The sequence below is a fragment of the Methylobacterium jeotgali genome (assembly GCF_022179345.1).
GTDB lineage: Bacteria > Pseudomonadota > Alphaproteobacteria > Rhizobiales > Beijerinckiaceae > Methylobacterium > Methylobacterium jeotgali.
In genome coordinates, this window is sequence record NZ_BPQR01000062.1 from 1 (window position 1) to 55,797 (window position 55,797).

Consider the following 55,797-nt stretch of genomic DNA (forward strand, 5'->3'; position numbering starts at 1 on the left):
CTTCACGGTGCCGGGCCGCCACGGGGTCGCGGCCCGGCACCGTGAAGCCGCGGGCGACGACGTGTTCTAGGATCTCGCCGGCATGCATCGGCCGCCCGGCCCGGCGCAGGCTGTCGAGCACCGCCTCGATCAGGGCGCGCCCGTAGCGGCGGGCCGCGACCGGATCCTCGTCGAAGGCGACCGCCGGGACCGGCGCCCGGCCCGGCCCAATCTCCTGGCGCGCGGCATCCCCGGAGGCGATCTCCCCCGGGCCGGAACCGGCGGTGAGGCTCGTCGATCCGGGCGTCCTTTCCGGAGACGCAGGAGGGCCGGACCGGTCATCCCGGCGGTCGAAGGCGCCCCGGTCGACGGCCGGACCGGTCTCCGTCTCCGGCCGCGCATGGGCGGCCGGCGGGTCGCCGGATCGACCGGTGCCGTGGGCGGGGAACGATCCGGCTCCCAGGCCGGCACGCGGTCCAGAGGCAGCCTCGGCCGTTTCCGCCGCCTCGCGCGAAGGACCATCCGGTCCGGCTGCGCCGTGCGCCTCGCCGGCCGCGGCGAGGCGCCGGCCGAGGTCGCGGTAGAGCACGAGCTCGCCGATCTCACGCTCGATGGCGTCCCGCCGCCGGCGCAGCGTTTCGAGGCGCTCGGCGATCTCTTGCTCGGAAGGCAGCATCGCAAGGAACTCAGGGAATGGACGTCTTCCGCATACGGTATATTCCTGTTTTCCGGAAGGGCCTTCTGATTATTCCATGAGGGAATTCAATTCGAGCCCGAAGGGAATGAAAAAGGCCGATCTTACGAACCAGCCTTTTTTATTCCCTTCATTCCAACGGGCTTCGGCGGCACGAGGAGGGCGCCCGGCCCGGCCGGGTCGAGGGTCATGCCGGTGTCGTCGAGCGTCACCGGCAGCTTCGGAAAGACCTCGCGCAGGTGCGTGACGTCGGCCTTGAAGGCCTGGCGGAAGCTGCGGGGGTTGGCGTTGTCGCCGCCGAACTGGCCGTGGAGGTTCGTCCAGGTCAGCCGCAGGGGCCGCTGCAGGGAGCGCAGGCGGTAGCCGACCCAGAACAGCAGGTCGAGCTTGCGCGCCGAGCCGGAGAAGGCGCGCGCGGCCCGCATGTCGACGGGCAGGGCGTGCTGGACGAGGTTGTCGTAGAAATCCTGGTGGAAGCGCACCGTGCGGGCCCGCGCGCTCCCGTCCGGGCCCTCCTTCCAGAGGTCGAGCCGGCGGAAGGGCGGCACGTTCAGGGTGCTCGCCGTGTCCGCCCCGTCCCAGAGGCCGATCTGCATGGTGCAGGCGGCGAGCCGGTTGAGCTGCTCCTTGAACTGGCGGATGGTGCCGCGCTCGCCCCCCGTCACGGCAAAGCCCATCTCCCGCATGAAGCCGGAGAGGCTTCTGGCCACCTCGATCTCGGGGCTGCGCTGGCGCACGGCCTCGGTGCAGAGGTGCAGCAGCACCAGGCGCGCCTTCGGGCCGTAGGGCAGGCCCTGCGCCTCCATCTCCCCGGTCACGGGGCTCTTCAAGCGCCCGGCCAGCACCGTGAGCGAGGTGCGGCCGTACTCCCGGGTGAACTCGCGGGCGGCGCCGGGGTCGCGATAGGGCAGGCCGCAGAGCGCCAGCACCGAGTGGATGTGCTGGATGGTGTCGGGCGAGGTCGGCTGGTTCTCGATGACTTCGCGCACGGCCTCCCGGCGGCGGCGGTCGCGGGCCATGCCGGCCCGCGCGGTGGCGGCGGCGCCGGCCGCTTCCACAGCCCGGTCCCGCTCCCGCTGGCGATAGAGGATATGCTCGACGATCGGCGCGAACAGGAAACCGCCGCGGGCGGCCTCGATCTCGGCCAGCAGATCCGGGTCGCGGATCGCGCGCAGCTTTTCCTCGAGGCCCATCGTCTCGTTAAGGCCCATGGAGGCGGCGACGGAGGCGGCGTCGGCCGTTCCCTCTTCACGGTCGTCGGGCGGAGATCCGGCGGCCCGGAACGGGTGAGGCTGAGGCACGGCCGGCATGATATCGTCCTGCCACGATTCGGCCCGCCACGCGCCTGCCGCCGCCTCGCTTGTCCAGAGAATCCCCGCTCTCCCGGCCCGCCGCGACCTCGCGCCCTTATCGGAGGGCGCGATTACCGGGGGAGTCGCCGCCACAGATGGTGTCGGTCTTCGGCGCGCTGGTGGCCCCGCAGCGATCGGGAATGCCGCGGATCGGCGGTCGGAACGGGGGTCGCCACAGCGGTCGGCGCGCACCGGTGACGCCTTCGGCGGCTTCGGCTCACCCGGAGCGTTGCCTCCGAAGGACCGCTATCGAGGTGCCGTGAAGACTGGAAGCCTCGGTGGTCAGCCGCCCAGTTCGAGCCGATCTCATCGGATAGCCGTCGAGCGGCCTTCTCGATCCGTCGGGCCTCGTCCCGTGGTCGGAGAGAAAATCTCGGTCCGGTGCCGCCGCGACGGCAGATGGAGCACCAAGATGCCGATGTCTTTCGCCACGCAGAGTTCCATGCGGGGAGCGGTTTCGGCTTGTCCCCGATCATCACCGGCATTCCCTCTACAAAGGGCAGAATGCGGGCGAACATCACGCAGAATCCCGTGCCCAAACGATCTATTGGCACGCAGACCCGCATGCTTGCGCACGCAGACTCCTATGCCGAACTGCGCAGAGTCGCATATCAGAAAGAGGCCTAACTCATGGACGTGAAAAGGGTATCTACACGCTCCTATAAGACTCTGAGACTCTCTTCTGAGATTCCCAAAGACCGATATTCCAAAGGATGAGTGCCCCGCGTTCGGACTACCGGACGATCTTTTTCACAGAGTATTCCGAACAGATCGCCACAGCATTCCCTCAAATTATGAAGGGAATACAAACAGGCTTGCAGCTTCGGAAGGCTCCTGTTGAGAGAAATCAACGAAGGCACGAAACGGGATCGAACGATGCCGCAGTCTATCGACACGCTGCTCACCATCATGGCTCGTCTGCGTGATCCCGTACGCGGCTGTCCCTGGGACGTGGCTCAGACCTTCGCGAGCATCGTCCCCTACACGATCGAGGAGGCCTACGAGGTCGCCGACGCCGTCGATCGCGGCGAGCTGCAGGAGCTTCGCGATGAGCTCGGCGATCTCCTGCTTCAGGTCGTGTTCCACGCGCGGATCGCAGAAGAGGCCGGCGCCTTCCGGTTCGAGGACGTGGTCGCCGCCATCGTCGCCAAGCTGATCCGGCGGCATCCGCACGTCTTCGACGCGACGGGGGCGTTCCTGCCGGAGGATGGCCGGAGGGCCGACCCACAAGACATCGCGGCTGCCTGGGAGGATGCCAAGGCTCGGGAACGGGAGCACCGCACTTCTGCGGCCGCGCCGCTTCTCGACGGGGTTGCCCTGGCGCTTCCCGCTCTCAGCCGGGCCGGCAAGATCTCATCGCGCGCGGCCGCCTACGGCTTCGACTGGCCGGATGCCGCTTCCGTCGTCGCTAAGGTCCACGAGGAGGCCGACGAGGTTGCCGAGGCCCTGCTGAGCGGGAGCACGGCGGCCGTCGCGGAAGAGATCGGCGATTTACTGTTCGCCGTCGCCAACCTCGCCCGCCATGCCGGCGTCGATCCCGAGACGGCGCTGCGGGCCGGCAACGCGAAGTTCGAGCGCCGCTTCGAGGCGATGGGCCGGCGCCTCCAAGGGCAGGGCCGCCCGCTGCGCGCGTTCGATCTCGCCGCCATGGAGGAAGCCTGGGCCGCGGTGAAGCGGGAGGAGGTGAAGGGGTGAGCCGTCCGCCCGCTGCGGTGGAAGCCGGCCGGTTCCGTGGATTCTCGCGCCGGGCCGCGTGCGCCCTGCCCCAGTCGGTCAGCGGGCCCGTTTCCGGGGTTTCGAGTCCGCTGCCGATTCGTCTCGACGCCGCCTGATCCTGCGTGCTCCGTCATCGGCGGAGGCTTCGGCCGGGGCCGCCTCAGCGCCCCTCCACGTCCCGGTCGGAGACGAGGCTCAGGCGAGGCGCCGCGGACTTGCCGCTCTCCAGCCCGTCGCCCTTGCCGGAGCGGGGCGCGCGTCGGCCCTTCGGACGCAGACGCTCAAGCACGCTCTCGATGGCGCGCTCCACGTCGGCGCGCTCGGGGGGAGGGCCGGCGGGATCCTTGGGGTTCGGGACGCGGCTCTTCGACATGCCGGCATCCTAGCAGATCACAGGCCTGCCCGCGACAACGGGCCGATCAGTGCCGATCAGTGCGGCCCCGCGATATAGCTTGTGGTGAGGGTGCCCGTTCTCGAGCATGACGATCGATGAGCCGGCGGCTCCGTCGCTGCGGCCTCACCGGCCTTCGCTCGCCCGGAAGGGCCAGTCGATGATCCCGCCGGCGAACAGGGCGGCCCAGACCAGCACGGGCTGAAAGGCGAGGCGCGGGCCGTGGTACCACCACGAATCCGGAAGACCCTCGACGTGGATGCCCTGCCACGCGTGATGCAGGTTCGCCGGGAACACGCAGACGGCATAGAGGGCGAGCAGCGCGGCGGCCGGGCGGCGCAGGCGCGGCAGCCACAGCGCGACGGCCCCGAGGGCCTCGCACCCGCCCGTCGCCAGGACGACGAGGCGGGGCGAGGGCACCCAGGGCGGGACGATCGGCAGCAGCCGCTCCGGCGCGAGGAGGTGGACGGCGCCGATGCCGGCGTAGAGCCCGGTCAGCAGCACCAGGAGGACGAGCCGCAGCCGTCGCCCCTGCCCCGTCGGCGGCGCGGCGTCCCCCGATCCGGGGATCATGGGACGCTCCTGCCTCAGGCGACGGCCTCGGGAGGCACGCTGCAGCTCTCGGCCACGGCCGCAGTCAGCACGGCGCGCAGGGTCTTGGTCGCGGGGTGGGCGGCGCTCGCAACGGCGCGGCCGCCGATCGCCTCGACAGGAGCGAGCAGCCGCAGGGAGTTCGTGAGGTAGACGGCCTCGGCCCGGGCAAAGCGCTCCGCCGTCAGCGGCTCCTCGATGGCCGCGAGGCCGCAGGCCGTGGCGAGCGCGAGGAGGCGCCCGCGGACGATGCCGGGCAGGACGCCTTCGGAGACAGGCGGCGTGACGAGGCGCCCGTCGATCAGGGCGAAAAGGTTGCCGGTGCCCGCGCAGGCGATCCGCCCCCGTGTGTTGCGGAACAGGGCCTCGTCGCAGCCGTTCGCGGCGGCCTCCCGCGCGCTCAGCACCGCGTCGAGATAGCCGAGCGTCTTCAGCCGCGCGGCGGGGGAGGTGTCGTTGCGGGCAATTCCCGCGGGCCACAGGCTCAAGGGCCGGAAGGTGCTGCCGGAGGGAGCGGGCGCGGCAACCGCGAACAGGCGCGGCTCCGGATCGGCCGGCGGCTTCAGGCCCCGCGGCCCCGAGCCCCGGGTCAGGGTGGTGCGGATCGCGAGGCGTCCCCCCGTGGCGGCGAGCGCCCGCATCGCCTCCCCGATCGCCTCGGGGGCGACGGGGATGCCGAGCGCGGCCGCCGCCGCGGCGAGCCGGTCGCGGTGCTCGGCCTCGAAGACGATCCGGCCGTTCAGGGCCAGGGCCGTGTCGAAGACGCCGTCGCCGAGGGTGAGGCCCCGATCGGTCAGGTCGAAGGGGGCGTGCGGGCCCTCGTGGAGTCGCCCGTCAAGCCAGAGCATCGGCTCCTCTCGGCGACGCGCTTTCCCCTTGCCCGTTCCGCCAGGCGCGGGCCAACTCCAGGAAATTGCCGAACAAGGCATGGCCGTGCTCGGTCAGCACCGATTCCGGGTGGAACTGGATGCCGTAGGTCGGATGCTCGCGGTGGGACAGGGCCATCACCTCGCCCTCCCCCGAGACGGCGTCGACCGTGAGATGCTCCCCCATGCCCGGCCGCTCGGCAACGATGAGCGAGTGGTAGCGCCCGACCTGCATCGGGCTCGGCAGGTCCCGGAAGAGGCGCGCGCCGGCATGGGTGATCGGGGTCGCCTGGCCGTGGAGCGGCTCGCGGGCCCGCAGGACCTCGCCGCCGAAGGCCGCGCCGATCGCCTGATGGCCGAGGCAGACGCCGAGGATCGGCACTCGGCCGGAGAGCGCCTCGATGGCCGGCAGGCTCACCCCGGCCTCGGCCGGCGTGCAGGGGCCCGGCGAGAGCACCAGGGCATCCGGCGCCAGCGCGCGGATGCCGGCGACGTCGATGGCGTCGTTGCGGGCGACGCGGACCGTCTCGCCGAGCTCCTTGAGGTAGCGCACCACGTTGAAGACGAAGGAATCGTAGTTGTCGACGACGAGGATCATGCCGACCTCTCATCGCTCGGCTCGAAGGCGGCGAAGACGCGGGCGGCCTTGGTCAGGGTCTCCTCGTACTCGCGGGCCGGGTCCGAGAGCAGGGTGATGCCGCCGCCGGCCTGGAGCACGGCCCGGTGCGCATCCATGAACACGGTGCGGATGGCGATGGAGGTGTCGAGGCTGCCGTCGAAGCCGAGCCGGCCGATCGCCCCGCAATAGAGCTCGCGGGCGTCGCCCTCGATCTCGGTGATGATGTCCATGGCCCTGATCTTCGGCGCGCCGGTGATGGAGCCGCCGGGGAAGGTGGCGGCGATCAGGTCGATCGCGTCGAGCCCCTCGCGCAGCCGGCCGGTGACGACCGAGACGAGATGGTGGACCGAGGCGTAGCTTTCCAGCCCGCACAGCACCGGCACCGCCACCGTGCCCGGCGCGCAGATCCGCGAGAGATCGTTGCGCAGGAGGTCGACGATCATGATGTTCTCGGCCCGCTCCTTCGGGTCGGCCTGGAGGGCGGTGGCGAGCCTCGCGTCGGCCGCCGGGTCCTCCACCCGGCGCACGGTGCCCTTGATCGGGCGCGTCTCGACCTCCCGGCCGGCGAGCTTCAGGAAGCGCTCCGGCGAGCTCGAGGCGACGGTCAGCCCCTCGAAGGCGAGGTAGGCGCCGAAGGTCGCCGGGTTCGTCTCCCGCAGGCGCCGGTAGAGCACGAACCCGTCGAAGCCCGGCGGCAGGTCGGCCTCGAAACGCTGGGCGATGTTGGCTTGGTAGATGTCGCCGGCGCGGATACAGTCGCGGACCTTTTCGACAGCGTTCTCATATTCTTGCGGGGTGAAGTTCGAGCGCCACGCGAGCGTCGGGACGGGCGCCGTCCGGCTCTCCGCCGGCGTCGCGAGCAGAGCCTCGAACCGGTCGAGCCGCGCCTCGGCGCGGGCGATGCGGGCCGCCTCCTCCCGCTCCGGCAGGCCGCAGGCCACCAGCCGGCAGGCGCCGCTGTCGTGGTCGATGGCGAGCACCGTGTCGTAGAGGTTGAAGGCAACGTCGTCGGTGAGCCCGGCCCGGCGGGCGGGCGGGTCGAGCCGCTCCAGGGACTGCCCGAGATCGTAGGCGAGGTAGCCGATGGCCCCGCCGGGAAAGCCGTCCGCGAGCCCCCGGTAGGGCGCCAGGCAGGCGCGCAACGCTTCCAGTGGCGTGCCTGCGACGGGAGCGCCGTCGAGGGCCGGGGCGCCCGCCCGGCAGCGGAAGCGGGCGAAGGGATCGGCCGCCAGGATCGAGACCCGCCCGAGGATCTCGTGATGCATGGCGCTGTCGAGGAAGGCGAGGCCGGGCAGCCCCGCGAGGCGCGCGGCCGCCTCGATCGCGTCGAGGGAGGGGATGTCGCGGGTCCGGATCATCGCTTCAGGCTTCGCGGTCTCTCTCCGTCCCCTCACCCCACCGGGTCACGCGCCGAGCAGGGCCGGCGCCGGAGCGCGGGCGGCCGCCCGTGCCCTCGCACGGGGCGCCTCGCACAGGCAATGCCGCAAGCGGTCCCACCGGCGGGGTCCATCGCGCTCACGCTCGTGCATCGCTGCCGCCCTCGGCCGCAAGCTGCTCCGAAATCTCGCGGATCGGGCATGGGCCCCCTGCCCTCGCCTCGCCGGGCCGATGGCGCTATAGAGACGGCCGAATCCCTCGACGCACACGCCTTCGCCGCGCCCCCGCGCCGCCTGAGCCTTTCCGGCAAGGCCGCCGGGGTCCGGCCGCGAGCCGACCATGACGCTTCCCACACCCCTTCACGCACCCTCGAAGGCGAGCGCCCCGCGCATCTCCTTCGTGTCGCTGGGCTGCCCGAAGGCGCTGGTCGATTCCGAGCGCATCCTCACGCATCTGAGGGCCGAGGGCTACGAGATGTCCCGCCGCCACGACGGGGCGGACGTGGTCATCGTCAACACCTGCGGCTTCCTCGATTCCGCCAAGGCCGAGTCGCTTCAGGCCATCGGCGAGGCCATGGCCGAGAACGGCCGGGTCATCGTCACCGGCTGCATGGGCGCGCAGCCCGAGGAGATCCGCGAGAAGTATCCGAACCTTCTCGCCGTCACCGGCCCCCAGGCCTACGAGTCGGTGGTGGCGGCGGTCCACGAGGCGGTGCCGCCGGCCCACGACCCGTTCCTCGACCTGATCCCGCCGCAGGGCGTGAAGCTGACGCCGCGCCACTACGCGTATCTCAAGATCTCCGAGGGCTGCCACAACCGCTGCACGTTCTGCATCATCCCCGCGCTCCGGGGCGACCTCGTCAGCCGCCCGGCGGGCGACGTGCTGCGCGAGGCCGAGAAGCTCGTGGGTGCCGGCGTCAAGGAGCTGCTCGTCGTCTCGCAGGACACCAGCGCCTACGGCCTCGACACTCGCTACGCGGCGAGCCCCTGGCGGGACCGGGAGGTGCGCGCCCGCTTCAGCGACCTCGCCGGTGAGCTGGGGCAGCTCGGGGCCTGGGTGCGGCTGCACTACGTCTACCCCTACCCCCATGTCGACGAGGTCATCCCGCTGATGGCCGAGGGGAAAGTGCTCCCCTACCTCGACATGCCGCTTCAGCACGCTTCTCCCAGCGTGCTCAAGCGGATGCGACGGCCCGGCAACCAGGAGCGCCAGCTCGACCGCATTCGCCGCTGGCGGGAGATCTGCCCGGACCTCGCCCTGCGCTCGACCTTCATCGTCGGCTTCCCCGGCGAGACCGAGGCGGAGTTCGAGGAGCTGCTGGCCTGGATCAATGAGGCCAAGCTCGATCGGGTCGGCTGCTTCGAGTACGAGCCGGTGCGGGGTGCCGTCGCCAACGATCTCGGCGCTTTGATCCCGCCGGAGGTCAAGGCCGAGCGCAAGCGCCGCTTCATGGAGGCGCAGGCGGCGATCTCCCTGCGGCTGCAGCGGGCGAAGGTGGGCCGGCGCCTCTCCGTCATCATCGACGAGGCCGGCCCGACCGTGGCCCGGGGCCGCTCCAAGGCCGACGCCCCGGAGATCGACGGCACCGTCCACGTCGCCTCCCGCCGCCCCGTGCGGCCGGGCGACATCGTCACCGTGAAGATCGAGCGCGCCGAGGCTCACGACCTCTACGGCATCGCCGTGTGATCCCCTGATCGGAGGATCGCGCCGCTCTCCGTGAGGGCGATGCCCGCCTCCCGCATCCGTGCGAGGGCGGCCTCGACCGATCCGTCGAGGTCGATGCCCCTCACGGCGTCGGTGACCACGACGACCTCGAAACCCTCCGCCACCGCGTCGAGGGCGCTCCAGACGACGCAGAAATCGGTGGCCAGCCCGCACAGGAACAGCCGTCGCACCCTGCGCTCGCGGAGACATCCGGCGAGCCCCGTGCGGGTGCGCCGGTCGGCTTCGAGGAAGGCCGAGTAGCTGTCGACCTCCCGGTTCGTGCCCTTGCGCAGCACGAGCCCGGCGCGTGCGGTGTCGAGGCCCGGCGCGAAGCCGGCTCCGGGGGAACTCTGGACGCAGTGGTCCGGCCACAGCACCTGGGGTCCGTAGCCGAGCTCCACCGTCTCGAAAGGCGCCCGGCCGGGATGCTGGGAGGCGAAGGACGCATGATCCGCCGGGTGCCAGTCCTGGGTCAGCACCACCTGCGGGAAGCCCGCCATCAGCCGGTTGACCGGGCCGACCACCGCGTCGCCGTCCGGCACCGGCAGGCGGCCGCCGGGCAGGAAATCCACCTGCACGTCGACCGCCAGCAGGGCGTCACCGTCCCTGAGCCGCGTCACGGGATCACCGGAGCGGAGGATCAGGGGATCATGACCGTGGCGCCGGTGGTCTGGCGCCCGGCGAGGTCGCGGTGGACGGCCTGCGCCTCCGACAGGGGGTAGCGGGCGTGGACGGGGATCTTCACGGCCCCGCTCGCCACGGCGCCTAACAGGTTCTCGGCCATGGCGTCGAGCGTGGCGCGGTTGCTCGTGAAGGTGAAGAGCGTCGGCCGGATCGCGTAGAGCGAGCCCTTCTGCGCCAGCAGCCCGATGTCGAAGGCCTCGATCGCCCCCGAGGCCGAGCCGAAGCTCACGAAGGTGCCGAGCGGCGACAGCGAATCGAGGGAGGGCAGGAAGGTCGCCTTGCCGACGCCGTCATAGACCACCGGCACGCCCTTGCCGTCGGTCAGCTCGCGGACCCGCCGGGCGACGTCGTCCTCGCGGTAGAGGATCACGTGGTCGCAACCGTGCGCGCGGGCGATCTCCGCCTTCTCCTGCGATCCTACGGTGCCGATCACCCGGGCACCGAGATGCTTTGCCCACTGGCAGGCGATGAGCCCGACGCCGCCGGCGGCGGCGTGGAACAGGATCGTGTCGCCGGCCTTCACCCGGTAGACCCGGTGGAGCAGGTACTCGGCGGTCAGGCCTTTCAGCATCATCGCCGCGGCGGTGGCGTCGTCGATGCCCTCCGGCACGTGGACGGCGGCGGCGGCCGCAATCACCGGCTCCTCGGCGTAGGTGCCCTCGCCCGAGCCGTAGGCGACCCGGTCGCCGACCTTGAAGCCGCTGACCCCCTCGCCCACCGCCGTGACCTCGCCGGCGCCCTCCTTGCCGGGCGTGAAGGGCAGCGACGCGGCCTTGTAGGCGCCGGAGCGGAAGTAGATGTCGATGAAGTTGACGCCGACCGCCCGCTGGCGGACCCGGATCTGCCCCGGACCGGGCTCGGCGAGCGGCACGTCCTCGTAGGTCATGACCTCGGGGCCGCCATACTCCCGGATCCGGATCGCCTTGGGCATCGTGGTGTCCTCTCGCGTCGCAGGCGCGTCCCGTGATCCGAGGATCACGGGACGCCGGGCTCTCTGCCGCCCGGCCTCGGCGCCGAGATAAGGCTGCGGCGCTCCAGAGCAATGGGGCGCGGATGTGCGCCGCCGGAGGATGCCGGCCAAGATGCCGGCGAGGTGCGGGCATGCGACGCCCGTGCGTTTCGGTCCCCGCCGCCCTATTCTCCCGCCCGTCGCGAGAATGGAGGGGCCGGGGTGAGCGAGGAGGAGACGGGAGCCCGGTTCGACGTCGCCGTGGTCGGCACCGGCGCGGCGGGCCTCGCCTGCGCCCTAGCGCTCGCCGGCACCGGCGCCCGCGTGGCGCTCGTCGGGCGGCACGGCCCCGTGCCGGACGGGCGCACGGTCGCCCTCCTCGACGGGTCGGTGCGCTTCCTGAGGGCGCTCGGCGCCTGGGCGGCGATCGCGACCGACGCCGCGCCGCTGGCGACCCTGCGCATCGTCGACGACACCGGCAGCCTGTTCCGGCCGCCGCCCGCCGCCTTCCACGCGGGCGAGATCGGCCTCGACGCCTTCGGCTGGAACGTCGAGAGCACCCGCCTCGTCGGCGCCCTCCGGGAGGCCGCCGGCCGCGCGGCGGGCCTCACTGCCTTCGAGAGCGACAGTGTCGGCATGGTCCCCGAGGAGACCGGCGCCGTCCTGACCCTGGAGGACGGCCGGCGCCTCTCCGCCCGTCTCGTCGTCGGCGCGGACGGAGCGCGCTCGCCCCTGCGGGCGGCCTCCGGCCTGCGGGTGCGCGAGTGGAGCTACGACCAGGGCGCCGTGACGACGCTCCTCGCCCATGCCCGCCCGCACGAGGACACCTCGACGGAGTTCCACACGCGGGGCGGCCCCTTCACCCTGGTGCCGCTGCCGGGCGGCCACCGCTCCAGCCTCGTCTGGGTCTGCGCGCGGCCCGAGGCCGAACGCCTCGCCGCCCTCGACGATTCGGATCTCGCCGAGGCGGTGGAGCGCCGGGCGCACGGCATGCTCGGGGGGATGCGGATCGACGGACCGCGCGGCCTCGTGCCGATGCGGGGCCTGTCTGTGTCAAGCTCCGTGGGGAACCGCCTCGTTCTGATCGGCGAGGCCGCCCACGTCTTCCCGCCGATCGGCGCGCAGGGGCTGAACCTCGGCCTGCGGGACGCGGCGGCGCTGCGCGACACCCTCGCCTACGCCCTTCGCGAGGGCCGAGACCCCGGCGGCCGCGAGACGCTGGCGGGCTTCGCCCGGGGCCGCAGGCTCGATGCCGGCCTGCGCACCGCCGCCGTCGACCTTCTCAACCGCAGCCTGTTCGCCGACTTCCTGCCTGTCGACGCGTTGCGCGGCGCCGGCCTCGTCGCCCTGTCCGCGATCGGCCCTCTGCGCCGAGCGGTGATGCGCGAGGGCGTCCTGCCCCGTCTCGGCGCTCCGGAGCTGATGCGGGCCGGCTGAGCCGTCCTCGTCCCCGGATCACGGCATCCGGGGATCATGGGATCCCGTCAGCGCCGCATCGCCTCGCGGCCCGGGCGCTCGGGCGCGATGCCCTTCGCCGGCGCGGTGCGGACGGTGCCGGTGGCGATCTCATCCTCGCGGGATGGGCTCGCGGCGACCCCCACGGCCTCGCCGGGACCGAAGGCGGTGCCGGTTCGGCCCAGCGCCTCGCCATGGGCGAAGAGGGCGCGCATGTAGCCCTGGTCGAAGGGCGCCGAGGTCTCCTTCGTGAAGCGGCCGTCGATCTGCGCGACGGAGAGGGTCAGGCCCTCGCGCTCCGCGAAGCCCTTCGTCAGGGCGAGCGAGGCCCTGGTCTGCGCCTTGATCGCCGCCGAGAAGGAGCGCCCGAGGATGCTCAGGGTCGAGCGGCGGGCGACATCGAAGCTCGGGCTGAGCTTGTTGTTGACGATCAGGTAGATCTGCGATGCCGGGATGCGCACGCGTCCCTCGCCGAGGATCGCCGCCGCCGGAGCGAGGTAGAACTGGCCCGTGGTGCCGCCGTCCGCGTGCATCTCCTTGAGGAGCTTGCCGTCGGCGGCCTTGGCGTCGAGCATCACCGGCGGGAACACGCCGGGTACCGAGGAGGAGGCGAGCACCACGGCGCGGAACAGGGCGAGCGCCCGCTCGCTGCCCACGGCGGCGATGGCGCCCATGTCCCAGAGCACGGGGCGCTCGGTGTCGACGTCGGTCGTCACCACGAGGAGGCGCCGGCCCTTGGCGTGCTCGGCGGCGATGGCCTTGAGCAGCTCCGGCGTCACCGCCCGGTCGATGCGGCGCTTGAGCGGCCAGGTGTCGGTCAGCGCCTCGTCGCTGCCGCCGAACTCGAAAACATCGGACGCCGAGATGTTGGTGTAGGCCTCGCGGAGCGGCGCATCGCCCGCGCGCCCGACGAATGCGAAGGGCGCGATCAGCGCGCCGGTGCTGACTCCGGTGATCACGCCGAACTCCGGCCGGTCGCCGGCCTCGCTCCAGCCGGCGAGGATGCCGGCGCCGAAGGCGCCGTTCTCGCCGCCCGCCGAGACCAGCAGCCAGGGATCGCGGGCGGCGGGGGCCGCGTCGATCAGGGCCTGGAAGGCGCCGGGGTCGTCGGCTGGGATGCGCAGGCCCTCCGGCAGGCCGAGGGGCACCGCGGTCGCCGCCTCGCCGGCCGTGTAGCTGCGCGCGTCGGCGCCGGCGGGCTTCGCGGGCGCTTCCTTGACGGTCTCGCGGCGGGCCGCGGGACCGGCGCTCGCGCCTTGAGGTGCGCCGAGACCCACGAGAGTCGCGGCCAGGGCCAGCGCGATCCTCCTGTTCAGCGTTGCGGTCATGGCTCACTCCCCTGGACGAGCACGGGTCTCCCACCTCGGCGGAACAAACGGGTCGCGGCGTCGTGGTTCCCTATGCGGGCCCCGCCGGAATCGCGGTCGCGTCCCTCGGCGTGCGGCAGCGCACGGGGCCGGGGCCTCTCCGTCTTGCCCCTTCGTCCCCTTGCGCGGGTCCGGCGAGCCGCTACAGGACAACCGGAACGCACCCGTCGCGAACGACCTCCGGGAGAGCCCGATGAAACTGCCGCGCCGCTTCTTCCAGCCCCTCGCCGCAGGCGCGCCCGCCCCGTACCGGGAGCTGCCGGTCAAGCTGGAGCGGATGATCCACTTCGTGCCCCCGCACGTGGACAAGGTCCGCGCCCGCGTGCCCGAGCTCGCCCCCACCGTCGACATCGTGCTCGGCAACCTCGAGGACGCGGTGCCGATCGACCACAAGGAGGCCGCCCGCAAGGGTTTCGTGCAGATGGCGCAGGCGACGGACTTTACCGCCACCGGCACCGGCCTCTGGACCCGCGTGAACGCCCTCAACTCCCCCTGGCTCCTCGACGACCTCTTCGAGATCGTGGGCGCGGTCGGCGACAAGCTCGACGTGGTGATGGTTCCGAAGGTCGAGGGCCCCTGGGACATCCACTACGTCGACCAGCTTCTCGCCCAGCTTGAGGCCCGGCACGGTGTGGCCAAGCCGATCCTGATCCACGCCATCCTCGAGACCGCCGAGGGCGTGGCCAACGTCGACGCCATCGCCTGCGCCTCCCCGCGCATGCACGGCATGAGCCTCGGCCCCGCCGACCTCGCCGCGTCGCGGGGCATGAAGACCACCCGCGTCGGCGGCGGCCATCCGGACTACGTGGTGATCGCCGATCCGGCCGGCGACGCGCCCCGCGCCCGCGCCCAGCAGGACCTCTGGCACTACACGATCGGGAAGATGGTCGACGCCTGCATGGCCAACGGCATCAAGGCCTTCTACGGCCCCTTCGGCGACTTCTCGGACGGCGAGGCCTGCGAGGCGCAGTTCCGCAACGCCTTCCTGATGGGCTGCGCCGGCGCCTGGACGCTCCACCCGAGCCAAGTCGCCATCGCCAAGCGGGTCTTCGCTCCCGATCCGGCGGAGGTGGCCTTCGCCGCGCGCATCGTCGAGGCGATGCCCGACGGCACCGGCGCGGTGATGCTCGACGGCAAGATGCAGGACGACGCCACCTGGAAGCAGGCCAAGGTCATCGTGGATCTGGCCAGGCTCGTCGCCGAGAAGGACCCGGAGCTCGCCCGCAGCTACGGGCTGTAGGTGTCGCTCGCCTACCTCTATCTCGGCATCGCGATCGTCAGCGAGATCGTGGGCACGAGCTTCATGAAGCTGTCGGACGGCTTCACGAAGCCCCTGCCCTCCCTCGTGACGGTCGTCGGCTACGCGATCGCCTTCTATTGCCTGTCCCTGACGCTCCGCACGATCCCGACCGGAATCGCCTACGCGATCTGGTCCGGGGTCGGCATCGTGCTGATCGCCCTCGTCTCCTGGCTGTTCCAGGGACAGAAGCTCGATCTGCCCGCTTGCCTCGGCATGGCGCTCATCGTGGCCGGCGTCGTCGTGATGAACGTGTTCTCGCGAACCGCCGGCCACTGAGCGCCGTTGTTCACGCAGGCGTGCCGCCCGTGACAGGGCGGGCGCGCGCAACTATCTTCCGGACCATGACCAGGACGAGGACCAGACACGCGAAGTTCGGGCTCGGGGCCGTGGTGCGGCACCGGATCTATCCGTTCCGCGGCATCGTCTTCGACATCGACCCGGTGTTCGACAACACCGAGGAGTGGTGGCTGGCGATCCCCGAGGAGGTGCGGCCGGCCAAGGACCAGCCCTTCTACCACCTGCTCGCCGAGAACGACGAGACCGAGTACGTCGCCTACGTCTCCGAGCAGAACCTCGTGCCCGACACCTCCGGCGAGGCCCTGCGCCACGCCGGCATCGCCGAGGTGTTCGAGCGGGACGCGAGCGGCCTCTACCGGATGCGCGACCGCCACGCGAACTGACCGCCGCCGGCGCACCGCAAACGAAAAGGCCGGGCAATGCCCGGCCTTTTGCGTTTCGACGGTGCGGCGCCCGATCAGGGCTTCGGGGCCGGAGCAGCGCCCGCGGCGGGGGCGGCGCCGCCGGCCTTCTGCTGCTCCTCGAGCTTCTTGCGCATGTCCTCGGAGCGCTTCTCGAGCTCGGCCTGGAGCTTCTTCTGCTGCTCCTCGAGCACCTTCGGGTCCATGGCCGGGCCGTCGAAGGCCTTGCCGAAGCCGGCGAGCGGCACGGCGAAGGTGACCTCGCGCTGGGTCTGGTTCTGCACCGAGACGTTGAGGGTGGTGCCCTTCTTGAAGGCGGCGATCAGCTCGGGGCCGAAGCCGCCGGCCTCGGCGAAGCAGCCGTTGGGGAAGCAGACCGCGAACTTGCCCGCGGTCGCCTGCTGGCCGTCGACGGTGAAACGGATGCCCGGCGCCAGCATCAGGCCGAGCGGCAGCAGGAAGCGCACGACGCGGGCCTCCTGCTTGGTGGAGGCGTTCTTCATCTCGTAGACCGCCGCGGCGAGCACCGGCTGGCCCTGGTCGGAGACGAAGTCGCGGGTGGTGTAGCAGACGTCGGTGCCGCTGCCCTGGTCCTTGCCGCAGACCTTGGTCCAGTCGGCCTGGCTCGGCTCGGACTTGACGTTGATGACCTGCGGGCCGGTCTGGGCGGCGGGGGTCTGCGTGCCCGGCGCGGGCGCGGCCGGCTGCTGCTGCGCGGGGGCCGGCGCCGGGGCGGGCGCGGCCGGCTTCTTCGGCTGCTGGGCGAAGGCCGGACCGGTGAGGGCGACGATCGCGAGGACGGCGGCGGTGCGCGCGGCGGTCTGGCTTTTGGCGAGGAGCATCAAGTCTGTGACCCCTGGGAGTTGAGCGCCGGCCGGAGCCGGGCGCCGTGAGCTGCGTTGCGGGCCGCGCTCCGCCTCGCTCGGGGACGGATGCGGGAACTCGGAGGGCGCGAATCCCGCGTCGCCGGGACGGAGATGGATTCGGGTGACGGGAGCGCGCCGGAACTGAACCTCGAAGCCGGACGGGGGTCCGCGCGGGACGCGGCCGCGACCGCGGCCCGGCGGGGCCCTGAGCCCCCGCGATCCCGCTCGAACGGCCGGGGCGCCTGATTTCTCCTCGAATGAGGCGAAGGCATGACACCGCAACCGTACGCGCGTCCCTCTGCCCGTTCGGGCGCACACGCGCAAGGACCCTGCAAGGGCCCTGTCCGGGCGCCCTTCCCGGCTCCGAGGGGCCTCCGTTAGCGGCCGGTTAACCTTGATGGTTCATGGCTGAGGCTTCGCGGAGGGCGAATCCTGGTGTCGGCGCGCTCGTCTGATCATTCGGCGGCCTACGCGGTGGAGGCGGCCCTGCCGGTTCCGCCGCCGCTGCCCCATCTCTGGGCGGCCTCGGGTCCCGGCGCCGCCGGATCGTCCTCGACCCTGCCCTTGCGCCGCACGGGATTGTGCGCGCTGCTCGCCGCCACAGCCCGCCGCCACCCGGAGCGGATCGCCTTCGTCGACGGCGCCGACAAGGCCGCCTGGAGCGGCCGGCCGGCGTTGACGCTGAGCTACGGCACCGCCGCCGCCATCACCGCCCGCATCGCCCGGGGTCTGCGCGCCTGGCGCCTGGCGCCGGGAAGCCGCATCGGCCTCTTCCTGCCCGCCACCATCGAGGGCCTCGTCGCGCATCTCGCCATCGAGGCCGCCGGCCACGTGCCCTGCCCGTTGCCGCTGGTCTGGACCGAGGCGCAGCTCGAGGCCGGCATCCAGGCGGCGGGCGTCTCCGCGGTGCTGACCCAGGTCCGCCTCGGCTCTGCGCGCCCGGCCGAGGCGTTCTGCCGGGTCGCGGCCCGCTACTTCGGCCTGCGCTACCTCGCCGCCTTCGGCCCCGAGGTGCCCGACGGCGTCCTCAACCTCGACGAGCTCGTCCTCGACCGCGCCGAGGGGCCCGGCATCGCCGAGACCGGGGGCGGCCTCGTCACCTTCGCCGCCGCCGATCCCGCCCGGCCGGTGCTGCGCCAGGGCGACGCCCTGCTCGCCGCCGCCGTCGCCCATCTCGCCGCCGCCCGGATTGGGCCGGAGGAGCGCATCCTCAGCCTCGTCGGGGCGAGCGACCTGCGCGGCCTCGTCACCGGTCTCGCCGCCGCCCTCGTGGCCGGCGCCTGCCTGGAGACCCTGCCGGTGTTCCGCAGCGCCGATCTCGGCGCCGCCATGACCCATCCGGTGGCGACCCACATCGTCGCGCCGGGCTTCCTCGAAGGCCGCTTCGCCGCCTGCCTGCGTCCCGGCGTGCGCGCGCCCGGCGAGCCGCGCTCCCTGAGCTTCCTCCACCGCGCCCCCGCCCGCCTCGAGCGGCGCACCGCCTGGGGGGCGCTCGGCCGGGCCGTGCAGTCCGATCCGATGATCCTCGACGTCTGCGCCTTCGACGAGGACGCCGTGCTGACCTGCCCGCGCGGCCCCGAGGACATCGCGAAGGTGCTCGACGACGGCGCCCCCCTGCGCGCCCATCAGAGCTTGCTGGCGCTGCGCCGCGAGGCCGACGGAAGCCTCGCCTTCCACGGCCAGGCGGTCCGCCGCACCCTGCTGCATCGCGGCACGGGCGCCGAGGCAGGCGAGGACGGCTGGCGGGTCTGGCGTCCGGCCTCCGACGAGACCGGGCTCGCGGCGGCCGCCTGAGAGCGTCGCCCGGGGCCTCCTGCAGCGCACGCGCGGCGGCTTCCGCCGGACCGGGCGCAGCCGCGCGGCATTGCCCGATTCGGCCCATGGCGGCCACGAGCCGGGATCGCCGCGCCGATTTCCCCATTCTTCACCGGCACCTGCCGGTCTCCTTCCTTGTTCCCGCCCGACGTTTCGCGCCGTCGTTCAGACAGCGTTCGGCCAGCCGCGTTCACCGTGCAGTGCAAATGTGCCGGCGAACCGAAGCCGCCGAACGGAGTTGTCGCACCGGCCCCTTCACGAGGCTGTCACGATGGAGTAACGCTCAAGCTCATGGGTGCGCTGCAACAGGTCCTCGTCATCGACGACGGCGTCCGTGCCGTCGATCACTCGCTGGCCGCGGAGCTGGCGGAGCGGGGATTCGCCAGCGTCACGGTCTCCCTGGAGGCCGCCGACGAGGTCCTCGCGGTGATCGCCCGCCCGGCAGCCATCCTCCTGCACACGCCCGCCGGGGAGGCCTCCGCCTTCGAGGCCCGCACGCTGGCCCTGCGCGAGCGGATGGCCCGGGCCGGGATCCCGGTGGTGCGGGTCGACGATCACGGCCGGAGCCGCGCCCCCGTCGATCTCGGCGGGCTCGGCCTCAACGGCCAAGCCGGCGCCTACGTGCTCAACGAGCCCGACCGCTGAGGCGCCCCTCCTCGCCGCGGACGATGCGTCCGGGCGAGGACATTCAGATCTGACAGGCCTTTAAGCCGCTTTCTTCGGGCGCTGCGCGATCTTCACGAGGTCGCGCAGGAGCCCCGTCGTGACCTTCAGGCGCTCCGGCACGGAGTCGAGCTCGCGGATGAAGACGACGCTCATGTCGGGCCGGACCTTGGCGAAGGAGGCCTGTCCCGCAACGTAGGCCACGAGCCCCTGCGGGTTGGCGAAGCTGCGGTCGCGGAAATGCACCACCACGCCCTTCGGGCCCGCCTCGACCTTGGCGATGTTGGCGGTCCGGCAGAGGTGCTTGATCGTGACGATGCGCAGCAACTGCTCCACCTCCGGCGGCAGCGGCCCGAAGCGGTCGATCAGCTCGGAGCCGAAGGCCTCCATCTCCGTGTCGTCCTGGAGCGTCGAGAGGCGCCGGTAGAGGCCGAGGCGCACGCCGAGATCGGCGACGTACTCCTCGGGGATGGTGACGGGGGCGCCGAGCGCGATGCTCGGGGACCAGGCCTCCTCCACGGGCTCCTCGATGCCGGCCTTGAGCGCGGTGACGGCGTCCTCCAGCATCTGCTGGTAGAGCTCGTAGCCGACCTCCTTGATGTGGCCGGACTGCTCGTCGCCGAGGAGGTTGCCGGCGCCGCGGATGTCGAGGTCATGGCTCGCGAGCTGGAAGCCGGCCCCCAGCGTGTCGAGGCTCTGGAGCACCCCGAGGCGCTTCTCCGCCTGGACCGTCAGGTTGCGGTTGGCCGGCGTCGTGAAGAGCGCATAGGCGCGCGCCTTCGAGCGGCCGACCCGGCCGCGCAGCTGGTAGAGCTGGGCGAGGCCGAACATGTCCGCCCGGTGGACGATGAGCGTGTTGGCAGTGGGGATGTCGAGGCCCGACTCGACGATGGTGGTGGAAAGCAGCACGTCGAACTTGCCCTCGTAGAAGGCCGTCATCACGTCCTCGAGCTGGCCCGCCGCCATCTGCCCGTGGGCGACGGCCACCTTGGTCTCGGGCATCTCCCGGTCGAGGAAGCGCTTGACCTCGTCGAGGTCCTCGATGCGCGGCACCACGTAGAAGGCCTGGCCGCCCCGGTAGCGCTCGCGCAGCAGCGCCTCGCGGATCAGCAGCGGGTCGAAGGGCGTCACGGAGGTGCGCACCGCGAGCCGGTCGACGGGGGGCGTGGCGATGATCGAGAGCTCGCGAACCCCGGTCATGGCGAGCTGGAGGGTGCGGGGGATCGGGGTCGCGGAGAGCGTGAGCACGTGCACGTCGGCTTGAAGCGCCTTCAGCCGCTCCTTGTGGGTGACGCCGAAATGCTGCTCCTCGTCGACGATGATGAGGCCGAGCTGCCTGAAGGCCACGTTCTTGGCGAGCAGCGCGTGGGTGCCGACGACGATGTCGACAGTGCCGTCCGCGAGCCCCGCCCGCACCTCCCGCTGCTCGCCCGCCGAGACGAAGCGGGAGAGCTGGGCGACCCGCACCGGCAGGCCCTTGAAGCGCTCGGCGAAGGTGCGGTGGTGCTGGCGGGCGAGCAGCGTCGTCGGCACCACCACCGCGACCTGACGGCCCGAGATCGCTGCCGCGAAGGCGGCGCGCAGGGCCACCTCGGTCTTGCCGAAGCCGACATCGCCGCAGACGAGCCGGTCCATGGGCCGGCCTGCGTCGAGGTCGTCGAGCACCGCGTTGATGGCGCCCGCCTGGTCCTCGGTCTCCTCGAAGGGGAAGCGGGCTGCGAACTCCTCGTAGAGCCCCTCCGGCGCCTTGAGATGGGGGGCGGGCTTCAGGAAGCGCTCGGCGGCGACCTTGATCAGCGCGCCGGCCATCTCGAGGATGCGCTTCTTCATGCGCGCCTTGCGCGCCTGCCAGGCGCCGCCGCCGAGCCGGTCGAGGGGCACCTCCGCGTCCTCGGAGCCGTAGCGGGTCAGAAGCTCGATGTTCTCCACCGGCAGCAGCAGCAGGCCGGTGGCGTATTGCAGCTCCAGGCAGTCGTGGGGAGCGTCCGCCGCGGTGACGGTCTTCAGCCCGATGAAGCGGCCGATGCCGTGATCGGCATGGACCACGAGATCGCCGGGCTGGAGCGCCTGCACTTCCAAGATCACGTCCTGGGGGCGCTTCATCTTGCGCTTCTGGCGCACCAGCCGGTCGCCGAGGATGTCGCCCTCGGAGACGACCGCCAGCTCGCCCGCGGTGAAGCCCGCCTCCAGGCCCCAGACGGCGGAGGCGATGTCGCTGCCGCGCTTCAGCGCGTAGACGTCGGGCAGGCGGGTGATGGCGACGGGCTTCCTGAGGCCGTGGTCGGCGAGCACGCCGGAGAGCCGGTCCCGCGAGCCCTCGGACCAGGATCCCAGGATCACGTGATGACCGGATCCTTGCAGGTCGCGGATATGGGCGGCGGCCGCGTCGAACACGCTGGCCGACTCGTTCGCCCGCTCCGGGGCGAAGCTGCGCCCCGGCTTGCCGCCGCAGGGCACCACCGGCCGCCTGCCGCCCTCGGGGGCCTCGAAGGGCTCCAGATGCACGCTCACGGCGCCGTCGAGGCGCGAGGCCCACTCTTCCGAGGAGAGGTAGAGCCGGTCCGGGGATAAGGGCTTGTAGGGGGCGACGCCGGCCTGGGGCGCGGCGTCGCGGCGGGCCTCGTAGTAGTCGCCGATCAGCGCCAGGCGCTCGGCCGCCGCCTCCTCGGCGCGGGCGTCGAGCAGGATCGGCACGCCGGAGACGTAGTCGAACAGGGTGTCGAGGCGCTCGTAGAAGAGCGGCATCCAGTGCTCGAGCCCGGCGTAGCGGCGGCCCTCGCTCACGGTCTCGTAGAGGCGGTCGTCGCGGGTGGCGGCGCCGAAACTCGCGACGTAGCCCTGGCGGAAGCGCCGGATCGTCTCGGTGGTGAGCTGCACCTCGCTCATCGGCACGAGGTCGAGGGAGCGGAGCGAGCCCACCGTCCTCTGCGTCTCGGGGTCGAAGGCGCGGATCGTCTCCAAGGTGTCGCCGAAGAAGTCGAGGCGGATCGGGTTCGGGAGCCCCGGCGGCGACAGGTCGAGGATGCCGCCGCGCACGGCGTACTCGCCCGTGTCACGCACCGTCCCCGTGCGCAAGAAACCGTTGGCCTCGGCCCAGGCGACGATCTGGTCCATGGGGACGACGTTGCCGATCGCCGCCGAGAAGGTCTCGGACGCGATCCGCCCCCGCGGCGGCACCCGCTGGGTGAGGGCATTGACCGTGGTGCAGAGAATGCGCGGCGCCTCCTCCGAGGAGCGACCGCGCACGAGCCGCGAGAGCGCCGTCATGCGCTGCGCGGCGATGCCGGTGTTCGGCGAGACCCGGTCGTAGGGCTGGCAGTCCCAGGCGGGAAAGCTCATCACGTCGAGCTCCGGCGCCACGAAGCGCAGCGCTCCCTGGAAGGCGTTGGAGCGGGCGGAATCGCGGGCGACGTGCACGAGCACCGCCGGCCCCTCGAAGCCGGCGCCGAGGGTGCGGGCGAGGTCGGCGGCGACCAGCGCGTCGAAGCCGTCCGGCACCTGCGAGAGCACCGGGCTCTCGCCGCGCCGGATCAGCTCCAGGGCCTTGGCGAGCGCGGAGGATTTCGGCAGGGCGAAGCGGGCCGCCGGGGGCTTGGGCGAGGGCTTCGGAGCGGGCGCAGGGGCGGTTTTGGTCTTGGCCATCGGCTCGGTGTCGGTGGGTTGGGGAGGCTCAGCCGTGGATCGGCGCGTCGTGGCGGTGGAACGCCTTGAGGCGCCGCCAGACTTGCGTGTCGTAGTTCTCCGGCGTGGGGCTCTCGCCGGTGAGCCAGCGGAACAGGTCGCGGTCGGGCACCTCGATCAGCGCCTCGAAATCGTCGAGCTCGGCCTCCGAGAGCGCGCCGATCTCCGCATCCGCGAAGCGGCCCATGATCAGGTCCATCTCACGGATGCCCCGGTGCCAGGCCCGGAACAGGGTGCGGCGCCGCCGTGGGTCGAGATCGGCGCTGGAGCGCGTGGTGCCGGACATGGATGGGTTCCGTGCTGGTCGTTCCGGCGGTCGGCTCCGCGCGGATGTTTCGCCGTTGCTCGGCAGGCGGGCGTTCCTGGCCCTGCCCGCCGATCCTGGCAACCCCGCCGAACGCCGCGCGGGTCCGCGGACGCGACGATTTCCGCGGTTTCGTCCCGTGATCCTGCGATCCCTCTCTCCTCCGCTCCCGTGATCCCCGGATCACGGGACGTGTGCGGCGCCCCGGGGCTTTCGTTTAAGGAGCCTTTGGCGGCCGGCGCGCTATAAGGAGCCGCCGCGGCGTCCCGCGGACGCCCGCGCCCCCCGATGACAGAGCCGCCCCCCGCCCCCCGCGACGCCGCCGCGCCCAACGCACCGCCCCATGCTCCGCCTTTGCGGCCGAGCCTGCTCGACCCGCTCTTCGCGGAGGCGCGGCGCCTGCCCGGCGTCGGGCCGAAGCTCGCCCCCCTCATCGAGCGCCTGCTCGGGACGCCGGAGCGGCCGGCCCGCGTCCTCGACCTGCTGTTCCACCTGCCGCAGGGGGGCGTCTCCCGGGCGCTCCAGGGCTCGATCGCTGAAGCGCCGGTGGGCGAGCCGGTGACGCTGGGCGTCACCGTCGCCGCCCACCGTCCGCCGCAGCCCGGCGCCGGGCGGCGCCCGCACCGGGTGCTCGTGGAGGACGAGACCGGCGACGTGACCCTCGTCTTCTTCGGGATGCCGCGGGCGCGCGTCGAGAAGATGCTGCCGCTCGGCGCGCATCGCTACGTCTCCGGACGCATCGACCTCTGGGACGGGCAGCGCCAGATGGTGCACCCCTCCCGGATCACCGACGCGGAGGGGCTCGCCGACCTCCCTGCCGTCGAGCCGGTCTACGGCGCCACCGAGGGCCTGACCTCGCGGGCCATCGGCAAGCTGGCGCTCGCCGCCCTCGACCGTCTGCCGGTGCTGCCCGAGTGGCAGGACGCCGCCTGGATGCGCAAGAACGGCTTCCCGAGCTTCGCCGAGGCGCTGAAGGCCGAGCACCGGCCGGAGGAGGCCTCCCCCCGCCGTCCCGCGGGCGACGATCCCCTCTCGCCGCCGCCCCCCGCGAGCCCCGCCCGGCGGCGCCTCGCCTACGACGAGCTTCTCGCCTCGCAGCTCGCGCTTGCCCTCACCCGCGCCCGGCAGCGGCGCAAGCCCGGCCGCCGCAACGCCGGCGACGGCGCGCTCTCCGGCCGGATCGAGGCCGCCCTGCCCTTCGCGCTCACCGGCGCGCAGGCGCGGTCGCTGAAGGAGATTCGCGCCGACATGGAAGGCGACCGGCGGATGCTGCGCCTCCTCCAGGGCGACGTCGGCTCGGGCAAGACCGCGGTGGCGCTGCTCGCCATGGCCTCGGCGGTGGAGGCCGGGCGCCAGGCCGCCCTGATGGCGCCGACCGAGATTCTCGCCCGGCAGCATTTCGAGCGGCTCTCCTCGATCTCGGAGGCGCTGCGCCTGCGCCTCTTCACCGGCCGCGACCGGGCCGCCGAGCGCCGGGCGAACCTCGCCGACCTCGCGGACGGCCATATCGACGTGGCGGTGGGCACCCACGCCCTGTTCCAGGAGAGCGTCGCCTTCCGCGACCTCGGCCTCGCCGTCGTCGACGAGCAGCACCGCTTCGGTGTCCACCAGCGCCTGGCGCTCGGCGCCAAGGGCGAGGCCGTGGACATGCTGGTGATGACCGCGACCCCGATCCCCCGCACCCTGGCGCTGACCTTCTTCGGCGATATGGACGTCTCCGTCCTCGACGAGAAGCCCGCCGGGCGCCGGCCGATCCGCACGCTCGCGGTGCCGACCGAGCGCATCGGCGAGGTGGTGGTGGGCCTCGGCCGGGCGATGGAGCGGGGCGAGCGCGTCTACTGGATCTGTCCCCTCGTCGACGAATCAGAGTTCACGGACCTGGCCGCCGCGGCCGAGCGCTTCGAGGATCTCAAGGCGCATTACGGGGACGCGGTCGGCCTCGTCCACGGGCGCCTCGCCGGGCCGGAGAAGGACGCGGCCATGGAGAGCTTCGCCACCGGCCGCACCCGCATCCTCGTCTCGACCACGGTGGTCGAGGTCGGCGTCGACGTGCCCGAGGCGACGATCATGGTGATCGAGCACGCCGAGCGCTTCGGCCTCGCCCAGCTCCACCAGCTCCGGGGCCGGGTCGGCCGGGGATCGCGCGATTCCTCCTGCATCCTGCTCTACCGCGGGCCCCTCGGGGCGGTGGCCAAGGCCCGCATCGAGATGATGCGCGAGACCGAGGACGGCTTCCGGATCGCCGAGGAGGATCTGAGGCTGCGCGGCGAGGGCGAGGTGCTCGGCACCCGCCAATCCGGCTCGGCGGCCTTCCGCCTGGCGCGGCTCGAGAGCGACGGCGACCTCCTGGAGGCCGCCCGCGACGACGCCCGCCTCGTGGTCGAGCGCGATCCCGGCTTGCGCTCCGAGCGGGGCGAGGCCCTGCGCGCCCTGCTCTACCTGTTCGAGCGGGACGCCGCGATCCGTCTGCTCCGGGCCGGGTGAAGGCGCGCTCAGGAACATCGCATCGTCTCGAGCGTGGCGTTCCGAAACGGAATCGGGTACGTCTTCGGGCGCCGAAAAAGACCAGAGGCCGGATCGGTAAGCCCGGCACGCCCTGTCACGACGGGGTTCTGTTCATCGCGCGAGGCTCGGCCTCGGCGACGGACCCACGGCCGGACAGCGTTGCTGTCCTCGGGACGTCATGGCCGAGGACGACGCGTGTCCGGCGGGGTCCTCGGAAGCGAATCCTCGCCGACACACGTCCGTGATCGCAACAGACGGGCGAGGATCGCATCGATGAAACTCAATCACGCCAATCTCGGCACGCGCGAGGTCGCGCGCGTCGCCGGCCTCTTCACCGCCCATTTCGGCTTCGAGCGGCTGGATGCGCCCCCGCGGCCGAACTTCGCGGTGCTGCGCGGCAGCGACGGCTTCATCCTCAACCTCATGCGGCCCGGCAACGCGGCGGTGCGCTACCCGGACGGCTTCCATGTCGGCTTCCTGGTCGAGACGCCGGCCGTGGTCCGCGCCAAGCATGCCGAGCTCGTCGCAGGCGGCTGGACTCCCGGTCCCGTCGAGGACCTCACCCGCGGCGGCTACGCCTCGACGACCTTCTACTGCCCGCTTCCCGACGGCCTCCTCGTCGAGGTCTCGAGCCCGCGCTGACGGGGTCGGTCCGCACGCCGCGACCTCGGGCCCGTTCGGGACACGCCATCCTGGACGGGCCCGTCCGAAGCGGGAGACCGCGCGGCCGTCCCGGGCTCTCGGCATCCGCCGACGGACTGCCGGGGTCGTTGGGACGTGCGTGGCGCGAGGCCCACAGCGGCCGCCCTGCGGCACGCGGGACGCCCTGCCCGGGGTTGTGCGCAGGGCAGGCGGAGGGCATGATGCCTTGAAGCGTCCCTATTTGAACCTTAACTCAACATGAACGGCACGCTGAACGAAAAGCCCTCCCAAGGGGTTTTTCGAGGCAGTGGCCACCGGACGATGTGGAGGACAGGCCGATGATCGGACCATTCCAACGCCTTCCCGGCTCCTCGGACGGCTGGAGCGACGCCACGGGCGGAGCCTGGCTGCTGCCGATCTCGGACGGGCCGGAGCCGGCTGTTCAGCCGCGCGTCGAGACCGACGGCGTGGCACTCGCCGTGCGGCAGGCCGCCCGGCCCCTGTTCCTGGCGGCGAACGGTCTCTGCCTCGCCCTGGCGCTGCTCCTCGCGGCGCAGACCACGACGGGCTTCATGAGCCCCGGCGCCTCCTCGGTGAGCGCGGTCCAGACCACGGCCCCGACCCTGAAGCCGGTTCTCGCCTCGGTCGACCCGACCTGACCGGCATCTGGGGGCACGTGGCAGGGCTCCGCCCGCCGCGTCAGGGCTGGCCGGGGGCCGGCTTCGAAGGTGCCTCGGCGGCCTGAGGGACCTCGCCGGCGCTCTTCATCGCTCCGGCCATGGCGTGCAGGCGAGCCTGATGGTCCTCGGGCTGGATGACGCCCGCCGACATCACGAGCTTGGCCGCGTCGTCGACGCTGATCGCCACCTCCACGATCTCCGAGCGCGGCAGGTAGAAGAAGAACCCCGTGGTCGGGTTCGGCGCGCAGGGCAGAAAGACGCCGACATACTCGTGCCCGCCGCCCTCGGCGCCTCCGCTCCCGTTCGGCAGCACCTCCTGCACCTCGGGCGCGGCCGGCGCCGAGAGGAACACCACCGACCAGGTGCCCTTCACCGGGAACTCCACCAGCCCGACCGTGCGGAACGAGGTGCCGTTGGCGGAGAACAGCGTCTCGAAGATCTGCCGCAGGCCCCGGTAGAGCCCCGAGATCACGGGGGTCCGGGCGAGCAGCACCTCGCCGAACTCGATCACCGAGCGACCGACGAGGTTCGCCGTGAGGAAGCCGAGCAGCGTCACCGCCAGGAAGGCGATGACGAGGCCGATGCCGGGCAGCGAGAACGGCAGGTAGTGGTCCGGCAGGTAGCTCGCCGGCACCCAGGGCTTCACCCAGCCGTCGATGAGCGCGATGAACCACCAGGTGATGTAGATGGTGATCGCCAGCGGCCCGGCGACGATGATGCCGGTGAGGAAGTAGGTGCGCAGCCGCCCCCGGGCGCTCACCCGCGGTCGCGGCGCGGTCGCGTCCGGCTCCGGAACCGGCGGCGGGATGACTGGCGTCACGGACACCCTCTCATGCGAGACCCCGCCCGGACCCTGCGCGCCCGCGGCAGGGTGCCCTGCGGCGGGGAATCCGTAAGGCGAGGCTTCGGGACCGCACAGGTAGTCGCTCGAACGGCCAGGCTCAAGCCGGGAGGCATGGGTCCCGGTCATGCTTCGTTAACCCTGTCCCCGCGATGGTCCCGGCCCGTTCCAAGACCGGCGGACGCACCATGCGCAGGCTCCTCCTCCCTTCGCTCGCCACCCTGCTGCTGGCGCAGCCGATCCTCGCGCTCGCCCAGTACGGGTACGATCGCGGCGACCGGCCCCGGCGCGACGCCTACGAGGAGGACGAGGGCTACGGGCGCCGCTCCCGCGACCGCTACGACCGCAACGACGGCGGGTACGACGATCGCGGCCCGGACCGCCGCTCCGGCGGCTACGAGCGCCGCGACGATGACGGCCGCGGGGACAGGGGCGGCTATGGGCGCGGCCCCGACCGTTCCGGCGACGATCCCCGGGGCCGCGGCGGCGGGGTTGTGCCGAAGACCGATCCGGAGGCTGGCGCGGCGCCCCAGCGCGCGGCGCTCTATGCCGGCACGCAGGCCGGCTGCAACGCCAGCGTCGTCACCACCGATCCCCGCTACGCGGGCTGCGCCACGCGGCCCATCGGCGCCACCACCCCGACGCCCGGCGGACGCGCCCTCTATGTCGGGACCGCGCCGCGGGTGAATGCCGGGGTGGTCAGCACCAACCCGCGCCACATGAACGGCCCGACCCGTCCGATCGGCTATCTCCGGGCGGGCGCCGGCGGCACGCCGCTCTTCGTCGGGGTGCAGGCCGGCTGCAACGCCGGCATCGTCAGCGACAACCCGCAGCACCTCAGCTGCCCGACCTCGCCGATCGGCTCGACGGCGCCCTGACAGACCGGGTCGGCACCCCCGCACGGCTCGGACCGGCGGGACGAAGACGCTTCGGTGCCGGGCCCCGTCCGGTCTATGGAGGGCGCATGTTCGGTACCTCCCTCGGCTCGGCGCCCCTCGACAGCGTCGCCCACATCATCCAGGTCGCGCTCGCCCCGGCCTTCCTGCTGTCGGCGCTGGCCACCCTCTTGAACGTCTTCTCGACTCGTCTCGGCCGGGTCGCCGACAAGGTCGACGCACTCTCCGCGAGCCTGACCGGCAGCGACCGGGACGAGGCCGCCCTTCTCTCCCGGCGCCTCGCCTATCTGCGCCGGCGCTCCCTGGTGCTCGACATCGCCGTGGTGCTCGCCTGCCTCGGCGCCGTGATGACCGGTGTCGCCGTGCTGACGCTGTTCGTGGGGGCGCTGCGGGACGCGGCGACGGCGACCGTGCTCTTCGCCTGCTTCGGCGCCGCCCTGGTCTGCACCGTCGCCGCCATCCTCGCCTTCCTGGTGGAGATCCTGATGGCGGGCCGGGGCGTGCGCCTGGAGGCCGCCGTCAAGCAGGACAAGGTGGAGGCGCGGGCGGGATCCGGACGGTGACGACCTGCGAGCCGGCGGCCTCGGCCCCGTGCGGAACGTCGAGGGCCGTACAGAGACGAGACATGTGTGGCGGGAATTCACCGATCAACCGGTTTCTACGTCTGCGTAACGGACCTTTCGATCGACGGGCCCGTTGAACATCGATTTAGAATAGATAAAAAACACATTTCTTGCGTGGAGATACTGTTCACGGGCATGTGATCTCCCGCCGCCCGCGGGATGTCGGGCGGCGCGAGAACGCGCCCCGCAGGGCGCCCACGGACCCGCCATGCCCGATCTGGATCCCCGCCCCGCCCTCTCCGCCGCGGCCCGCCGCCGCTGGCTGTCCTCGACGATCCTGTCGGGCATCGTGCTGGCCTGGTCCGGCGCTCCGGCGCTCGGCCAGGGGGCCGGAGAGGTGACGCTGGACACCCTCGCGGTCGAGGGCGCGGCCGGCCCGGCGAACGCCGTCGCCGGGACCGGGCTCGGCGGGCCGCAGGGACCGGTGCCGGGCTACGTCGCGAGCCGCAGCAGCGTCGGCACCAAGACCGACACCCCGATCCTGGAGACGGCGCAGTCGATCTCGGTCGTCGGCCGCAAGCAGATCGAGGACCAGAACGCGCTCACCATCAACCAGGCCCTGCGCTACACGCCGAGCGTGACCACGGAGCAGCGCGGCTCCTCCGGCGCGACCCGCCTCGAGCAGTTCTACATCCGCGGCTTCTCCGCCCCGATCTATCTCGACGGCATGCTGCTCCCCGGTGGGCGCGACGCCTTCCCGACGATCGACCCCTTCCGGCTCGAGCGCATCGACATCATCAAGGGCCCGTCCTCGATCCTCTACGGGCAGGCCGGCCCCGGCGGCATCGTCAACCTCGTCTCGAAGGTGCCCCGCTTCGTCCAGCACGGCGAGATCTTCGTGCAGGGCGGCAGCTTCAGCACCGTGCGCGGCGGCGTCGACGTCGGCGGCCCGATCCCGTCGAGCGGCGGCCCCGGCGCCGACCAGTTCGCCTACCGCATCATCGCCGGCGGCTGGGACGCGGACGGGCCGGTGCGCACCACCCGGATCGAGCGCGCCTTCATCAACCCGAGCCTGACCTGGCGCCCCTCGCTCGACACCAGCCTGACGATCATCGCCAACTACCAGCGCGATCCCTATTCGGGCTACTACGGCGCGCTGCCGGGCAAGGGCACTCTGTTCCCGTCGAACTTCGGCATCGCCAACGGCCCCCTCGGCCGCCTGCCGCGGGACTTCTACGACGGCGACCCGAACATCGAGCGCTCCGACCGCACCCAGGCCTCCGCGCAGTACATCTTCGACCACCGCTTCGACGAAGGCCTGCGGGTCCACTCAACCGGCCGCTTCCTGCGCACGCTCGGCGACTACCGCAGCCTCTACGACAGCTCGGCGAACAACTTTAACTGGGCCGGCCGCTTCCTGAACCGCCAGGTCGGCGGCACCAACGTCGCGGTCGACGCCTTCACCACCGACAACAACCTCGTCGCCAAGTTCGGCACCGGGATCTTCGACCACACCGTGCTCGTGGGGCTCGACCACCGCACGCTCTACACCAAGACCTTGAGCGGGCCCTTCGAGAACAGCCAGAACCTGGACCTGCTGAACCCGGTCTACGGCCGGAACATCGCCTTTCCGGCCTTCACGGCGCTTTCCGACATCACCGCCCAGCAGACCGGCATCTACTTCCAGGACCAGATCAAGTTCGACCGCCTCGTGCTGACGCTCGGCGGCCGCTACGACTGGGCCCGCCAGTCGGGGCCGACGCGGACGCTGGCCACCGGTGCCGTCTCGACCCAGGACGCCCCGGCGGAGGCCTTCACCGGCCGCGCCAGCCTGCTCTATCTCTTCGACAGCGGGGTCGCGCCGTATGTCAGCTACTCGGAGGCCTTCGAGCCGATCGTCTCCGGCCTGATCTACGACGGCCGCCCCGACACCGGCCGCCTGCCCGATCCGATCACCAGCCGCCAGTTCGAGGCCGGCGTGAAGTACCAGCCGCCGGGCACCGACATCCTGCTCACCGCGGCCGCCTTCGACATCAAGCGCCAGAACGCGCTCTCGCCCGATCCGATCAACGGCACCCGCTTCTCGGTCCAGACCGGCGAGGTCAGCGTGCAGGGCGTCGAGTTCGAGGCCCGCGCCAACCTCAGCGAGAGCCTGACGCTCGTCGGCGGCGTCTCGCTGATCGATGCCGTCAACTCCGCCGGCACCAACACCACGGTCAACGAGACGACCCGGCAGACCGTGCTCCTGCGCGGGCTGCGCCCGGCCCAGGTGCCGGACACCACCGTGTCGCTGTTCGCGGATTACCGCTTCCTCACCGGTCCCCTCGCCGGGCTCGGAATCGGCGGCGGCGTGCGCTATCTCGGCGGATCGCAGGGGGACGCCGCCAACAGCTTCCAGGTGCCGGCGAACTACGTCCTCGACGCGGTCGCCTCCTACGATTTCGGCTACCTCGACGCGACGCTGAAGGGTATGCAGCTTCAGCTCAACGTCCAGAACCTGCTCGACGAGCGGTACGTGCAGAGCTGCGTCTTCCAGGCGTGGTGCTACTACGGCCTGCCGCGCACGGTCTACGCGACCATGCGCTACCGCTGGTAAGGGATCGCGGACAGGGAGCGCCCGCATGAAGCAGGGATTCCGCCAATCGATGGCCTGGCTGCACGGCTGGGCGGGGCTGGTCGTCGGCTGGATCCTGTTCGCCGTCTTCGTGACCGGGACGGCGAGCTACTACCGCGAGCCGATCTCCCGCTGGATGCGGCCCGACCAGGCGCCCCACGCGGTCTTCGATGCCGCGGCGCTTGCCCGGGCGGCGGATGTGGGGGGCGCCTACCTCGCCGCCCACGCCGCGGGCGCGCGCAACGCCTTCATCGGCCTGCCGAGCGCCGACAGGCCGGTGCTCGACGTGTTCTGGCGGATGCGGCCTGGCGAGACCCCCGGCCGCGCGAGCCTCGACCCCGAGACCGGGGCGCCGGCCAAGCTCCGCGACACGAAGGGCGGCGATTTCTTCTACCGCTTCCACTTCGAGCTGCACATGGCGCCGATCTGGGGGCGCTGGGTGGTGGGCGTCTGCGCCTTCGCGATGCTGGTGGCGCTGATCTCCGGCATCGTCACGCACCGGCGCATCTTCGCCGACCTCTTCACCTTCCGGCGGGACAAGGCCGCCCAGCGCAGCTGGCTCGACGCGCACAACGTCACCGGCGTGCTCGCCCTGCCCTTCCACCTCATGATCACCTACACGGGCCTCGTCACCCTCGCCCTGATGTACATGCCCTGGGGGCTCGACGTCGCCTACAAGGGCGACCGGCAGACCTTCTTCGCGGAGACCGGCCAGATCATCGCCCCGCGTCCGCCCGCCAAGCGGCCGGAGCCGCTGACGCCCCTCGGCCCCCTCGTGGCCCGCGCCCTGGAGGCGATGCCGGGCGAGACCCTGGAGCGGCTGACGATCCTCAATCCGGGCGATGCCAACGCCACCGTCACGGCGGTGTTCGAGGAGCCCCACGGCCTGACCCACCAGCACCCGCAGATCGCCTTCGACGGCGTGAGCGGCGCCGAGATCGGCCGCGTCGGGGCGCTGCAGCCGGCGGCGCGGACCTACACCGTCTTCGTCGGCCTGCACGAGGGGCACTTCGCCGGGCCGGTCCTGCGGGTGCTGTTCTTCCTGTGCGGCCTGCTGGGGACGGGCATGGTCGCCACCGGCCTCGTGCTTTGGACGGTCTCGCGCCTGCCCAACGATAAGGCGACGCGCGCCGGCGAGCGGCCGGGCTTCGGACTGCGCCTCGTCGAGATCCTCAACGTCGGCACCATCGCCGGGATGCCCGCCGGCATCGCGGCCTACTTCCTGGCCAACCGTCTGCTGCCCGCCGGCCTCGAGGGCCGGGCCGACTGGGAGATCCGCGCCTTCTTCGGGGTCTGGGTGCTCACCGCCCTCGCCTGCGCCTTCCGCGCGCGGCGCCGGGCCTGGGCCTCGGGCTTCGGCCTCTGCGCCGCCCTCTACCTCGCCGTGCCGATCGTCAGCGCGGTGATGCTGTGGCAGCCGCCCTTCTCGGGAAGCCCGCTCTTCGTCTGGTTCGACGTCGCCATGCTCGCCCTCGCCGCCGTCTTCGCGCTGGCCGCCCGCAAGATCGACGGCGCCGTCGCCGCCCGGCGCGGCCGCCACGCCATGGCCTGAGGGCGCCTCCCCGCATCCTGCGATCACAGGATGCGGGGATCCCGGGTCCTGGAGAGGGCCGTCAGATGAAGGGCTTGCCGCCCGTCACCGGCACGGTGGCGCCGGTCACGTAGCTCGCCTCGTCGGAGGCCAGCATCACGTAGACCGGAGCGAGCTCGGCGGGCTGGCCGGGGCGCTGCATCGGCACCTGGCTGCCGAAGCTCTTCACCTTCTCCGCCGGCATCGTCGCCGGGATCAGCGGCGTCCAGATCGGGCCGGGGGCGACGCAGTTCACGCGGATGCCCCGCTCCGCCAGCATCTGCGCGAGGCCGCCGGTGAAGTTGTGGATCGCCCCCTTCGTCGTCGCGTAGGCGAGGAGCTGCGGGCTCGGGCTGTCGGCGTTGATCGAGGTGGTGTTGATGATCGAGGCCCCCGCGCGCATGTGCGGCAGCGCGGCCTTCGTCAGGTAGAACATCGCGTGGATGTTGACGGCGAAGGTCGTCTCCCACTCCGCGTCGCTGATCTCCTCGGGCGACGAGAAGGTCGCCTGATGGGCGGCGTTGTTGACGAGGACGTCGACCCGCCCGAACGCCTCCACCGCCCGCTCGACGATGGCCCGGCAGTGGCCCGCGTCGCTGATGTCGCCGGGCACCAGCACCGCCTTGCGCCCGGCCTCCTCGACGAGGCGGCGGGTCTCCTGCGCGTCCTCCTCCTCGGAGAGGTAGGAGATCAGCACGTCGGCGCCCTCGCGGGCGAAGGCCAGCGCCACCGCTCGGCCGATGCCGGAATCGCCGCCGGTGACGATCGCCTTCTTGTCCGCGAGACGGCCGGAGCCGCGATAGCTGTCCTCGCCGTGGTCGGGCCGCGGGTCCATGGCGGCGGTCGTGCCCGGCATGGGCTGCCGCTGGTCGGGGAACGGGGGTCTCGGGAAGTCCGGCATCGGCTCGCCTCTCGCTCGGGGTCTCTCCCCAGGGCAACCGGCGAGCGGCCGGATCGATCATTCCCCCGTTCGCGTCGAGAGGCCGCGCCTACTCGACGGTGACGGACTTGGCGAGGTTGCGGGGCTGGTCGACGTCTTTCCCCATGAAGACGGCGGTGTGGTAGGCGATGAGCTGGATCGGCAGGGCGTAGACGAGGGGGGCGACCGTCGCGTCGAGATCGGGCATGGTCAGCGTCGCGAGCGTGTCGAGCCCGTGCTCGGCCGCGCCCTTGGCGTCGCCGATCAGGATGATGCGCCCGCCGCGCGCGGCGACCTCCTGCATGTTCGAGACGGTCTTCTCGAAGACCCCGTCATGGGGGGCGATGACGATCACCGGCACGCTCTCGTCGATGAGCGCGATCGGCCCGTGCTTGAGTTCGCCCGCCGCGTAGCCTTCCGCGTGGATGTAGCTGATCTCCTTGAGCTTCAGGGCGCCTTCGAGCGCCATCGGGTAGCTGGTGCCGCGCCCGAGATAGAGCACGTCGCGGGCGCGGGCGACCTCGCGGGCGAGCCCCTCGATCTCGCCCTCCTGCTTGAGCGCCTCGGCCATCAGGCCGGGCACGGTGATGAGCGCGTCGATCAGCGCCCGCTCGCGCTCCGCCGTGAGCGTGCCCCGTGCGCGCCCGGCGGCGATGGCGAGGCAGAGCAGCACGGTGAGCTGGCAGGCGAAGGCCTTGGTCGAGGCGACCCCGATCTCGGGGCCGGCGAGCGTCGGCATCACCACGGAGGATTCCCGGGCGATGGTCGAGGTCGGCACGTTGACGACGCAGAGCGTGTGCTGGCCTTGGCTTTTCGCGTAGCGGAGCGAGGCCAGGGTGTCGGCAGTCTCGCCGGACTGGGAGATGACGAGGGTGAGCCCGTCCCGCTCCAGCGGCGCCTCCCGGTAGCGGGCCTCCGAGGCCACGTCGATCTCGACGGGGAGCCGGGCGATCTGCTCGAACCAGTAGCGGGCGACGAGACCCGCGTAATAGGCCGTGCCGCAGGCGGTGATATACAGACGGTTGAGCTTCCCGAAGTCGAAGGGCAGCGCCTCGGGCAGCACCACCCGGCCCTCGGCGAGGTCGACGTAGTGGCTGAGCGTGCGGCCGACCACCTCCGGCTGCTCGTGGATCTCCTTGCCCATGAAGTGGCGGTGGTTGCCCTTGTCGATCCGGTAGGCCTGGGTGGCGATGGTCTGGCGCGGCCGCTCCACCGCCCGGCCGTCCGCATCCCGGATCTCGGCGCCCGCGCGGGACAGAATCGCCCAGTCGCCCTCCTCCAGGTAGGTCAGCTCGCTCGTGAAGGGGGCGAGCGCCAGCGCGTCGGAGCCGAGATAGGTCGCCCCCTCGCCGAAGCCGATCGCCAGCGGCGCCCCGTGGCGGGCCCCTATCAGCAGGTCCTCCCCGCCGGCGAACAGGAAGCCCAGCGCGAAGGCGCCGTGCAGGCGCGGCAGCGCGGCGGCCACCGCCTCGACCGGCCCGAGGCCCCCGTCCATGAGGTGGCTGACGAGCTGCGCCACGACCTCGGTGTCGGTCTGGCTCTCGAAGCGCACCCCCGCCGCCTCGAGCTCCGCCTTCAGCTCGCGGAAGTTCTCGATGATGCCGTTATGGACCACCGCCAGCCGCTTCGTGGCGTGGGGGTGGGCGTTGGTCTCGTTCGGGCGCCCGTGGGTGGCCCAGCGGGTATGGCCGATGCCGATCGCCCCCGCCAGCGGCGCCTGCGCCAGCTTCGCCTCCAGGTTGACGAGCTTGCCCTCCGCGCGCCGCCGCTCCAGGCGGCCGTGCTCCAGCGTCGCGACGCCCGCGGAATCGTAGCCCCGGTACTCGAGCCGCCGCAGGGCCTCCACGAGATGGCCGGCCACGCCCTCGCGCCCGACGATGCCCACGATGCCGCACATGAAAGGTTCCTCTGGGTCTCGGGGAGCCGCCGAGCAAATGCCGGACCGGGCCTTGTCTGCCCGCAGGCCGGGGGTTCTGTACAGGAACGGCACAGGTCCGGGCCAGCCTCGCGTGACCGTCGGATGCATCGGCCTTGAGAGGGCGCCTGAGCCGGGCCGCCTAAACCCGCATCAGGTCTTGGCTTTGTCCGCCTTCGCGGCCCTGAGCGCCGCGCGCTTGGCCTCGGCCCAGCCCTCCCGGTTCGACTGCCGGGAGCGGGCGATGGCGAGCGCGCCCTCGGGCACGTCCTCGGTCACGACCGAGCCCGTCGCCACGTAGGCGCCGGCCCCGATCGTCACCGGCGCGACGAGGGCCGAGTCCGAGCCGATGAAGGCGCCCGGTCCGATCACCGTGCGGTGCTTGGAGACGCCGTCGTAGTTGCAGGTGATGGTGCCGGCGCCGATGTTGGCGGCCTCTCCGATTTCGGCGTCGCCGAGATAGGTGAGATGCGCGGCCTTGGCGCCGTCCTTGAGATGGGCGTTCTTCACCTCGACGAAGTTGCCGAGATGGACGCCCCGCTCCAGCACCGCCCCGCCCCGCAGGCGCGCGTGCGGGCCGATGCTGACGGCCTCGCCGAGCCGCGTCTCGGTGAGATGCGTGAAGGCGTGGATGACCGAGCCGGCGCCGACCCGCACGCGGGGGCCGATCACCACGTGAGGCTCCACGAGAACGTCCCGCTCCAACACCGTGTCGTAGCTCAGGAAAACCGTCTCCGGCGCCACGAGGGTCACGCCGCCGAGCTGGGCGCTGCGGCGCAGCCGCCGCTGGATCCCGGCCTCCGCCACCGAGAGCTGCACCCGGTCGTTGACGCCCTGCGCCTCCGCCTCCTCGACCCGCACCACGGCGACGCCGAGCTCGTCGCCGACGGCGAGGGCCACGGCGTCGGGCAGGTAGTACTCGCCGGCCGCGTTGTCGTTGCCGATCCGCGTGAGCAGCGCGAGGGCGTGGGTGCCGGAGAGCGCCATCAGCCCGGCATTGGCGAGGCGCACCCGGCGCTCGTCCTCGCTCGCGTCCTTCTCCTCGCGGATCGCGGTGACGCGGCCGGCGGCGTCGGTGAGCACCCGGCCGTAGCCCGTCGGGTCCGCCGCCTCGAAGGCCAGCACCGCGACCGCGGCGCCCTCGGCCAGCGGCGCCCGCAGCCGCGCCAGGGTCTCGCCGGTGATGAGCGGGGTGTCGCCGAAGGCCACGATCACGTCGTCGGCGGCCTCCTCCAGGGCGGCGCGGGCGGCGAGCACCGCGTGCGCGGTGCCGAGGCGCTCGGCCTGGGGATGGGTGCTGGCGCCCGGTGCCACCCGCTCGACCTCGGCGGCGACGTCTGCGCGGCCGGGCTCGACCACCACGGCGATGCGCGTTGCACCGGCCTCCTGCGCGGCGGCGAGCACGTGGCCGAGCATCGAGCGGCCGGCGATGGCATGGAGCACCTTCGGCGTCTCGGAGCGCATCCGGGTGCCCTTGCCGGCGGCGAGCACGATCGCCGTGAGGCTGCGCCGGGCCGCGTCGGAGATCGTCATCGCTCGAGTCCGCTCGCTGTCGGGTGAAGGCTCGGCCACGGATTAGCCGATCGGGACGGATGCGCAAACGGGCCGCCGCACGCGAGGATGCCGAAAGGTAGTCGCTAAAATCTTACGAAAGAATTGTTTCACGGAACGTGACGCAGGGTAAATTAACCTTCAACAACGCCTGATGTTGTTTGACGGCGGAGCCTATTTGTTGCGACAAGGCGCGTCGTGGGTGCGATGCGTGCGGCCGGCGGGGCTGCCCGCGAGGAGTGACGATGGTCACGATCTGCCTGCTCGCCTTCGCCGGGCTTCTGATCGGACGCTACCTCAACGTCTTCGCGGTGGTCGCGTCGAGCGCCGCCGTCCTGCTGCTCGGGGCGGTGTCCCGGATCGTCTTCTCGGGCCCGAGCCTCGCCGACGTCGCCATGGCCTTCGCCTACGTGGCGGCCCTTCAGGGGGGCTACCTCCTCGGTGCCTTTCTCGCCCACGGCCGGTCCTGAGCGCGGCGACCCGCTAGAACCAGATCACGCGCCCCGTCTGCAGGGACGCGAAGCCCCACAGGGCGAGGGCGAGGGCGAGGAGAACGAGGCCGGCCACGAGCCGGCGGCGCTGAGCGGGCATCACGAGGCGTCTTTCGCGCAATCGGGTTGCGCATGGGCGCACTCAGGCCGGACTACGGCGGTTTTCGGGTCGGGCCAAGGGCGGGAGGGGCTCGCAGAATACGTAGCCGAGATGCGGCACGGCCGGAGCGCAGGCTTAACGCGCGGTTCAGTCGTTCGCGTGGTAGACCGCATGCAACGATCCGCCCCGCCTGCCGGTTGAGGGCGCTCCCGGCCCTGACGGATGCTTGCATGACGACATCGCCCTGCCCGCCCGGCGAGGACCGCCTCTCCATGGATCCGGTGATCCCCGGATCCGGGGATCACAGCCGCCGAGCCGTGCTGACGGGTGCCCTGCGGGCGGGCCTCGCGGCCGGCGCCGTCCTGGCGCTGCCCGGCGCCGCTGCGGCGGGGGGCGCTCAAGGGGCCGGTCAGGGGGCGGCGCAGGGGACGGACTGGCTGCTGCCGCCGGGCGCGGCGTTCGGCCCGGAGACCCTGCGCGACCTCGCCCGGCAGATGGCCAAGGCCGCCTACGCCGCGCCCGGCGCCGACGACCTCGCCGGCGATCTCAGGAGCCTGCCCCGCGACCGCTACGAGGCGATCCGCACGGCGCCCGGCACCGCGATCTGGGACGGGGAGGCCCACGGCTTCGCGATCGAACCGCTCGCCCGGGGCTCGATCTTCTCCGCGCCCGTCGAGCTGTCGCTGATCGTGGACGGCCGCATCCACCCCGTCCTCGGCGACCGGGCCCGCTTCGAGCCCGGCGAGGTCGCCCTGCCGGACCTGCCGAGCCCGCGCGCCTATTCCGGCTTCCGGGTACGGGCGCGCCTCGGCGGCGGAAGCCCCTCCGCGTTCGCGGTCTTCCAGGGCGCCTCGTTCTTCCGCCTGCTCGCCCGCGGGCAGCGCTTCGGCGTCACCGCCCGCTCCCTGACCCTGCGGCCGGCGGATGCCCGGGGCGAGGAGTTCCCCCGCTTCCGGGCCTTCTACATCGAGGCGCCGAGGGGCGGGGCGCTGAGCCTGCACGCGATCGTCGACTCGGAGTCGTGCGTGGCCGCCCTCACCTACCGGCTCACCCCCGGCGACCTCTCCACGGCGGAGGTCGAAGGCTTCCTGGTGCCGCGCAAGGCGCTCGATCATCTCGGCCTCGGCGGCATGCAGGCGGCCTACCTGTTCGGCGGCCACGACCGGCGCGGCAGCGATGACGCCCGCGCCGCCGCCTACGCGGCGAGCGGCCTCCAGATCCGCAACGGCGGCGGCGAGGCGATCTGGCGGCCGGTCCACAACCCGGAGAGCCTCCAGATCTCGTCCTTCCTCGACCGCGGCCCGAAAGGCTTCGGGCTGATGCAGCGCGAGCGCGCCTACGCGGATTTCGAGGACGACGTACAGCGCTGGGAGGAGCGGCCCTCCCTCTGGCTGGAGCCGCGGGGCGACTGGGGCGAGGGCGCGGTGACGCTCCTCGAGATCCCGAGCGATTCCGAGTTCAACGAGAACGTGCTGGCCTACTGGCGGGCGAAGGGGCCGCTGCCGGCCGGCACCGAGCAGGAGTTCGGCTACCGGCAGTCCTGGTGCTGGGAATCGCCCGAGCGGCCGCCGCTGGCCCGGGTCTGCGGCACCCGCAGCGGCAAGGGCGGCGCGGGCGCGCAGCGCCTGTTCCTCGTCGATTTCAGCGGCGACGACCTCTTCGACGAGGGGCTGGAGGCGGAGCTCTCCGCGAGCCCCGGCCGGATCGTCGCGCGCACCCTCTACCCTTACCCGGAGCGGCGGACCCTGCGGGTCTCCTTCGAGCTCGACCCGGGCAGCGCCAAGGCCTGCGAGCTGCGCCTGATCCTCAAGCGCGGCGAGCGGGTCCTGTCGGAGACCTGGCTCTATCGCTGGACCCCCTGAGCGCCCGACCGAGACGCGTTCCGAGACATTTGCCGAGACACTTGCCCGACACGACGAGACTACCCCCGCCCGGCACGCGCCGGCGGGGCCCGAGAGGAGCAGAGGCTTGGATCTTTCCCGCCAGGACACCCGCGAGACCCCCGCGGCGGAGATCCGTTCCGGATCGGCCCTGCCGTTCCGCGACGCCCTGCCCCCGGAGGCGCCGCTCGCCATGCCGGTGCAGGATCTCGCCCGCTTCGACCCCGCGACCGCCCACAGGCCGGGCGTCCGCCACGCCGCGCCCTGGGCGCAGCGGCTCCTCGTGTTCGGGCTTGCCGCTCTGCTCACCGCCTACGGCGCTTGGCAGATGTACCAGGTGGTGTCGGTCTCCGGTGGCGTCAGCGCGCTGCAATACGCCTTGCTCGCGCTCTTCACCCTGAACTTCTCCTGGATCGCGCTGGCCTTCGCCGGGGCGGTGCTGGGCTTCCTGGTGCTGCTCCCCGGTGTCCTGCGCCGCGCCGCCCCCGATCCCCTGCCGTCCGGGCTCTCGACCCGCACGGCGGTGGTGATGCCCGTCTACAACGAGGGCACGGCGCGGGTCTTCGCGGCGCTTCAGGCCATGCACGAGGGCATCGCGGCGAGCGGGCTCGGCGCCCATTTCGACTGGTTCGTCCTCTCTGATTCCACCTCCCCCGACGCCTGGGTCGCCGAGGAGCGGGCCTTCCTGGCGCTCCGCGAGCGCCTGGGAGACGGCGCGCGGCTCTACTACCGGCACCGGCGGCGCAACCACCACCGCAAGGCCGGCAACATCGCCGACTTCGTCACCCGCTGGGGCGGGGCCTACGATCACATGCTGGTCCTCGACGCCGACAGCCTGCTCACCCCCGAATGCATCCTCGGCCTCACCGCGGCGATGGAGGCGGACCCGGATGCCGGCATCGTCCAGTCCCTGCCGCTCATCGTGAACCGCAACACGCTCTTCGCCCGCGTCCAGCAGTTCGCCGGGCGCATCTACGGGCCGATCATCGCCACGGGTCTCTCGGCCTGGTCGGGCCGCACGGCGAACTACTGGGGCCACAACGCCATCATCCGCACCCGCGCCTTCGCCGAGGCTTGCGGCCTGCCGGACCTCGGGGGCAAGCCCCCCTTCGGCGGCCACGTGCTCAGCCACGACTTCGTGGAGGCGGCGCTGATCGCCCGCGCCGGCTGGGGCGTGCGCATGCTGCCCGGGCTTCCCGGCTCCTACGAGGAGAGCCCGCCCTCGCTCATCGACGTGGCCGTGCGCGACCGGCGCTGGGCGCAGGGCAACCTCCAGCACGCCCGGATCATCGGCGCGGCGGGCTTGAAGCTCGCCTCCCGCCAGCACTTCGCCACGGGCATCGCCGGCTACGTTGCCTCCCCGCTCTGGGCCGCGCAGCTCCTCATCGGTCTGGCGCTCGTCGCCCAGACCGCCTTCGTGAAGCCGGAGTACTTCACCTCCGAGTTCGGCCTCTACCCGGTCTTCCCCCGGTTCGACGCGGTCCGCGCGCTCCAGCTCTTCGGGCTGACCATGGGCGTGCTGCTGGCGCCGAAGTTCTTGGGCCTCGTCCTCGCCCTCCTCGACGGGCCGGTGCGGCGGGCCTGCGGGGGCGGCCTGCGCCTCGTCCTCTCCTGCCTCATCGAGATCCTGCTCTCGGCGCTGATCGCTCCGATCGCCATGCTGATCCAGTCGGGCTCGGTGTTCCAGATCCTCGCCGGGCGCGACACCGGCTGGAACCCGCAGCGCCGCGACGACGGCTCGATTCCCTTCGCCGATATCGTGCGTCGGCACCGCTGGCACATGGTGCTGGGGATCGTGGCCGGCGTCTCGGCCTTCGCCATCGCCACCTCGCTCTTCCTCTGGATGTCGCCGACCATCCTCGGCCTCGTCTTCGCGATCCCGATCTCCTGGGCGAGCGGACAGCTCGGGCTCGGCCTCGCCCTCAAGCGGGCTGGGCTCCTGATGATCCCCGAGGAGCGCGAGCCCCCCGCCGTCCTAACGCGGGCCGGAACGCTCGCCGCCGAGAACGCGGCGCGGTGCCTCGACGAGGCCGACGCGCTGGAAGCGCTCCACGCCGACCGGGCGCTCGCCGAGGCGCATGCCCGGATGCTGCCCGCCGCCGAGAGCCGTCCCCGCGGCGCCGTGGAGACGGAGCACGTCCTCGCCCAGGCCAAGATCGTCGAGGCCGAGACGCTCTCCGAGGCCCGCGCCTGGATCGCCGCCCCGAAGGAGCGCATGGCCCTCCTCCACGACCGCGCCCTCCTCGACCGGCTCGCCCGGCTGGCGCCGTAGGCTCCGGCCGGCGGGCTCAGGTCAGGAAGCCCCTCGCCCGCAGCCATGCCTCGTACCAAGAGGGCCAGTCCGCGCTCGCCGTGCCGGGGTGGCCCATGCCGAAGCCGTGGCCGCCGCTCGCGACGACGTGCAGGTCCACCGGGACCCCGGCGCGGCGGCAGGCCTCGGCCATGATCCGGCTGTTGGCGACGTCGGAGATCGGATCGTCCTTGGCCTGGGCCAGGAACACCGGCGGGCAGCGCGGCCCGACATGCGTCTCGACCGACCACTCCGCGCTCGCCGCGGCGCCCGGATGGCGCCCGACGAGCTGCACCCGCGTCGAGCTGCGGTCGTAGGGCGGCTCCAGGGTGACGATCGGATAGATCAGCGCCGCCGCGGCGGGCCGGGCGGAGCCGGCATCCGCGGCGTCGACGGGCGCATAGGAGCGCAAGCCGGAGCGCGCTGCGGCGAGGCCCATCAGGTGTCCGCCCGCCGAGAAGCCGAGGACGCCGACGCGCTCCGGATCGATCCCGGCGCGGGCGGTCCCGGCCCGGATCAGGCGCAGGGCGCGCTGCGCGTCCTGGAGCGGCGCCATCGGGCCGGCCTGCCAGCCTTCCCGCGGCAGGCGGTAGGCGAGGACGAAGGCGGCGATGCCGCGCTCGGCGAGCCAGCGGGCGGCGGGGCGCGCCTCCCGCTCGACCTCGATGCGCCGGTATCCGCCGCCGGCCGCCACGAGGACGGCCGCGCCGTTCGGCCGGGCGGGCACGAACACCTCCAGGCTCGGCGCGGCGATGCTGCGGATCGCCCCCCGGTCGTCGGTCTCGAGCGGCCCGGCCGGACCGCCCCCGCCCGGCGGGCCGGCCGGCCAGAGGGGCACGACCGGCCGGTCCTCCGAGGCGGCGCGGGCGGGCCGGGCCGCGAGGGCGGCCGCGGCGAGGAGAAGGGACCGGCGGGTCGGCGGCATGGGGCAAGCCTTGCCACCGACGGGCGACGGGGTGAAGCCGCCGCTCCCCCCTTTCAGTCCCGCGCCATCGTCCGCCCCAGGAAGTCGCGCATCAGCCCCGCGATCTCGGCGTGGTGCGTCTCCAGGGCGAAGTGGCCGGTGTCGAGGAGATGGACTTCGGCCTCCGGCAGGTCGCGCCGGTAGGCCTCGGCGCCGGCGGGCAGGAAGAACGGGTCGTTGCGCCCCCAGACCGCCAGCAGCGGCGGCCTCTGCGCCCGGAAGTAGTCCTGAAACTTCGGGTAGAGCGCCACGTTCGAGCGGTAATCGAGGATCAGGTCGAGCTGGATCTCCTCGGCCTCCGGCCGGCGCATGAAGTGCCGGTCGAGGGCCATCCCGTCCGGCGACACGAGCCCCTTCGGCGCGCCGTGCTCGTACTGCACGCGGATCGCCGCGTCGGAGAGCGAGGCCCGGCAGGCCTCGCGCCGCTCCGGGCTCGGGTCGCGCCAGTAGGCCTGCCAGGGCTCCCACTCCCGGCTCAGGCCCTCGGCATAGGCGTTGCCGTTCTGGGTGACGATCGCCGTCACCCGCTCCGGCCGGCGCATCGCGAGCCGCAGGCCTGTGGGCGCGCCGTAGTCGAAGACGTAGAGGGCGTAGCGCGTCAGCCCGAGCGCGTCGACGAAGCCCTCGATCACCTCGGCGAGGCGGTCGAACGTGTAGGCGAACTGCGCCCGCGGCGGCGCGAGCGTGTTGCCGAAGCCGGGCAGGTCCGGCGCGATCACCCGGTAGCGGTCGGCGAGACGCGGGATCAGGTCCCGGAACATGTGGCCCGAGGTCGGGAAGCCGTGCAGCAGCAGCAGGAGCGGCGCGTCGCGGGGCCCGGCCTCGCGGTAGAACACGCCGACATCGCCCACGGCTTGCGTGGCGTAGCGGACCGTCATGGAAACCTCCTTCGATGCCTGGGGGCGGCCCTCCGATCCGGCGGGCCGGATCGCGAGCAGCGTCGCGGCGAGGCCGAGGGACGCGAGCACCGTGCGCCGCATCGGATGGTTCGGAATCGCCGTCATGGCCGCCGCCTTCCCGCGTCTGGAACGAGCCCCGAGGTAGATTTCCGCGCGCTCCGCAATAAGTCCCGCAGGCTGCAAGCCAGGATTTCAGGATCTGAAACGATGGATCGGCTCGATGCCATGGCCGCCTTCGTGGCGGTGGTCGAGGAGGGCTCGCTCGCGGCGGCCGCGCGCCGGCTCGGGCTGTCGCCGGCCAGCGTCACCCGCGCCGTAGCGATGCTGGAGGCGCGCCTCGGCGAGCGGCTGCTACATCGCTCGACCCGGGCCCTGCGCCTGACCGAGCGGGGCGAGCGCCAGGTCGCCCTCTACCGGAACGTGCTGGCCGAGCTCGCCGAGGCGGAGGAGGCCGGTGCGGGCGACGCCCGGATCGAGGGCCGGATCGCGCTCACCGCGCCGACGCTGTTCGGGCGCAGGGTGGTGATGCCGGCGGTCGAGAGCTTCCTCGAGGCGCATCCCGCCGTCGGGGCGCGGGTGCTCCTCCTCGACCGGGTCGTGAACCTCGTCGAGGAGGGCGTGGACGCGGCGGTCCGCCTCGCGCCGCTGCCGGATTCCGGGCTCGTCGCGGTGCGGCTCGGCGAGATGCGCCGGCTCGTCTGCGCGGCGCCGGACTACCTCGCCCGCTCGGGCGCGCCCGCGACGCCGGGCGATCTCGACCGGCACGCCTGCCTCGGCACCGAGGACGGGCTCGCGCGCGAGATCTGGCATTTTTCCGACGGCGCGTCGGATCGGCGGCGGCCCCTGTCGCGGACGGTGGGGCCCCGCATCGCCCTCAACAGCGCGGGCGCGGCCATCGACGCCGCGGTCCGGGGCGGCGGCCTCTGCCGCGTCATGGCCTATCAGGTGGTCGAGCCCCTCGCGGCGGGCCATCTCGTGCCGCTGCTGCGCGGCTTCGAGCCGGCGCCGGTGCCGGTCCATCTCGTCTTCCACCCGATCCCGCGACGGAACCGGGCGCTGCGGGCCTTCGTCGATCACGCCGTCCCGAGGCTCCGGGCGGCGCTCACCGACCTTTCGGAGAGGATCGCGCGCTTCGACGGGGCGTAGGCGGCGAGGCTCAGGCGGCGAGGTGCCAGCCAGCCTCGATGCGGCCGACGAGATGCAGCGCCGCCTCGGGGCTTTCGGCGATGGCCGCGGCCACCGCACCCCGCGCCGCGCCGTGGGCCAGCGCGTCCGCCCAATGGGCGGCGCCCGTCGCATCGGGGGCGCGGCCGAGTGCCTCCTCGTAGAGCCCCGCGACGAAGGCGGCGTCGCCCGGCCGCGTCGGATGCAGGGCGCCGTACTCCCGCGAGGCGAGCATCGCCTCGGCCACGCCCGCGACGCTGCCGCCTCCGTGCAGGACGGCGGTGAAGCCCGCGAGCCCGGCGGCGTCCGGCGCCCGCTCGAGCAGGCCGTGATAGAGGCGGGCGACCTCGGCGGCCTCGGCATCCGGCACGTAGACGCCGGCACGGAAGACGCTCTCGATCCCCGCCCGGTTCTCCACCGAGAAGGCGATGCCGACCGCCACGTCGGCGCGGGAGGCGCCGTGGGCGATGAGGTCCGTCCAGTGGGCGATCTCGGCCGTGCCGCCCTCCCGGTGCAGGGCGGTCTCGTAGAGATGGCCGACGAAGCCGGCGTCGCTCCGCCCGCCCGCGCCAGCCTCCGCCTGGAACTCCCCGGAGGCGAGGATGCGCGCGGCGAGCTCCCGCGGCGAGAGGTTCGCGTCGAGCCAGCCCTCGAAGCCCAGCGCGTCGGGCGCCCGGTCGAGGAGGGCGTCGTAGAGGGTGACGATCGCGCCCGCGGCGCTCCCCGCATCGTGGCTCACCGCGCCGAAGGCCGTGCGGTTGGCCGTGAAGTCGAGGGCGAAGTCGAAGACGTCGCTGGCGCCGGCATTGCCGGCGGCGTCGATCGCGGTGGCGGTGAAGGCGTAGTCGTGGCGGGGGCCGTCGCCGGCGGTGAGGCCGAGGCTCCAGTGCCCCTGCGTGTCGGCGGTCGCGGTGCCGATCACCGTGCCGTGGTCGCGGATCGTGACGGTGGCGCCGGCATCCTCCGCACCGACGCTGCCGGACAGGACGTGGCGGGCGGCGGACGTCCCACCGCTCGCGCCGTCGATGGCCACCTGCGGGGCCGCCCGGTCGAGGGTGAAGGCGATGGTGCCGGCCGAGAGGGCGCGGCCCTGCGCGTCCAGCGGCGTCACCGAGACGGTATGCGCCCCGTCCGCCAGCGCCGCGGGGTCGTAGGCGGCGACCGGCCGGCCGTCGACGAGGGTCACGAGGGCGGCCCCGGTCCCGTCCGTGAGGATCGTCAGCGCGGCGTCGGAGGTGATGCGGTCGCCCGGGAGGCCGGTGTCGTGGGCCAGCGCGACGCGGGGCGCGCCGGGGCCGTCCGGCGCGTAGGTCTCCGGCGCCTTCGGGTCGACGAGGATGGTGTTGCCCGCGGCCGAGGCGGTGTTGCCGGCCCGGTCGGTGATGCGGAGCGTGGCCGCGACGGGTCCGTCGAAGCCCGAGAGGTCGGCCCGGTAGCTGCCGTCGGCGCCGACCGCGACCTCCGTGACATGGGTGCCGTCGCTGAAGCGCGCGACCGCGGTGGCGTCGGCGTCGAGGCCCCCGACGTGGAAGGGCACGGACACGGATTCGACCGCGTTGACGATCCGGTCCGGGGTGATGCCGACCGCGAGGCTCGCGAGGGCGCCCGCGTCGGCGGTGAGGTCGAGGGCGAGATCGCGCCCGGCGCTCGCCGTCTGGCCTTCCGCGTCCGTCACCAGCGCCTCGACCCGGTAGGGCGAGACGCCGCCCGACAGGCGCGCCACCGCCGCGGCCGGGACGCTGACGCTCCAGACGCCGCCCGTCACCGTCACGGCGTAGGTCGTGCCGGCGAGCGAGAGGGAGAGGGCTGTCCCGTCCCCAAGGCCGGTAGTGGTGCCGCGGACCGTCACCGCCGCGGCGTGCTCGGCCGCGTCGAGGATGTCGTCGCCGGCGATCGGCGCGATCGTCACGGTGGGGAGCAGGGTGGCCATCGGATCGGTCTTCCCGCGCGGCCACGGGGCCGGCTGTGTCTCGGGCTCCACCATAGCCGCAAATCGGCCCGGCGGGCGGGCTCGGGGCGGCGGGACGCGGCCGAATTGCCGATCTTAGTACACAATCAAGGTTAACGCTCCGCCAAGGGATGCCCAAGGGACCCGCTCGGGACGCGCTCGGGACGCCCTCCCCCGCATCGCGGCCCTGCATCCGTCCCGATTGACCGGATCGGCGCGGCGCCGCACAACGCTGCCGCTTGAGGCTCAACGCCGGAGGACGCGACCATGGACGCGACGAGCGGGGCGCCCCGCCCGACCATCGGACAGAGCGACGTGGTGCGCGTCGGGCTCATCGAGGCCCTGCGGCAGGTGGTGCAGGAGCTGAGCCTGGCCATCGGCCCCGACCGCGAGGGCGAGCTGACCGACCTGCGCAACCGCATCATCGGCGAGGCCCTGCGCTCGCCGATGCTCGACCTCCCCGCGGGCGAGCGCAAGCTCGCCACCGAGATGATCGCCGCCGGCATCGGGCTCGCCTTCCACACGGCCCGCAAGGCCGAGCGCCGGTGACGCGCCCGTCGAGCGCCAAGGTCGTCGAGGCGGGGGTCAAGCTGCGGCCGCTGGAGCGGGAGGACCTGCTCTTCGTCCACCAGCTCAACAACAACGACAGCATCATGCGCTACTGGTTCGAGGAGGCCTACGAGTCCTTCGCCGAGCTGTCGCAGCTCTACGAGCGCAACATCCACAACCAGACCGAGCGGCGCTTCATCATCGCGACCGGCGCCAACGAGGCGGCGGGCCTCGTCGAGCTCGTGGAGATCAACCACCTGCACCGGCGCTGCGAGTTCCAGATCGCGGTCCACCCGGCCTTCCAGGGCCGGGGCTACGCGCGGGCGGCGACGCGCATCGCCATCGACTACGCCTTCAAGGTGCTCAACATCCACAAGCTCTACCTGCACGTGGATGGTGACAACGCCCGCGCGGCCGGCATCTACGAGAGCTGTGGCTTCCGCTCCGAGGGCGTCCTCAAGGACGAGTTCTTCGTCAACGGCCGCTACCGCGACGCCGTGCGCATGTGCCTGTTCCAGCCGGACTACCTCGCCATGCGCGGCCCCGGCGAGGTCGCCCAGCCCGTGCTGAAGGCGTGATGCGCGCCTACCAGAGCAGCCCGTAGGGGTGGAAGCGCAGTATCGCGCCGGGCTCGATCCGCGTGGCCTCGTCGGGGATCTCGGCGAGCCCGTCGCTCTCCGTCAGCGAGGACAGGAGCGCGGAGCCATCCCGGGGGAAGCGGTGCAGCTCGGGCAGCCCGTCCAAACCCGTCCGCAAGCTTGCGCGTAAAAACTCGCGGCGGCCGGGCCGCTTGCGCAGGCCGAAGACGGCGCGCACGGGCTGGCCCTCCGGCGCCGTGTAGAGGGCACCGCCGAGGCGGGCCAGCAGCGGCCCGACCACGAAGGCGAGGGTGACGTAGGCCGCGACCGGGTTGCCGGGCAGCCCGACGAAGGGCGTGCCGGCGACGATCCCCATGGCCACGGGCCGGCCGGGCTTGATCGCCAGCCGCCAGAACGCCAGCCGTCCGACGGCCTCGACCGCCCCGCGGACATGGTCCTCCTCCCCCACCGAGACGCCGCCGGAGGTGAGGACGAGGTCGTGGCCGGCCGCAGCCTCCGAGAGGCGCGCGGCGAGCGCCGCGGGCGCGTCGCGCAGGATGCCGAGATCGGCGACCTCGGCGCCGAGGCGCGCCAGCAGCGCGGCGATCATCACCCGGTTCGAGTCGTGGATCGCACCCGGCGCCAGCGGCCGGCCGGGCTCGGTGAGCTCGTCGCCGGTGGAGAACACCGCCACCCGCAGCCGCCGGCGCACGGGCAGGCGGTCGTGGCCGCTCGCGGCGGCGAGCGCCAGGTCCTGGGGGCGCAGGCGCCGGCCCTGCGGGATGACGAGGGCGCCCTCCCCCGCATCCTCGCCGCCCGCGCGGGCGTTGGCGCCGCGGATAAGGCCAGGGGGCAGGCTCACCCGGTCGCCGTCCAGCGTGACGTCCTCCTGCATGAACACCGTGTCGGCGCCGGGCGGCAGGGCGGCGCCGGTGAAGATGCGCACCGCGCCGGGCCACACGGCGCCCTCCCCCGCTTGGGCTCCGGCGGGCAGCCGCCCGGTGACGGGAAGCCGCGTCGGACCTTCCGGCGCGAGGTCGGCATGGCGCACGGCGTAGCCGTCGACGGCGGAGTTGGCGAAGGGCGGCACCGCGTGGAGCGCATGGATGTCGGCGGCGGCGACCCGCCCGTCGGCGAGCCCGAGCGGCACGGTCTCGATCCCCGCCGTCACCGGCAGGCGCTGCGCGATCAGGGCGGCGGCCTCCTCGACGCGTAGGACCGGGGCGCCGGGGACGAAGCAGTCGTCAGTGAGCTGCGCCATCGGCCTCCACGCCCTCGTCCCCTCATCGACCCCTCTCGAGCGGTCCGGTATCGGTGATCGCGGCCGCGCCGTCGAGGCCGCTCACGGCGGTGCGGCGAGCGCCCGGCGCATGGCGAGGCCGAGCCCGCGCGGGTCGGCGTAGCCCACGGCGCGGGCGACCGCGCGGGGCGCCTGACCGTCCGCCTCCAGCGCCAGGGCGCGCAGGACCCGCGCCCGCGTGCGCCACGCGCCGAAGCTCAGGCCCGTCTCGGCCCGGAAGCCGCGGGTGAGCGTCCGGCGGCTCGCCCCCGCCTGGTCCGCCCAGGCATCGAGGTCGCGCTCCGCGCCGGGATCGGCCATCAGCGCAGCGCAGACCCGCCGGAGCCTCGGATCGCGGGGCAGCGGCAGGGTCAGGGGCGTCTCCGGCGCGCGGGCGATCTCGTCGAGGATCAGGGCGGCGAGGTGGCCGCCCCGGCCGGCCTCGTCGTACAGGACCGGCTCCTCCGCCAGCGCCGTCAGCGCCGCCGCGAGCAGCCCCGAGACCTCGAGCACCCGGCAGCCGGAGATCGGCCCGAACAGGGGTGCCGCCAGGGCTTCCGGTGCGATGTAGGCCGAGCACATCGCGACGAGGCCGTGCATGGTCACGTCGTGGTCGAGGCAGGGCGGGATGAAGAGGGCGTGCTCGGCGGGCAGCACCCAAGTGCCGTCGGCGGCGTTCACCAGCGTCAGCCCGGTCGAGGCGTGGAGGAGCTGCGCGCGGGCGTGCCGGTGCCATCCGGTGCGGGCGCCCGCCGGGTAGGCCCGCGACAGCACCGCCACCGGGCGCGGCACGTCCTGGCAGTCCTCGGCCCGGCGCGGGCGCGCCGGCGCCTCCCCGCCTCCATCCCGTGCCGTTGGCCCGATCATGCCGGAATACGGCCCGACATGGTGGGGCGGGTCAAGTATGACGGTCGGGCGCGGACGCACCGCCCTCCCGAGTGCCGGCCATGACCCTGGCGACCATCAGCCCCGAGACCCTGTCGCGCCGCACGCTGCTCTTCGTGAACGCCGCGCACGCCCTCGACCACTACGTGCTGCTGATCTACCCGACGGCGGTGATCGCCATCGCCGCGCAGACGGGGCTCGGCTACGGCGCGCTGATCGGGCTCGCCACAGGCGCCTTCGTGGCCTTCGGCCTGTGCTCGCTGCCGATGGGCTGGCTCGGCGACCGGCTCGGGCGGCGCACCATGCTCGCGGCGTTCTTCCTCGGCTACGGCCTCGCCTGCCTCGGGGTCGCGACGGCGAACGGCCCGACGGGCTTCGCCGTCTGGCTCCTGGTGCTCGGGATCGCCTCGGCGATCTACCACCCGGTCGGCTCGGCGATGCTGGTGAGCCACGCCCGCCGCCTCGGCCGCGACCTCGGCACCAACGCGGTCTGCGGCAATCTCGGCTCGGCGAGCGCCGCCGGGGCGACGGCGGCGCTCGCGGCCGGCTTCGGCTGGCGGGCCGCCTTCGTCGTGCCGGGGCTCGTCTGCCTCGCCCTCGGGGCGGCCTTCCTCGCCCTGGTACCCGGCGACGGAGAGCGCCGCGACGGGCGCGCGGGGGCCGCGCCGACCATCCCGCAGCGGCGCCCGCTGGCGCTGCTCGCCGTGTTCGCGGTGGCGGTGGTGGCCGGCGGCATGACCTTCAACCTCACCACGATCAGCCTGCCCAAGGTCCTCGACGAGCGCCTCGGCATCGAATTGCCCCTCGTCTTGATGGGCGCGCTCGCGACCCTGGTCTTCGTGTTCGGTGCGCTGATCCAGTGGCTGATGGGCCGGCTCGTCGACCGGCTGTCGCTGCCGACGATCTTCGTCGGGCTCGCGGTGCTCCAGCCGGCGGGGCTGGCGCTCGCCGCGGCGACGCAAGGGCTGGCGCTGCTGCTGGGGCTGCTGCTGACGGTCGCGGCGATCTACGGGCAGGTCGTCGTCAACGACGCCATGGTCGCCCGCTACGTGCCCGCCCGGCACCGGGCGACGGCCTTCGGGGTGCGCTACTGCCTCGGCTTCACCGCGAGCGGCTTCGTGGTGCCGATGATCGCCCTGATGCACGACCGGGGCGGCTTCGGGCTGGTGCTCGGCGCCGCCGCCCTGTGCGGTCTGGCGGTCTGGCTCGCGGCGCTCGCCTTCTACTTGCTGGCCAGCGACCGGCGCGGCGAGAGCACCGTGCCGGCGGAATAGGGGGCGGTCAGGGCGCCTTGCACTCCATGAGCCCGGCGGCTTCCGAGACGCTGAGCGCCCGGCGCCGGATCTCGGGCGCGACGCCCGGATCCTCCGAGACGGAGGCCGCCTCGTCGCGCAGGGTGCGGTCGCAGGCGCAGGACCGGTAGCCGGCCGCGTCGTAGCAGGCGTCGTGGCGCATGCAGGCGGCGTCGAGGAGATCGGTGGCCGGCAACCCTTCGCCCCGCTGGCCCGCGCCGCAATAGTTGCCGTGGTAGAGCGAGCGTCCGGTCAGCACCTCTCCGAGCGCGCCCTTGGGCGGGGCCGGCGCCTCGCGCTCGGCGCCGGGGTTGAGGTCGTTGGCCGGGCCCCCCGCCTTCGAGCCGGAGTTGCGCAGCGCCTTCGGGACCGAGGAGCTCGCGCCGGGCTCCGTCAGGGCCTCGCCGGTGCGCGAGTTCGGGTCCGACAGGTCCGGCAGCGGCGGGGGCGGGCCCGGACGGGGCTCGTCGGCCTCCGCGGGCACCTCGACGATGGCGGGGGCCGGCGCCTGGGGAACGGTCTGGGCGAGGGCCGGGCCTCCGGCGATGAGCGCTGCGAGACAGGCGGCGCGAAGGGAGCGGGGAAGGGCCTGCATCGGTGTCGCCCGCCAGCGGCGGCCTCGGGTCGGCGGCCGGCACGCCAGGGGTCCGGCGCCGAAGAACGGTCGAGCTTGCCCAACCGTTCCCGCGTGTCCTGCCGCGGACCCTTGCGGCGGGCGGCGGCCTGCGGGACACAGGGTGCCCCTGGGCCCGCCCGCGCGCGGCTCGATCCGGAGAGGCCACCGTGACGAACCGCCCTCGCGTCGCGCCCGCGGGCCTCGCCGCCCTCCTCTCCCTCGCCCTTTCGGGCTCGGCCCTGGCCCAGGCCGGGTTCGGCATTCCCGGCGGCAGCGTCGGCCTGACCGCGCGCGGCGTGCCGGCGAACCCCTTCGCCTCGAACTACCCGTCCGCCCCTCCGCCGGCCGTGGCGCCCTCTCCGCGCCACCGCGTCCACGCCGCCGACGCGCCTCGCCGCCGGCCGGCGCGCCGGGCCCCTCGGCCGCGCTGAGACGACGTCTCAGGCGGAGCCGCCGAGCCAGAGCCCGACCGCGAAGACGATACCGCCGCCGACGAGAACCTGGACGATCGTGCCGGGGAGGCTCGAGCGCATGTAGCGCCAGCGGATCGCGGCGATCGCCAGGAGCTCGATCACGACCACGGCATAGGCGAGGTGAAGCGCCACGCTCATGTTGGCGATCAGGAAGGGCAGCGTGTGCAGCATCCCGCCGAGCGCCGTCGCGAGGCCGGTGATCAACCCGCGCCCCAGGGGCGCGCCGCGGCCGCTGACGGCGCCGTCGTCGGACAGCGCTTCCGCGAGCCCCATGCTGATGCCCGCCCCGAGGGAGGCGGCGAGCCCGACGGAGAAGGCGCTCAAGGGCCGGCCGGTGAGGCCGGCGGCCGCGAACAGGGGCGCCAGCGTCGAGACCGAGCCGTCCATCAGGCCGAGAAGGGCCGGCTGCACCCGCTGGAGCACGAAGTCGCGCTCGTGCGGCGGCAGGTCCTGGACGAAGGCGGGCAGGGTCTGGGGCATGACAGGCTCCATCAGTTTATATCGATTCTAAACTGGTGGAGCTTGTTTAGAGAAATTACAAACCGGTGAGGGGCGGTCCTCCTCGGGCTTGTTTCGATCCCCGCGCCTCGCGCCGCTACGCGACCACGAGGTCGAGGGTGCGCTCCGCCGGGGCGAGGCGGACCCGCCGCCCCCAGTCGAAGGGCAGGAAGTCCTGCTCGATGCCGTCGGCGAAGATCACGCCGCCCTCGTTCATCCGCGAGGTGACGAGAAGCGGCGCGGCCTCGAGCTTGCCTGCTCTCAACCCCGTGCCGGTGCCGCGGCTCGGGAAGGGCTCGCGCACCCAGTAGCCCACCGCCGGCTCCTCGGGCCCGAGCGAGAGCCCGAGATGCGTCGCCTCGCTGATCGAGCGCGCCCAGCCCGTCGCCCCCGTGCCCGATGCGACGATGAGCCCGCTCGAGGACTGCTCCTCCGCCCGACCCCCGTCCTCGATCCGGTAGCGGGCGGACTGGTGGCTGCGGTGGCCGACGAAGATCTCGTTCAAGGCGAACAGGCTGCCGCCCTGGTCGATGCGGGCCTCGACCATGGTGCGTCGCTCGATCCGGGCCCGGCCGGCGGCTGCCGCCGGCAGCAGGCCCGCGAGGGAATCGACCGAGGCGCGGGCGAGCACGCCGTCGTAGAGGTCCGGCAGCGGGTTCACGCCGATCACCGGCTGGCCCCCGGCATACTTGGCGAGGTTCGCCACCAGCCCGTCCTGGCCGAGCGCGACGATCACGTCCTCGGCCGCGAACAGGAAGCGGTCGAGGTCGGCCCGCTGCACCAGCGCCTGGCGCCAGCCGGCGGGGACCAGCGCCCGCGCCCTGGCGAGTGCCGCGTGGAAGCGCGCGTGCCGGGCCTCGATGACCCCGAGATCCTCGCCCCGGCTCTCCAGGAAGAACCGCGCCTGCCCCCGCGTCGCGTGCCGGGCGATGAGGTCCTCGTAGTCGGTCGCCCGGACCACGAACACGGCGCGGGGGGTGATCGCCGCCATGACGAGATCTCCATTCTGTCTGCCTCCGCCCCGATAGGATCGGAGCTGAGGCGTTCCGCGCATGAGCGCGGGCGCCCGTTCGGGCTGGCGCTGCACTTTCGGCCATGGCCGAAGGTGCAGCAGTCCGAGGTTTCGCGCCTTAGCGCCCGGCGGCGAGCGCCGGGGCGTGGCGCAGCTCGCCGAGCACCGCGGCGAGGAGGTCCGGGTTGATGGTCAGGTGCTCGATCGTGTCGAGCTTGCCCGCGAACTCCCGCGCCGCGAGTCCGAGGAGCACGGCGGGCGGCAGGTCGCGGTAGGTGGCGACCCGCTCCCGCTCGGCCTCCGCCCGCGCGCCCTCGACGGCGCGGATGCGCTCGGCCTCGGCCGCCGCCTCCAGGCCGCGGGCCTCCGCCTCGCCGGCCGCCCGTTCGCGCAGGTTCTGCGCCTCCTGCGCGATCAGCACGGTCTCGCGGCGGGCGAGCTCGGTCCTGGTGGCGAGCTCGTTCTCGGCGATGGCCCGCTCCTTCTCGACGGCGAGCGCCCGGCGGCCGAAGGTGGCCTCGTCGGCCTTCCCCTGGAGCGCCTCGTAGGTCGGGGTCTGGAGGGCGCGCTCCAGCTCCTTGGTCGGCGCGAGGTCGGTGAGCCGCACGGAGACCGCCGCGACGCCGATCTCGGCCAGCGCCGGATCGGCGGCGAGCACCGATTCGAGCCGCAGGCGCAGGGGTTCGGGGCCGCCGTCGAGGAGCGCGCGGACCGGCTGGCCGCCGAGGTGCTGGAGCGTCGCCTGGGCGGCGATGCCGCTCAAGCGCGCCTCGATCTGCTCGACGGGCTCGCCCCTCAGGCGCCCGCTCCCGAGGTCGATCGAGAAGTCGATGCGGCTCGCGAGGCGCTCCGGGTCGACGACGTGCCAGCCGATCGTGCCCTGCACCGCGATCGACTGGAAGTCCGCGCTGCGGCCGCGCACGAAAAGAGTCATCTCGCGGTCGTCCATGGGGACCTCGCTGATGCTCGCGGTCTCCGGCCGGAACCAGAAGGCGAGCCCGCGCCCGCTGCCGCGCACCCGGCCCTTGCGGTAGCGCACGATGTGCCGGCTCGCCTCGCTGCGGAGCTGGGAGAGGATGCCGAAGCGGCGGATCGTGGCCATGTCATGCCTC

The 55,797-nt window shown here is 73.0% G+C and carries 50 protein-coding genes (1 of these 50 only partly in view); 23 read left to right on the plus strand and 27 right to left on the minus strand.

Annotated elements, in window-relative coordinates; genetic code table 11:
- Positions 1 to 655: hypothetical protein (locus MFF04_RS17315; protein ID WP_238277587.1), on the minus strand; the 655-nt coding region annotated here is incomplete at its 3' end.
- Between the two features lie 122 nt (positions 656 to 777).
- On the minus strand, positions 778 to 1,866 hold the full coding sequence (locus MFF04_RS17320) for a replication protein RepA (RefSeq protein WP_238277701.1): 1,089 nt from the start codon (positions 1,864 to 1,866) through the stop codon (positions 778 to 780).
- Positions 1,867 to 2,901: 1,035 nt separating this feature from the next.
- On the opposite strand from MFF04_RS17320, the gene mazG reads away from it, so the two are divergent.
- Positions 2,902 to 3,720 carry a nucleoside triphosphate pyrophosphohydrolase gene (gene mazG, locus MFF04_RS17325; protein ID WP_238277589.1) on the plus strand — a complete coding sequence of 273 codons (819 nt, stop codon included), beginning with the start codon at positions 2,902 to 2,904 and terminating at the stop codon, positions 3,718 to 3,720.
- A gap of 181 nt (positions 3,721 to 3,901) precedes the next feature.
- Here mazG and MFF04_RS17330 read toward each other — a convergent pair whose 3' ends face one another.
- The 5 genes from MFF04_RS17330 to pabB form a co-directional block, all read right to left on the minus strand.
- Positions 3,902 to 4,114, minus strand: coding sequence for a hypothetical protein (locus MFF04_RS17330; protein ID WP_238277591.1), 213 nt, complete (start codon positions 4,112 to 4,114; stop codon positions 3,902 to 3,904).
- A 144-nt stretch (positions 4,115 to 4,258) separates the two neighbouring features.
- Complete coding sequence (locus MFF04_RS17335) at positions 4,259 to 4,705, minus strand: DoxX family protein (protein ID WP_238277593.1); 447 nt, start codon at positions 4,703 to 4,705, stop codon at positions 4,259 to 4,261.
- 14 nt (positions 4,706 to 4,719) lie between these two features.
- Positions 4,720 to 5,571, minus strand: coding sequence for an aminotransferase class IV (locus MFF04_RS17340; protein WP_238277595.1), 852 nt, complete (start codon positions 5,569 to 5,571; stop codon positions 4,720 to 4,722).
- Positions 5,558 to 6,187, minus strand: coding sequence for an anthranilate synthase component II (locus MFF04_RS17345; RefSeq protein WP_238277597.1), 630 nt, complete (start codon positions 6,185 to 6,187; stop codon positions 5,558 to 5,560). The genes MFF04_RS17340 and MFF04_RS17345 overlap by 14 nt, the downstream gene beginning before the upstream one ends.
- On the minus strand, positions 6,184 to 7,566 hold the full coding sequence (gene pabB / locus MFF04_RS17350) for an aminodeoxychorismate synthase component I (RefSeq protein ID WP_238277600.1): 1,383 nt from the start codon (positions 7,564 to 7,566) through the stop codon (positions 6,184 to 6,186). The genes MFF04_RS17345 and pabB overlap by 4 nt, the downstream gene beginning before the upstream one ends.
- Before the next feature lie 358 nt (positions 7,567 to 7,924).
- Between pabB and rimO the strand changes: the two genes are divergently transcribed.
- Positions 7,925 to 9,271 carry a 30S ribosomal protein S12 methylthiotransferase RimO gene (gene rimO, locus MFF04_RS17355; protein WP_238277603.1) on the plus strand — a complete coding sequence of 449 codons (1,347 nt, stop codon included), beginning with the start codon at positions 7,925 to 7,927 and terminating at the stop codon, positions 9,269 to 9,271.
- Here the strand turns inward: rimO and pncA are convergent.
- Together pncA and MFF04_RS17365 are read right to left on the minus strand one after the other, a co-directional pair.
- The gene (gene pncA / locus MFF04_RS17360) at positions 9,253 to 9,909 is read right to left on the minus strand and encodes a bifunctional nicotinamidase/pyrazinamidase (protein WP_238277605.1); all 657 of its coding nucleotides are present in this window, start codon (positions 9,907 to 9,909) and stop codon (positions 9,253 to 9,255) included. The two genes, rimO and pncA, sit on opposite strands and share 19 nt — an antisense overlap.
- 20 nt (positions 9,910 to 9,929) lie before the next feature.
- Positions 9,930 to 10,904 (minus strand): quinone oxidoreductase family protein, encoded by a 975-nt coding sequence (locus MFF04_RS17365; RefSeq protein ID WP_238277607.1) that lies wholly within the window; start codon positions 10,902 to 10,904, stop codon positions 9,930 to 9,932.
- Positions 10,905 to 11,144: 240 nt separating this feature from the next.
- Here MFF04_RS17365 and MFF04_RS17370 point away from each other — a divergent pair, with 240 nt between their 5' ends.
- Entirely contained in the window at positions 11,145 to 12,359 is a 1,215-nt protein-coding gene (locus MFF04_RS17370; RefSeq protein ID WP_238277610.1) for an FAD-dependent monooxygenase, read from the plus strand.
- A 47-nt stretch (positions 12,360 to 12,406) separates the two neighbouring features.
- Here the strand turns inward: MFF04_RS17370 and MFF04_RS17375 are convergent, their stop codons facing one another.
- A complete protein-coding gene (locus MFF04_RS17375) occupies positions 12,407 to 13,705 on the minus strand; it encodes a patatin-like phospholipase family protein (RefSeq protein ID WP_238277611.1) in 1,299 nt (432 codons plus the stop codon).
- Between the two features lie 232 nt (positions 13,706 to 13,937).
- Here MFF04_RS17375 and MFF04_RS17380 point away from each other — a divergent pair, with 232 nt between their 5' ends.
- From MFF04_RS17380 to hspQ, 3 genes are all read left to right on the plus strand, one after another.
- Positions 13,938 to 14,984 (plus strand): HpcH/HpaI aldolase/citrate lyase family protein, encoded by a 1,047-nt coding sequence (locus MFF04_RS17380; protein WP_238277613.1) that lies wholly within the window; start codon positions 13,938 to 13,940, stop codon positions 14,982 to 14,984.
- Entirely contained in the window at positions 14,985 to 15,320 is a 336-nt protein-coding gene (locus MFF04_RS17385; protein ID WP_283206384.1) for an SMR family transporter, read from the plus strand. It begins immediately after the preceding gene.
- Between the two features lie 65 nt (positions 15,321 to 15,385).
- Entirely contained in the window at positions 15,386 to 15,724 is a 339-nt protein-coding gene (gene hspQ, locus MFF04_RS17390; protein ID WP_238277615.1) for a heat shock protein HspQ, read from the plus strand.
- 74 nt (positions 15,725 to 15,798) lie between these two features.
- Here the strand turns inward: hspQ and MFF04_RS17395 are convergent, their stop codons facing one another.
- Positions 15,799 to 16,584: an invasion associated locus B family protein gene (locus tag MFF04_RS17395; RefSeq protein ID WP_238277617.1), complete on the minus strand. Its 786-nt coding sequence runs from the start codon at positions 16,582 to 16,584 to the stop codon at positions 15,799 to 15,801.
- 459 nt (positions 16,585 to 17,043) lie between these two features.
- Here MFF04_RS17395 and MFF04_RS17400 point away from each other — a divergent pair, with 459 nt between their 5' ends.
- Complete coding sequence (locus tag MFF04_RS17400) at positions 17,044 to 18,402, plus strand: AMP-binding protein (RefSeq protein ID WP_238277619.1); 1,359 nt, start codon at positions 17,044 to 17,046, stop codon at positions 18,400 to 18,402.
- Positions 18,403 to 18,714: 312 nt separating this feature from the next.
- On the plus strand, positions 18,715 to 19,068 hold the full coding sequence (locus tag MFF04_RS17405) for a hypothetical protein (RefSeq protein ID WP_238277621.1): 354 nt from the start codon (positions 18,715 to 18,717) through the stop codon (positions 19,066 to 19,068).
- A 60-nt stretch (positions 19,069 to 19,128) separates the two neighbouring features.
- Here the strand turns inward: MFF04_RS17405 and mfd are convergent, their stop codons facing one another.
- Both mfd and MFF04_RS17415 read right to left on the minus strand, forming a co-directional pair.
- Entirely contained in the window at positions 19,129 to 22,728 is a 3,600-nt protein-coding gene (mfd, locus tag MFF04_RS17410; protein WP_238277623.1) for a transcription-repair coupling factor, read from the minus strand.
- 28 nt (positions 22,729 to 22,756) lie between these two features.
- Positions 22,757 to 23,053, minus strand: coding sequence for an FAD assembly factor SdhE (locus tag MFF04_RS17415; RefSeq protein WP_238277625.1), 297 nt, complete (start codon positions 23,051 to 23,053; stop codon positions 22,757 to 22,759).
- A 306-nt stretch (positions 23,054 to 23,359) separates the two neighbouring features.
- On the opposite strand from MFF04_RS17415, the gene recG reads away from it, so the two are divergent.
- The 3 genes from recG to MFF04_RS17430 all read left to right on the plus strand — a co-directional run bounded on the left by recG (position 23,360) and on the right by MFF04_RS17430 (position 26,877).
- Positions 23,360 to 25,555 carry an ATP-dependent DNA helicase RecG gene (recG, locus tag MFF04_RS17420; RefSeq protein WP_238277627.1) on the plus strand — a complete coding sequence of 732 codons (2,196 nt, stop codon included), beginning with the start codon at positions 23,360 to 23,362 and terminating at the stop codon, positions 25,553 to 25,555.
- Between the two features lie 294 nt (positions 25,556 to 25,849).
- Entirely contained in the window at positions 25,850 to 26,218 is a 369-nt protein-coding gene (locus tag MFF04_RS17425; RefSeq protein WP_238277629.1) for a VOC family protein, read from the plus strand.
- A 338-nt stretch (positions 26,219 to 26,556) separates the two neighbouring features.
- Positions 26,557 to 26,877 (plus strand): hypothetical protein, encoded by a 321-nt coding sequence (locus MFF04_RS17430; RefSeq protein WP_238277631.1) that lies wholly within the window; start codon positions 26,557 to 26,559, stop codon positions 26,875 to 26,877.
- A 40-nt stretch (positions 26,878 to 26,917) separates the two neighbouring features.
- On the opposite strand, the gene MFF04_RS17435 is transcribed toward MFF04_RS17430, so the two are convergent.
- Entirely contained in the window at positions 26,918 to 27,718 is an 801-nt protein-coding gene (locus tag MFF04_RS17435) for a DUF502 domain-containing protein (protein ID WP_238277633.1), read from the minus strand.
- Between the two features lie 209 nt (positions 27,719 to 27,927).
- Here MFF04_RS17435 and MFF04_RS17440 point away from each other — a divergent pair, with 209 nt between their 5' ends.
- From MFF04_RS17440 to MFF04_RS17455, 4 genes are all read left to right on the plus strand, one after another.
- Positions 27,928 to 28,617: a hypothetical protein gene (locus MFF04_RS17440; protein WP_238277635.1), complete on the plus strand. Its 690-nt coding sequence runs from the start codon at positions 27,928 to 27,930 to the stop codon at positions 28,615 to 28,617.
- Between the two features lie 86 nt (positions 28,618 to 28,703).
- Positions 28,704 to 29,198, plus strand: a complete 495-nt coding sequence (locus MFF04_RS17445; RefSeq protein ID WP_238277637.1) for a DUF2721 domain-containing protein — start codon at positions 28,704 to 28,706, stop codon at positions 29,196 to 29,198.
- Between the two features lie 268 nt (positions 29,199 to 29,466).
- The gene (locus MFF04_RS17450) at positions 29,467 to 31,794 is read left to right on the plus strand and encodes a TonB-dependent siderophore receptor (protein WP_238277639.1); all 2,328 of its coding nucleotides are present in this window, start codon (positions 29,467 to 29,469) and stop codon (positions 31,792 to 31,794) included.
- Between the two features lie 25 nt (positions 31,795 to 31,819).
- Positions 31,820 to 33,364, plus strand: coding sequence for a PepSY-associated TM helix domain-containing protein (locus tag MFF04_RS17455; protein WP_238277641.1), 1,545 nt, complete (start codon positions 31,820 to 31,822; stop codon positions 33,362 to 33,364).
- Between the two features lie 61 nt (positions 33,365 to 33,425).
- Here the strand turns inward: MFF04_RS17455 and MFF04_RS17460 are convergent, their stop codons facing one another.
- The 3 genes from MFF04_RS17460 to glmU form a co-directional block, all read right to left on the minus strand.
- On the minus strand, positions 33,426 to 34,283 hold the full coding sequence (locus MFF04_RS17460) for an SDR family oxidoreductase (RefSeq protein WP_238277643.1): 858 nt from the start codon (positions 34,281 to 34,283) through the stop codon (positions 33,426 to 33,428).
- A gap of 88 nt (positions 34,284 to 34,371) precedes the next feature.
- Entirely contained in the window at positions 34,372 to 36,198 is a 1,827-nt protein-coding gene (glmS, locus tag MFF04_RS17465) for a glutamine--fructose-6-phosphate transaminase (isomerizing) (RefSeq protein WP_238277645.1), read from the minus strand.
- A gap of 171 nt (positions 36,199 to 36,369) precedes the next feature.
- Positions 36,370 to 37,749 carry a bifunctional UDP-N-acetylglucosamine diphosphorylase/glucosamine-1-phosphate N-acetyltransferase GlmU gene (glmU, locus tag MFF04_RS17470; RefSeq protein WP_238277647.1) on the minus strand — a complete coding sequence of 460 codons (1,380 nt, stop codon included), beginning with the start codon at positions 37,747 to 37,749 and terminating at the stop codon, positions 36,370 to 36,372.
- Between the two features lie 263 nt (positions 37,750 to 38,012).
- Here glmU and MFF04_RS17475 point away from each other — a divergent pair, with 263 nt between their 5' ends.
- The 3 genes from MFF04_RS17475 (at position 38,013) to mdoH (ending at position 42,510) form a co-directional block, all read left to right on the plus strand.
- Positions 38,013 to 38,237 carry a hypothetical protein gene (locus MFF04_RS17475; protein ID WP_238277649.1) on the plus strand — a complete coding sequence of 75 codons (225 nt, stop codon included), beginning with the start codon at positions 38,013 to 38,015 and terminating at the stop codon, positions 38,235 to 38,237.
- Positions 38,238 to 38,588: 351 nt separating this feature from the next.
- Complete coding sequence (locus MFF04_RS17480; protein ID WP_238277651.1) at positions 38,589 to 40,220, plus strand: OpgD/OpgG family glucan biosynthesis protein; 1,632 nt, start codon at positions 38,589 to 38,591, stop codon at positions 40,218 to 40,220.
- Positions 40,221 to 40,371: 151 nt separating this feature from the next.
- On the plus strand, positions 40,372 to 42,510 hold the full coding sequence (gene mdoH / locus MFF04_RS17485; RefSeq protein ID WP_283206386.1) for a glucans biosynthesis glucosyltransferase MdoH: 2,139 nt from the start codon (positions 40,372 to 40,374) through the stop codon (positions 42,508 to 42,510).
- A gap of 16 nt (positions 42,511 to 42,526) precedes the next feature.
- Here the strand turns inward: mdoH and MFF04_RS17490 are convergent, their stop codons facing one another.
- Both MFF04_RS17490 and MFF04_RS17495 read right to left on the minus strand, forming a co-directional pair.
- Positions 42,527 to 43,453, minus strand: coding sequence for an alpha/beta hydrolase (locus MFF04_RS17490; protein WP_238277653.1), 927 nt, complete (start codon positions 43,451 to 43,453; stop codon positions 42,527 to 42,529).
- 53 nt (positions 43,454 to 43,506) lie between these two features.
- A complete protein-coding gene (locus MFF04_RS17495; protein WP_238277707.1) occupies positions 43,507 to 44,370 on the minus strand; it encodes an alpha/beta fold hydrolase in 864 nt (287 codons plus the stop codon).
- A gap of 228 nt (positions 44,371 to 44,598) precedes the next feature.
- Between MFF04_RS17495 and MFF04_RS17500 the strand changes: the two genes are divergently transcribed.
- Entirely contained in the window at positions 44,599 to 45,537 is a 939-nt protein-coding gene (locus tag MFF04_RS17500; protein ID WP_238277655.1) for a LysR family transcriptional regulator, read from the plus strand.
- A gap of 10 nt (positions 45,538 to 45,547) precedes the next feature.
- Here the strand turns inward: MFF04_RS17500 and MFF04_RS17505 are convergent, their stop codons facing one another.
- Positions 45,548 to 47,485 (minus strand): DUF4214 domain-containing protein, encoded by a 1,938-nt coding sequence (locus tag MFF04_RS17505; protein WP_238277657.1) that lies wholly within the window; start codon positions 47,483 to 47,485, stop codon positions 45,548 to 45,550.
- A gap of 285 nt (positions 47,486 to 47,770) precedes the next feature.
- On the opposite strand from MFF04_RS17505, the gene MFF04_RS17510 reads away from it, so the two are divergent.
- Together MFF04_RS17510 and speG are read left to right on the plus strand one after the other, a co-directional pair.
- On the plus strand, positions 47,771 to 48,052 hold the full coding sequence (locus tag MFF04_RS17510) for a hypothetical protein (protein ID WP_238277659.1): 282 nt from the start codon (positions 47,771 to 47,773) through the stop codon (positions 48,050 to 48,052).
- Entirely contained in the window at positions 48,049 to 48,630 is a 582-nt protein-coding gene (speG, locus tag MFF04_RS17515) for a spermidine N1-acetyltransferase (RefSeq protein ID WP_238277661.1), read from the plus strand. Before MFF04_RS17510 ends, speG begins: the two co-directional genes overlap by 4 nt.
- 7 nt (positions 48,631 to 48,637) lie before the next feature.
- Here speG and MFF04_RS17520 read toward each other — a convergent pair whose 3' ends face one another.
- The gene (locus tag MFF04_RS17520) at positions 48,638 to 49,891 is read right to left on the minus strand and encodes a molybdopterin molybdotransferase MoeA (RefSeq protein WP_238277663.1); all 1,254 of its coding nucleotides are present in this window, start codon (positions 49,889 to 49,891) and stop codon (positions 48,638 to 48,640) included.
- An 81-nt stretch (positions 49,892 to 49,972) separates the two neighbouring features.
- Positions 49,973 to 50,701, minus strand: a complete 729-nt coding sequence (locus tag MFF04_RS17525) for an AraC family transcriptional regulator (RefSeq protein WP_306424002.1) — start codon at positions 50,699 to 50,701, stop codon at positions 49,973 to 49,975.
- A 170-nt stretch (positions 50,702 to 50,871) separates the two neighbouring features.
- On the opposite strand from MFF04_RS17525, the gene MFF04_RS17530 reads away from it, so the two are divergent.
- Complete coding sequence (locus MFF04_RS17530) at positions 50,872 to 52,068, plus strand: MFS transporter (protein WP_238277708.1); 1,197 nt, start codon at positions 50,872 to 50,874, stop codon at positions 52,066 to 52,068.
- 7 nt (positions 52,069 to 52,075) lie between these two features.
- Here MFF04_RS17530 and MFF04_RS17535 read toward each other — a convergent pair whose 3' ends face one another.
- Positions 52,076 to 52,681 (minus strand): phospholipase A2 family protein, encoded by a 606-nt coding sequence (locus tag MFF04_RS17535; RefSeq protein ID WP_238277666.1) that lies wholly within the window; start codon positions 52,679 to 52,681, stop codon positions 52,076 to 52,078.
- Between the two features lie 188 nt (positions 52,682 to 52,869).
- Here MFF04_RS17535 and MFF04_RS17540 point away from each other — a divergent pair, with 188 nt between their 5' ends.
- The gene (locus tag MFF04_RS17540) at positions 52,870 to 53,133 is read left to right on the plus strand and encodes a hypothetical protein (RefSeq protein WP_238277668.1); all 264 of its coding nucleotides are present in this window, start codon (positions 52,870 to 52,872) and stop codon (positions 53,131 to 53,133) included.
- Between the two features lie 9 nt (positions 53,134 to 53,142).
- Here MFF04_RS17540 and MFF04_RS17545 read toward each other — a convergent pair whose 3' ends face one another.
- The 4 genes from MFF04_RS17545 to MFF04_RS17560 all read right to left on the minus strand — a co-directional run.
- Positions 53,143 to 53,655, minus strand: coding sequence for a VIT1/CCC1 transporter family protein (locus tag MFF04_RS17545; protein ID WP_238277670.1), 513 nt, complete (start codon positions 53,653 to 53,655; stop codon positions 53,143 to 53,145).
- A 115-nt stretch (positions 53,656 to 53,770) separates the two neighbouring features.
- Positions 53,771 to 54,664: an NAD(+)/NADH kinase gene (locus MFF04_RS17550; RefSeq protein WP_238277672.1), complete on the minus strand. Its 894-nt coding sequence runs from the start codon at positions 54,662 to 54,664 to the stop codon at positions 53,771 to 53,773.
- Positions 54,665 to 54,803: 139 nt separating this feature from the next.
- Entirely contained in the window at positions 54,804 to 55,787 is a 984-nt protein-coding gene (locus MFF04_RS17555) for an SPFH domain-containing protein (RefSeq protein WP_238277674.1), read from the minus strand.
- A 1-nt stretch (position 55,788) separates the two neighbouring features.
- Positions 55,789 to 55,797, minus strand: partial view of an NUDIX hydrolase gene (locus MFF04_RS17560; RefSeq protein WP_238277676.1) — the end only. It continues 735 nt past the right edge of the window; 9 of the gene's 744 nt are visible here — the last part of the coding sequence; its start codon lies beyond the right edge, outside the window; it ends in the stop codon at positions 55,789 to 55,791.

Coding starts and splice junctions, on each gene's coding strand:
- MFF04_RS17320 (WP_238277701.1), bottom strand. CDS start 1,866: ATGGGCCTCGAGGAAAAGCTGCGCGCGATCCGCGACCCGGATCTGCTG.
- mazG (WP_238277589.1), top strand. CDS start 2,902: ATGCCGCAGTCTATCGACACGCTGCTCACCATCATGGCTCGTCTGCGT.
- MFF04_RS17330 (WP_238277591.1), bottom strand. CDS start 4,114: ATGTCGAAGAGCCGCGTCCCGAACCCCAAGGATCCCGCCGGCCCTCCC.
- MFF04_RS17335 (WP_238277593.1), bottom strand. CDS start 4,705: ATGATCCCCGGATCGGGGGACGCCGCGCCGCCGACGGGGCAGGGGCGA.
- MFF04_RS17340 (WP_238277595.1), bottom strand. CDS start 5,571: ATGCTCTGGCTTGACGGGCGACTCCACGAGGGCCCGCACGCCCCCTTC.
- MFF04_RS17345 (WP_238277597.1), bottom strand. CDS start 6,187: ATGATCCTCGTCGTCGACAACTACGATTCCTTCGTCTTCAACGTGGTG.
- pabB (WP_238277600.1), bottom strand. CDS start 7,566: ATGATCCGGACCCGCGACATCCCCTCCCTCGACGCGATCGAGGCGGCC.
- rimO (WP_238277603.1), top strand. CDS start 7,925: ATGACGCTTCCCACACCCCTTCACGCACCCTCGAAGGCGAGCGCCCCG.
- MFF04_RS17365 (WP_238277607.1), bottom strand. CDS start 10,904: ATGCCCAAGGCGATCCGGATCCGGGAGTATGGCGGCCCCGAGGTCATG.
- MFF04_RS17375 (WP_238277611.1), bottom strand. CDS start 13,705: ATGACCGCAACGCTGAACAGGAGGATCGCGCTGGCCCTGGCCGCGACT.
- MFF04_RS17380 (WP_238277613.1), top strand. CDS start 13,938: ATGAAACTGCCGCGCCGCTTCTTCCAGCCCCTCGCCGCAGGCGCGCCC.
- hspQ (WP_238277615.1), top strand. CDS start 15,386: ATGACCAGGACGAGGACCAGACACGCGAAGTTCGGGCTCGGGGCCGTG.
- MFF04_RS17395 (WP_238277617.1), bottom strand. CDS start 16,584: ATGCTCCTCGCCAAAAGCCAGACCGCCGCGCGCACCGCCGCCGTCCTC.
- MFF04_RS17405 (WP_238277621.1), top strand. CDS start 18,715: ATGGGTGCGCTGCAACAGGTCCTCGTCATCGACGACGGCGTCCGTGCC.
- mfd (WP_238277623.1), bottom strand. CDS start 22,728: ATGGCCAAGACCAAAACCGCCCCTGCGCCCGCTCCGAAGCCCTCGCCC.
- MFF04_RS17415 (WP_238277625.1), bottom strand. CDS start 23,053: ATGTCCGGCACCACGCGCTCCAGCGCCGATCTCGACCCACGGCGGCGC.
- recG (WP_238277627.1), top strand. CDS start 23,360: ATGACAGAGCCGCCCCCCGCCCCCCGCGACGCCGCCGCGCCCAACGCA.
- MFF04_RS17425 (WP_238277629.1), top strand. CDS start 25,850: ATGAAACTCAATCACGCCAATCTCGGCACGCGCGAGGTCGCGCGCGTC.
- MFF04_RS17430 (WP_238277631.1), top strand. CDS start 26,557: ATGATCGGACCATTCCAACGCCTTCCCGGCTCCTCGGACGGCTGGAGC.
- MFF04_RS17440 (WP_238277635.1), top strand. CDS start 27,928: ATGCGCAGGCTCCTCCTCCCTTCGCTCGCCACCCTGCTGCTGGCGCAG.
- MFF04_RS17445 (WP_238277637.1), top strand. CDS start 28,704: ATGTTCGGTACCTCCCTCGGCTCGGCGCCCCTCGACAGCGTCGCCCAC.
- MFF04_RS17450 (WP_238277639.1), top strand. CDS start 29,467: ATGCCCGATCTGGATCCCCGCCCCGCCCTCTCCGCCGCGGCCCGCCGC.
- MFF04_RS17455 (WP_238277641.1), top strand. CDS start 31,820: ATGAAGCAGGGATTCCGCCAATCGATGGCCTGGCTGCACGGCTGGGCG.
- MFF04_RS17460 (WP_238277643.1), bottom strand. CDS start 34,283: ATGCCGGACTTCCCGAGACCCCCGTTCCCCGACCAGCGGCAGCCCATG.
- glmS (WP_238277645.1), bottom strand. CDS start 36,198: ATGTGCGGCATCGTGGGCATCGTCGGGCGCGAGGGCGTGGCCGGCCAT.
- glmU (WP_238277647.1), bottom strand. CDS start 37,749: ATGACGATCTCCGACGCGGCCCGGCGCAGCCTCACGGCGATCGTGCTC.
- MFF04_RS17475 (WP_238277649.1), top strand. CDS start 38,013: ATGGTCACGATCTGCCTGCTCGCCTTCGCCGGGCTTCTGATCGGACGC.
- MFF04_RS17480 (WP_238277651.1), top strand. CDS start 38,589: ATGACGACATCGCCCTGCCCGCCCGGCGAGGACCGCCTCTCCATGGAT.
- MFF04_RS17490 (WP_238277653.1), bottom strand. CDS start 43,453: ATGCCGCCGACCCGCCGGTCCCTTCTCCTCGCCGCGGCCGCCCTCGCG.
- MFF04_RS17495 (WP_238277707.1), bottom strand. CDS start 44,370: ATGACGGTCCGCTACGCCACGCAAGCCGTGGGCGATGTCGGCGTGTTC.
- MFF04_RS17500 (WP_238277655.1), top strand. CDS start 44,599: ATGGATCGGCTCGATGCCATGGCCGCCTTCGTGGCGGTGGTCGAGGAG.
- MFF04_RS17505 (WP_238277657.1), bottom strand. CDS start 47,485: ATGGCCACCCTGCTCCCCACCGTGACGATCGCGCCGATCGCCGGCGAC.
- MFF04_RS17510 (WP_238277659.1), top strand. CDS start 47,771: ATGGACGCGACGAGCGGGGCGCCCCGCCCGACCATCGGACAGAGCGAC.
- MFF04_RS17520 (WP_238277663.1), bottom strand. CDS start 49,891: ATGGCGCAGCTCACTGACGACTGCTTCGTCCCCGGCGCCCCGGTCCTA.
- MFF04_RS17535 (WP_238277666.1), bottom strand. CDS start 52,681: ATGCAGGCCCTTCCCCGCTCCCTTCGCGCCGCCTGTCTCGCAGCGCTC.
- MFF04_RS17545 (WP_238277670.1), bottom strand. CDS start 53,655: ATGCCCCAGACCCTGCCCGCCTTCGTCCAGGACCTGCCGCCGCACGAG.
- MFF04_RS17550 (WP_238277672.1), bottom strand. CDS start 54,664: ATGGCGGCGATCACCCCCCGCGCCGTGTTCGTGGTCCGGGCGACCGAC.
- MFF04_RS17555 (WP_238277674.1), bottom strand. CDS start 55,787: ATGGCCACGATCCGCCGCTTCGGCATCCTCTCCCAGCTCCGCAGCGAG.